The organism is Mucilaginibacter sp. P4_E8 (assembly GCF_056401495.1).
In genome coordinates this window covers 115,344-173,014 of the sequence record NZ_JBFUJG010000002.1, presented here as the reverse complement: position 1 = coordinate 173,014, position 57,671 = coordinate 115,344, and the positions used below count along the sequence as shown (strand labels likewise).

38 protein-coding genes (1 of these 38 only partly in view) are annotated in these 57,671 nt (G+C 42.6%); 28 read left to right on the top strand and 10 right to left on the bottom strand.

The window, feature by feature from the left end; genetic code table 11:
- From AC1DRQ_RS02190 to AC1DRQ_RS02105, 18 genes are all read left to right on the top strand, one after another.
- Positions 1-495, top strand: partial view of an RNA polymerase sigma factor gene (locus AC1DRQ_RS02190; protein WP_477421987.1) — the 3' portion only. The gene continues 84 nt to the left of window position 1, outside the view; the window shows 495 of its 579 coding nt (coding positions 85-579); the start codon falls outside the window, past its left edge; the stop codon is at positions 493-495.
- A gap of 220 nt (positions 496-715) precedes the next feature.
- On the top strand, positions 716-1,681 hold the full coding sequence (locus AC1DRQ_RS02185; RefSeq protein WP_477421986.1) for a FecR family protein: 966 nt from the start codon (positions 716-718) through the stop codon (positions 1,679-1,681).
- Between the two features lie 172 nt (positions 1,682-1,853).
- Positions 1,854-5,255, top strand: coding sequence for a SusC/RagA family TonB-linked outer membrane protein (locus tag AC1DRQ_RS02180; protein WP_477421985.1), 3,402 nt, complete (start codon positions 1,854-1,856; stop codon positions 5,253-5,255).
- Positions 5,256-5,273: 18 nt separating this feature from the next.
- Entirely contained in the window at positions 5,274-6,803 is a 1,530-nt protein-coding gene (locus tag AC1DRQ_RS02175) for a SusD/RagB family nutrient-binding outer membrane lipoprotein (RefSeq protein WP_477421984.1), read from the top strand.
- Positions 6,804-6,934: 131 nt separating this feature from the next.
- Positions 6,935-7,390: a RidA family protein gene (locus AC1DRQ_RS02170; RefSeq protein WP_429399729.1), complete on the top strand. Its 456-nt coding sequence runs from the start codon at positions 6,935-6,937 to the stop codon at positions 7,388-7,390.
- A gap of 29 nt (positions 7,391-7,419) precedes the next feature.
- The gene (locus AC1DRQ_RS02165) at positions 7,420-8,628 is read left to right on the top strand and encodes an aminotransferase class V-fold PLP-dependent enzyme (RefSeq protein ID WP_477421983.1); all 1,209 of its coding nucleotides are present in this window, start codon (positions 7,420-7,422) and stop codon (positions 8,626-8,628) included.
- 105 nt (positions 8,629-8,733) lie between these two features.
- Positions 8,734-10,011, top strand: coding sequence for an amidohydrolase/deacetylase family metallohydrolase (locus AC1DRQ_RS02160; protein ID WP_477421982.1), 1,278 nt, complete (start codon positions 8,734-8,736; stop codon positions 10,009-10,011).
- 21 nt (positions 10,012-10,032) lie between these two features.
- Positions 10,033-10,953: an RraA family protein gene (locus AC1DRQ_RS02155; protein ID WP_477421981.1), complete on the top strand. Its 921-nt coding sequence runs from the start codon at positions 10,033-10,035 to the stop codon at positions 10,951-10,953.
- Between the two features lie 25 nt (positions 10,954-10,978).
- The gene (locus AC1DRQ_RS02150; RefSeq protein ID WP_477421980.1) at positions 10,979-12,064 is read left to right on the top strand and encodes a bile acid:sodium symporter family protein; all 1,086 of its coding nucleotides are present in this window, start codon (positions 10,979-10,981) and stop codon (positions 12,062-12,064) included.
- Positions 12,065-12,482: 418 nt separating this feature from the next.
- Complete coding sequence (gene treF / locus AC1DRQ_RS02145) at positions 12,483-14,048, top strand: alpha,alpha-trehalase TreF (protein ID WP_477421979.1); 1,566 nt, start codon at positions 12,483-12,485, stop codon at positions 14,046-14,048.
- 114 nt (positions 14,049-14,162) lie between these two features.
- Positions 14,163-15,785: a DUF6377 domain-containing protein gene (locus tag AC1DRQ_RS02140; RefSeq protein WP_477421978.1), complete on the top strand. Its 1,623-nt coding sequence runs from the start codon at positions 14,163-14,165 to the stop codon at positions 15,783-15,785.
- Positions 15,786-16,379: 594 nt separating this feature from the next.
- Positions 16,380-19,334, top strand: coding sequence for a SusC/RagA family TonB-linked outer membrane protein (locus AC1DRQ_RS02135; protein ID WP_477421977.1), 2,955 nt, complete (start codon positions 16,380-16,382; stop codon positions 19,332-19,334).
- Positions 19,335-19,360: 26 nt separating this feature from the next.
- Positions 19,361-20,887 carry a RagB/SusD family nutrient uptake outer membrane protein gene (locus AC1DRQ_RS02130; RefSeq protein ID WP_477421976.1) on the top strand — a complete coding sequence of 509 codons (1,527 nt, stop codon included), beginning with the start codon at positions 19,361-19,363 and terminating at the stop codon, positions 20,885-20,887.
- Between the two features lie 126 nt (positions 20,888-21,013).
- Positions 21,014-21,937 (top strand): GyrI-like domain-containing protein, encoded by a 924-nt coding sequence (locus AC1DRQ_RS02125; protein ID WP_477421975.1) that lies wholly within the window; start codon positions 21,014-21,016, stop codon positions 21,935-21,937.
- Between the two features lies 1 nt (position 21,938).
- On the top strand, positions 21,939-25,235 hold the full coding sequence (locus tag AC1DRQ_RS02120) for a VCBS repeat-containing protein (protein ID WP_477421974.1): 3,297 nt from the start codon (positions 21,939-21,941) through the stop codon (positions 25,233-25,235).
- A gap of 1 nt (position 25,236) precedes the next feature.
- Complete coding sequence (locus AC1DRQ_RS02115; protein ID WP_477421973.1) at positions 25,237-27,270, top strand: glycoside hydrolase family 65 protein; 2,034 nt, start codon at positions 25,237-25,239, stop codon at positions 27,268-27,270.
- Positions 27,271-27,526: 256 nt separating this feature from the next.
- A complete protein-coding gene (locus AC1DRQ_RS02110; protein WP_477421972.1) occupies positions 27,527-28,849 on the top strand; it encodes a vanadium-dependent haloperoxidase in 1,323 nt (440 codons plus the stop codon).
- Between the two features lie 237 nt (positions 28,850-29,086).
- Positions 29,087-29,572, top strand: coding sequence for a peptide deformylase (locus AC1DRQ_RS02105; protein WP_477421971.1), 486 nt, complete (start codon positions 29,087-29,089; stop codon positions 29,570-29,572).
- 37 nt (positions 29,573-29,609) lie between these two features.
- Here the strand turns inward: AC1DRQ_RS02105 and AC1DRQ_RS02100 are convergent, their stop codons facing one another.
- Positions 29,610-31,010: a serine hydrolase gene (locus AC1DRQ_RS02100; protein WP_477421970.1), complete on the bottom strand. Its 1,401-nt coding sequence runs from the start codon at positions 31,008-31,010 to the stop codon at positions 29,610-29,612.
- A gap of 299 nt (positions 31,011-31,309) precedes the next feature.
- Between AC1DRQ_RS02100 and AC1DRQ_RS02095 the strand changes: the two genes are divergently transcribed.
- Positions 31,310-31,555 carry a hypothetical protein gene (locus AC1DRQ_RS02095; protein ID WP_477421969.1) on the top strand — a complete coding sequence of 82 codons (246 nt, stop codon included), beginning with the start codon at positions 31,310-31,312 and terminating at the stop codon, positions 31,553-31,555.
- A 3-nt stretch (positions 31,556-31,558) separates the two neighbouring features.
- Here the strand turns inward: AC1DRQ_RS02095 and AC1DRQ_RS02090 are convergent, their stop codons facing one another.
- The 3 genes from AC1DRQ_RS02090 to AC1DRQ_RS02080 all read right to left on the bottom strand — a co-directional run bounded on the left by AC1DRQ_RS02090 (position 31,559) and on the right by AC1DRQ_RS02080 (position 34,048).
- Entirely contained in the window at positions 31,559-31,969 is a 411-nt protein-coding gene (locus AC1DRQ_RS02090) for a nuclear transport factor 2 family protein (RefSeq protein WP_477421968.1), read from the bottom strand.
- 106 nt (positions 31,970-32,075) lie between these two features.
- A complete protein-coding gene (locus AC1DRQ_RS02085) occupies positions 32,076-32,882 on the bottom strand; it encodes a helix-turn-helix domain-containing protein (protein WP_477421967.1) in 807 nt (268 codons plus the stop codon).
- Positions 32,883-33,163: 281 nt separating this feature from the next.
- On the bottom strand, positions 33,164-34,048 hold the full coding sequence (locus AC1DRQ_RS02080) for an oxidoreductase (RefSeq protein WP_477421966.1): 885 nt from the start codon (positions 34,046-34,048) through the stop codon (positions 33,164-33,166).
- A 388-nt stretch (positions 34,049-34,436) separates the two neighbouring features.
- Here AC1DRQ_RS02080 and AC1DRQ_RS02075 point away from each other — a divergent pair, with 388 nt between their 5' ends.
- The 9 genes from AC1DRQ_RS02075 (at position 34,437) to AC1DRQ_RS02035 (ending at position 47,534) form a co-directional block, all read left to right on the top strand.
- Positions 34,437-34,910 carry a hypothetical protein gene (locus tag AC1DRQ_RS02075; protein ID WP_477421965.1) on the top strand — a complete coding sequence of 158 codons (474 nt, stop codon included), beginning with the start codon at positions 34,437-34,439 and terminating at the stop codon, positions 34,908-34,910.
- 230 nt (positions 34,911-35,140) lie between these two features.
- Positions 35,141-37,312: a DUF5703 domain-containing protein gene (locus AC1DRQ_RS02070; protein ID WP_477421964.1), complete on the top strand. Its 2,172-nt coding sequence runs from the start codon at positions 35,141-35,143 to the stop codon at positions 37,310-37,312.
- 7 nt (positions 37,313-37,319) lie between these two features.
- A complete protein-coding gene (locus tag AC1DRQ_RS02065; protein WP_477421963.1) occupies positions 37,320-38,366 on the top strand; it encodes a GDSL-type esterase/lipase family protein in 1,047 nt (348 codons plus the stop codon).
- A gap of 37 nt (positions 38,367-38,403) precedes the next feature.
- The gene (locus AC1DRQ_RS02060) at positions 38,404-38,715 is read left to right on the top strand and encodes a hypothetical protein (RefSeq protein ID WP_477421962.1); all 312 of its coding nucleotides are present in this window, start codon (positions 38,404-38,406) and stop codon (positions 38,713-38,715) included.
- A gap of 267 nt (positions 38,716-38,982) precedes the next feature.
- Positions 38,983-41,547 (top strand): galactose oxidase, encoded by a 2,565-nt coding sequence (locus AC1DRQ_RS02055; RefSeq protein WP_477421961.1) that lies wholly within the window; start codon positions 38,983-38,985, stop codon positions 41,545-41,547.
- A gap of 136 nt (positions 41,548-41,683) precedes the next feature.
- Positions 41,684-42,340 carry an NAD(P)-dependent oxidoreductase gene (locus AC1DRQ_RS02050; RefSeq protein ID WP_477421960.1) on the top strand — a complete coding sequence of 219 codons (657 nt, stop codon included), beginning with the start codon at positions 41,684-41,686 and terminating at the stop codon, positions 42,338-42,340.
- Between the two features lie 199 nt (positions 42,341-42,539).
- Complete coding sequence (locus AC1DRQ_RS02045; RefSeq protein ID WP_477421959.1) at positions 42,540-43,655, top strand: acyltransferase family protein; 1,116 nt, start codon at positions 42,540-42,542, stop codon at positions 43,653-43,655.
- A gap of 119 nt (positions 43,656-43,774) precedes the next feature.
- Positions 43,775-45,088, top strand: a complete 1,314-nt coding sequence (locus AC1DRQ_RS02040; RefSeq protein WP_477421958.1) for a glycoside hydrolase family 99 protein — start codon at positions 43,775-43,777, stop codon at positions 45,086-45,088.
- Positions 45,089-45,272: 184 nt separating this feature from the next.
- Entirely contained in the window at positions 45,273-47,534 is a 2,262-nt protein-coding gene (locus AC1DRQ_RS02035; RefSeq protein WP_477421957.1) for a glycoside hydrolase family 3 N-terminal domain-containing protein, read from the top strand.
- 494 nt (positions 47,535-48,028) lie between these two features.
- Here AC1DRQ_RS02035 and AC1DRQ_RS02030 read toward each other — a convergent pair whose 3' ends face one another.
- From AC1DRQ_RS02030 to AC1DRQ_RS02005, 6 genes are read right to left on the bottom strand one after another with little or no spacing between them, the layout of a single operon-like run.
- On the bottom strand, positions 48,029-49,327 hold the full coding sequence (locus AC1DRQ_RS02030) for a glycoside hydrolase family 99 protein (RefSeq protein ID WP_477421956.1): 1,299 nt from the start codon (positions 49,325-49,327) through the stop codon (positions 48,029-48,031).
- 42 nt (positions 49,328-49,369) lie between these two features.
- The gene (locus tag AC1DRQ_RS02025) at positions 49,370-50,353 is read right to left on the bottom strand and encodes a family 43 glycosylhydrolase (protein WP_429399761.1); all 984 of its coding nucleotides are present in this window, start codon (positions 50,351-50,353) and stop codon (positions 49,370-49,372) included.
- A gap of 60 nt (positions 50,354-50,413) precedes the next feature.
- Positions 50,414-51,559, bottom strand: coding sequence for a hypothetical protein (locus tag AC1DRQ_RS02020; protein WP_477421955.1), 1,146 nt, complete (start codon positions 51,557-51,559; stop codon positions 50,414-50,416).
- Between the two features lie 20 nt (positions 51,560-51,579).
- The gene (locus AC1DRQ_RS02015; protein WP_477421954.1) at positions 51,580-52,284 is read right to left on the bottom strand and encodes a DUF3823 domain-containing protein; all 705 of its coding nucleotides are present in this window, start codon (positions 52,282-52,284) and stop codon (positions 51,580-51,582) included.
- 18 nt (positions 52,285-52,302) lie between these two features.
- The gene (locus AC1DRQ_RS02010) at positions 52,303-54,159 is read right to left on the bottom strand and encodes a RagB/SusD family nutrient uptake outer membrane protein (protein ID WP_477421953.1); all 1,857 of its coding nucleotides are present in this window, start codon (positions 54,157-54,159) and stop codon (positions 52,303-52,305) included.
- 11 nt (positions 54,160-54,170) lie between these two features.
- Positions 54,171-57,311 carry a SusC/RagA family TonB-linked outer membrane protein gene (locus AC1DRQ_RS02005; protein ID WP_477421952.1) on the bottom strand — a complete coding sequence of 1,047 codons (3,141 nt, stop codon included), beginning with the start codon at positions 57,309-57,311 and terminating at the stop codon, positions 54,171-54,173.
- Positions 57,312-57,671 lie beyond the last annotated feature (360 nt).

The window sequence follows — 57,671 nt, the reverse complement described above, 5'->3', positions numbered from 1 at the left end:
GTTTATGCTATTGCAAAATCGCAATATGCAGCAGAGGAAATTACCCAGGAAATATTTATAAAAATTTGGCAAAATCGCGAATTACTGAGCAGTGTAAAAAACCTGGATGGGTACATATATACCATTGTTCGTAATTATTCATTAAATTATTTAAGAAAAGCTGCAAGTGATCTTCGGCTTGTTAATCATTTAATAAGCGTTGCAGTACCCGGTTATAATCATACAGAATCAGTAGTGCAGGTATCTGAATACAAAAAACTTATTCATATGGCAGTCAGCCAGCTATCTCCGCAGCGCCGGCTGGTTTATGAAATGAGTAATGACTACGATTTGAGTTACGATGATATCGCATCTCAATTAAATTTATCAAAACATACGGTAAAAAATCATTTGCTTTCAGCATTAGCTTCTATCAGGGGGTACCTTACCCAAAATGGTGTCGATCCGACAATTATCCTTATCCTGATGTTTGTAAATCTCCATAATTTGCAATAAATCAGTCGCTTTTGTAGATTAAATTAATAATTTTTTTAATTTTATAGAAAAATATAATCATTTGGCGATATTTTAGCTATGTTTTTGGCTTATTTTCAAGAAAAAATAGATGTTTTTGCTAATAATGGTACCGAATTTTAAAAAAAAAGATTAAAATTTTTTATTTTTCATTAGTCCGTTTGTGTCTTTGCTGTGTCTTTAATGTAATTGCACAGTAATAATGGACCATAAACAAAGAATATCATATCTGTTAGACCAATACATCAACAATGCCTGCACCCAGGAGGAATTTGATGAGTTGATGTCTGAGGTTAAAAATTCCCCAAACGATGCTGATTTTGACAAGGTACTGAAAAGCCATTGGATGAAATCGGCTGGGACAACCAGCGAACATGACGTAAACTGGAGTGATATTTATATAAATATCAAAGAGAAAACGCAAAAACGTTATAACATCAGGAGAATTTTTAAGTATGCAGCATGTTTGGCCTTTATATCCCTTGTGTGTACAATAAGTGTACATAAGAAAGCTGTTATTGGTACCCGATATTTAACGGCTCATTCTTTGCCGGCAAAAACAAAGGTAATAACATTAGCTGACGGCACCCGTGTTACCTTAAACGCAAATAGCGATTTGCGGTACCCGGAAGAATTTAGTGGTAATAAAAGAGAAGTTTATTTAAAAGGCGAGGCTTATTTTGAAGTGGTGCACAATGATAAGAAACCATTCATCATCTATTCGGGCACATTAAAAACACAGGTTTTAGGCACATCGTTCACGGTTAGCGCCTATAATGAGCAAAAGCCGATAAAAGTGACCGTTTTAACGGGTAAAGTAGGCGTAGTTGATCAAAGCAACAAAGCACATGCTATACTTACCCCCGGATTATGTGCTACCACTGATCAAATAAACCGGGCCTTCACAATAAGCCGTATAGCAGACCCTGAAGATGCTATTGCCTGGTTGGATGATAAACTGATGTTCGAGAACGCTACACTGGCAGATGTTGCTACAGCTTTAAGCAATAAATATGCTGTAACCATTAAAATATCAAATCAGCAGATGGCTGCTAAGCGTATCACGGCGATATTTCAGAACCAGACACTGCCTGATATTTTAAATGGTATTACCAGGCTTACACATTCTAAATACAACATTAACAAGAACGTATATACACTATTTTAATAAATAAACTGAATGTTAAACTTTAAAACTGATTGCCTATAGATATCATAAAGACACCATAAAAAAAGGTTGAATGTGATTCCAGCACATCCAACCTTATCGAGCTGACGCTCTGACAATTCATAGTTTTTCCCGTAAGGGCATTTAATCACCACAAATTTTCATCAAATATATGACAAAAAAATCATTGTCCTCTAACCGGCTGCGTAAAGCCGTAAGCAGGATAGTCATTGTCACGGGGCTTTTATACGTTTGCTGCTTCAAAACAAGCGCCGTTGGCCACATTACACAGGACTTAAATACTCCCATATCACTAAAAGTGATAAACATGCCTGTTAAAAATGTATTAAAACAAATCAATAAAGAGATCAAGCTGAGTTTTGTTTTCAGTAACGAAATAGTTACCGATCAAATGGTGACTATTGAGGTTAAAAATGAAAAAGTGGGTTTGGTATTATCAAAAATACTTGATCCATTGGGCATGGATTACTTACTGTCGGGCAATATGATCCTGATTGAAAAAAAGCAGATAATACCCGCCGGGCCACTAAAAGCAGTACCAGTGCAGGTAACAGGCAGGGTTACAGATAATACCGGTGCTTTACCAGGTGCCACAGTAAAGGTTAAAGGCAGCAAGATGGCAACCAGCACTAACGCCGATGGTAGATACAGCATTAATGTACCTGATGAAAATGCAGTACTTGTATTCTCATCCATAGGGTATTTAACCCAGGAAATTGTAGTTGGCGGCCGCAAAGTTATCGATGTTAAATTAACAGAAGAAGCCAGTAAACTGAACGAAGTTGTGGTAACAGCCCTTGGTATTTCGCGTCAGCGAAAAGCTTTGGCGTATTCTGTTACAGAAGTAAAAGGCGATGAGTTTACACAAGCCCGTGAAAACAATGTGGCCAACGCGCTTACCGGTAAAGTTGCCGGTGTAAATGCCACTGGTTTATCCACAGGTCCGGGCGGATCAAGCCGGGTCATTATCCGTGGTAACGGCTCTTTATCAGGCGGTAATCAGCCCTTGTATGTAATTAACGGTATGCCGCTTGAAAACTCAGTACCGGGTGGCAGCGCCACAACCAATGGCAGTGCTGGTAACGTTGACCGTGGCGACGGCATAGCTGGTATTAATCCGGATGACATTGAGTCTATCAGTGTACTTAAAGGCGGTACGGCAGCGGCACTTTATGGTGCAAGGGCTGCTAATGGCGTCATATTGATCACCACAAAAAAAGGACGTGCCCAAAAAGGTATTGGTGTTGATTATAACTCGTCTTATACCATGGAAAAGCCTGCCGTTTTTCCTGACTGGCAGTATGAGTATGGCCAGGGAGATAACGGTGTGAAACCAACAACTCAAGGCGAAGCTATCCAGACTGGCCGCCGGTCTTTCGGTGCAAAAATTGATGGTTCTCCTTACGTTGCGGCCGACGGGCTTACCCATCCCTACAGCGCTCAGAGAGATAACATTAAAAACTTCTACCAAACCGGGTCTACTTTTACCAATACATTGGCTTTTACCGGGGGCACAGAAGCAATTACCTACCGTTTTTCTGCTGCGGACCTAAACAGCAAAAGCGTGCTGCCCAATACAACTTACGACCGTAAAACCGCTAATCTCAGCATTAACAGTAAGTTGGGTAAACGTATTAATATTGAAGCTTTAGCCCAGTATAATATTGAAACGGCAAATAACAGAACCACAGCCGGTGATGCTTTAGGTAACCCCAACTGGACACCGTATATGATTGCCAATACCGCTGATATCAGGTGGCTAAAACCGGGCTATGATGCAAATGGTAATGAGATTGCCTGGAACGATGCTTCTATCGCGTCTAACAGTTATTTCGTAGCCAATAAGTTTAAAGAAAATGACAACAAGAACCGGTTCATTGGCCAGGCCGGTATTACTTTCGAGATCATTAAAAACCTGTCATTAAAAGGTGTTGTAAGTCGCGACTTTTATTATTATAACTATCAATATATACTGCCAACCGGCACATTGTATGTACCAAACGGGCAATATAGCGAACTGAAAGTTGATGCTTCTGAAACTAACGGCCTGTTAACGCTTAACTATAATGGTAAAATAACCAATGATTTTGCTTTAACAGCCTTTGTTGGTGCTAACCAGCAGCGCTCTGTTTATAATGAAAGCAATATTACAGGCAGCAACTATATTATACCTTATTTTTATAGTTCAACCAACCTTTCCACCATTTCAACCACGCCAACCAATAACAAAACGGCTATAAACTCATTGATGGGTTCGGCCGATATTGGTTATAAGAACTTTGCTTACTTAACAGTTACCGGCCGTCAGGATTGGTTCTCTACTTTAAGCCCTCAAAACAACAGTCTTTTCTACCCTTCGGTAGGTGGTAGCTTTGTTCTTTCTGAAGCATTTAAACTGCCTGAGGTGATCAGCTATGCCAAGCTCAGGGCCTCGTATGCACAAGTAGGCGGCGGTGCGCCAAGCCCATATCAAATCAATCAGGCATTTACTATGGTGCCAAGTTCGGGCCAGCCATTGCAAAACGTTTCCAGCACAACCATTACCAATTCAAAGCTTCGCCCTTATACATCAACCACCACTGAGGCCGGTATTGAAGCGCGTTTATTTAACAGTCGCTTGGGTTTTGATGTAACCTTGTATGACCGAAAAACCACTAATGATATCGTTTCTACAGCCATATCAGGAACTACCGGTTACAACAACGTGATCTTAAATGTTGGGGAACTAAGCAATAAAGGTATTGAGCTATTGTTAAACGGCACTCCTGTTAAATCTAAAAACTTTGGCTGGACTACCAGCTATAACTTTGCCTATAACAAAAATGAAGTTGTAAGACTGGCCGCCGGGCTCGACCAAATCCAGATGGCATCCTCTGTTAATGGCTGGGCATACATCAACAACATTGTAGGCCAATCCTATGGTTCAATAGTAGGTACACGTATCCTTAAAAATGCTAATGGGCAAACAGTATTCAATGCCACCACGGGTTTACCTGTTGCAACAGGGCTGCAAACTTTAGGCAAGGGAGTTGCTCCAATAACCATGGGTTTCTCTAATGATTTCCGTTATAAAAGGTTTTCTTTAAATGTCCTGCTCGATGGCAAATTCGGTAACAAGATATTTTCATTGATGGAGGTTTATGGTACCCGTTTAGGTTTAATGAAAACAACCTTACCGGGGAGGGAAAGCGGCTTACAGTTAAGCGGTGTTGACCAGGCCGGCAATCCATATTCAAGAACGGTGCCTGTATCAAACCTCCGTAGCTATTACGATAACTACAAATCTTACTCAGAGCTGTTTTTGCACGATGCCGGTTTTGTGAAGCTTCGCCAGGTCATATTTACCTACAGCATTCCTGCTGAATTACTGAAAGCCATAAGCGTACAAAACGCTTCAATCTCGTTTGTTGCACGTAATCTGTTAACCATCTATAAACAGACAGACAATTTTGACCCTGAATCGAGCTTTACAAATGGATCAAGTCAGGGGTTTGAATCTTTCGGGTTACCAAGAACAAGAAGCTATGGATTGAATCTGATGGTTAAATTTTAATTCCGAAAAATCATTAACATGAAAAAATATTTTATTCCCAAATTAACCCTTTTGTTATTAACGGCTTGTATTGGCTTACAAGGGTGCGACAAAAATTTTGAGGCAATTAATACCAATCCCAATTCATCTGCCAACCCTACACCTGCCTTCGTGTTTACCAAAGCCGAGTTAGATGGAGCTGGCGATGTGTTAGATTTGCTTCAGGGCACCATGCAATATACCACCAGCTACAATGATGTGGCCGGGTTTGGCGCAAAGTATGTGCTTAGTCAAAGCTCACAGTCCTGGGGAGTATTTGACATTGCCTATCCAAAGGAGATCAACGAGGTTACGCAGGTAATCACCTCTGTTACCGGCAATGCAGACCAGGTTAATCTGCTGGCAGCAGCCAGAATATGGCGGGCTTATTGTTTTAGCCGGATAACCGATCTGTATGGGGATATCCCGTATTCGCAGGCCGGCAAAGGGTTTACAGACGCTATTTATATGCCAGCGTATGATGAGCAAAAAAACATTTATGCTGATATCCTGAAGGAGCTGAATGAGGCCGCGACATCATTTAATGCGGCAAAACCAACTTTTGGTGCTGCGGATTTGATTTATAACGGCGATGTAGACAAGTGGAAAAAGTTTGCCTATTCATTAATGCTCCGTTGTGCCATGCGTATGACCAAGGTTGATATTGCAGGTGCCGAAACATGGGCAAAAAAAGCGATTGCCGGTGGTGTGATCACCGCGGATGCTGATATAGCAAAAGTAAACGGTTACGTTCCGGCGGGTCAGGATATTAATAAAAACCCGCTGGCATTGGGTATGCTTAACGCTGATTTCATTGGAGCAAACGGCACATCTAACCCCGAAGGTGGTAAATACCAGGATGTGTTTATTGATTATTTAAAAAATAACAAAGACCCCCGTTTGGCTGCTGTTTCGGTAGTTTGGGTAAATAAGCTTGCTGATACTACAGCTGCTATCCAAAAGGGTATGTCATCCAGTTTGAGCGCGAAACCGGCCGATGCTGTATTTGTAACCTATTCGGAGCCTAATCCGCGAACAATTTTACAGCTGAACAGTCCTTACCTGTTACTCACCAATGCCGAAACCAATTTCCTGCTGGCCGAAGCCGCATTGCGTGGCTGGTATACCGCATCGGGCGCAAGTACCTTGTATGAGAACGGCATCAGCGCGTCTATGCGTCAATGGGCACTGTTTGGAGCTACCATCAGCAACAACCAGATCCAGACCTATCTGAGCTATCACCGCCTAAACACCACAGGTACATTCAATGCACAAATGGAACAGATCTATACCCAGTTTTGGGTTGGTGTGTTTCCTAATTCGCAGGAAGTATTTGCAAGCTACAGGCGTACCGGCTATCCGGCATTGATCCCTAACAATTACGTGGGTAACGCTACAGGCGGCAAGATATTCAGAAGGATGTTATATCCTACAACCGAGCAAAATTTAAACAGGGCCAATTATAATGCGGTAATCGCCCGTCAGGGCCCGGATGAGTTCCTGACCCGTATCTGGTGGGATCGTCCCTGATCATATTGGTCAGTAACAGTTGATTAACAATAGCCAGCCCATGCCGGATATGCTTTTTTCAAAACATGATAAGCATGCCGCTGGCTATTATTTATAATAAACATTAAACGCTAAATCAAAATATCATAACAATGGAAAGAAGATCAATTTTAAAAAAAATGCTGGCTTCGGCAGCCGGGATTTCAATATTCGGTTTCGCAAAAGCAGATGTTGTAAAAAGCGAAGAGAAAGAAGTTAACAACATTACCACACACCAGGATGTGCCTTTGTTTTCCGGTTCTACCAAATTGGGTAATATGATTTTTATAGCCGGCAAGGGCGCCCATGTTGAGCCGTTTGAGATCAAGGCCCATACCGAAATTGTATTGAAAGAGCTTGAAAGCGAGCTTAAAAAAGCAGGCTCATCAATGGAAAAAGTATTAAAAGTAACCGTGTTCCTGAATGATATTGCCGATTACCAGGGCATGAATGATGTTTACAAAGGCCGGTTTGGTAAAAACCCGCCGGTACGTACTACTGTGGCTGTAGCTAAGGGTGGTGTTCCGGGAAACTCACTGGTAGAGATGGATTGTATCGCTTATATATAGCAGTATCAAATTAAGTTATACAGATTAATATGAAACGCAGAGATATTATTAAAGGCCTTACTATACTACCGCTAACCAGCGGATTTATAGGCAAAGCGGCCGCTTTACATACCACTCCCATACCGGTTTCTACGCCTAAACGCGATTTTTTCAAAGAGCTTGATGTTACCCCGGTTATCAATGCAGGGGTAACTATGACCTTTTTATCGGGTTCATTGATGCTGCCTGAAGTACTAGAGGCTATTAACTCAACCTCGCATGATTTTGCCAACATGTATGAACTGCAGGATAAAGTAGGTGCCAGGATTGCCGAAATGCTTCATGTTGAAGCAGCCATGGTAACATCCGGCGCCTCATGCGCCATAGTTTTAGGGACCGCGGCAGCCATAACGGGTACTAACCAGGATAAAATAAAACAACTGCCTAACCTGCCCGGCCCAAGGCCTGAAGTTATTATGCAGAAAACACACCGGTATCTGTTTGATCAGGCTGTAAGCACTACAGGCGCGAAGATCATTGAGGTAGAGGGGCCGGAGGGTATGGAAAACGCGATAAACAGCAATACAGTGATGGCCTTGTTTTTTAATGCGGGCGAAAAAAGCAGCATTACACATGAGCAGTTTTTACAAATTGCCAAAAAACACAGCATCATTACGTTTATTGACGCGGCAGCAGACGTACCCCCGGTAGAGAACCTGTTTAAATTTCAAAAAATGGGATTTGATCTGGTTACTTTTTCGGGAGGTAAAATGATCCACGGGCCGCAAAGTGCTGGTTTACTATTCGGTCGTAAAGACCTGATAACCGCTGCCCGGCTCAATCACAGCCCCAATGAAGCACCAATAGGCCGACCGATGAAGGTGAATAAAGAAGAAATGTTTGGCATGTACGCCGCCTTAAAAGCATACCTCGAAAAAGATCATCATAAAGAGTGGGATGACTGGCTGCAACGGGCAAAATATATTGGTACCCGGTTAGAAACCATTCCAACGGTAAAAAGCAAAATAGTGGTCAACCCCGGACCGGCTAATGCTTTCCCAAGTTTATATGTTACCTGGGATCAAACCAAAGTAAAAACAAAACCTAAAGATGTGCTGGCGGCCCTAAAAAGCGGTACGCCAAGTATAGTGGCTAATGGACATAATGACACACTGATTATTGGCGTGGTGCTGTTAAGGCCCGACCAGATAGATGTAGTTGCCAATAAGGTCAAGGCCATTTTACAACAGGTAGTTTAAGCTGATTTACATTGATTCATTGCTTTACAGAACGGGTAATCCTGCTCTGACAGGATAAATATTGCCTAAAGTTTTCTGCACTATTTAAATTATAACAAGCTAAAAATGAGAAAAAAAATATTCTTGATAATAGCAGCTATGGGCTTGACTATTATGGCTTTAAACGCGCAAACCTACAGTATTGTGATTAAAGGCGGGCACGTAATTGACCCCAAAAATAACATCGATGCTGAAATGGATGTAGCGGTAAAAGATGGTAAGATAGCGCTGGTTGCAAAAAGTATTGACGCCAGGCAGGGCTTGCAGGTTGTTGATGCTACGGGTTTGTACGTTACACCGGGGCTGATTGATATCCATTCACACAATTTTTATGGTACCGAGCCTGATCATCAGTACGAAAACGGTAACCTGGCCGTGCCTCCTGATGGTTTTACATTTCGTAATGGCGTTACCACCGTGGTTGATGCAGGTAGCTCGGGATGGCGCACTTTCCCCACATTTAAGGCACAAACCATAGACCAGTCGCAAACGAGGGTGCTGGCTTTCATCAACATTGTGGGCGAAGGCATGCGGGGTGGCTACGAACAAAACTCAAACGATATGGACCCTAAAATGGCCGCGTTAATAGCCCGCCGTTATCGGAATTACGTAGTTGGGTTTAAAGTTGCACATTATGAAGGTCACGAATGGGTTGCGGTTGACCATGCCGTTCAAGCAGGAAATATGGCCGGCGGCCTGCCGGTTATGATCGACTTTGGAGGCAGTAATCCGCCATTGTCAATCGAGGAGTTGTTCATGAAACACTTGCGCCCCGGCGACATTTTTACACATTGTTTTGGGCAGCTTGACAGCAGAGAGTATATTGTTGATCTGAATACCCAAAAAATAAAACCCTTTGTGTGGGAAGCACGTAAGCGGGGTATTTACTTTGATGTTGGTTATGGCGGTATCAGCTTTGCTTTTTCTCAGGCCATACCGGCTGCAAAAGATGGTTTTTTCCCAAATTCTATCAGTACAGATATCCATACAGGCAGCATGAATAATGCTATGAAAGATATGCTGACTACCATGTCCAAATTTCTTAATATAGGAATGGGCCTGTTTGAAGTAATACAAACCAGTACCTCAAATCCTGCAAAAGAAATTAAACATGAAGAATTGGGAAACCTTTCTGTTGGTTCAGATGCCGATGTTGCTATTTTGAATATTCGTAAAGGTATTTTTGGCTTGTTTGATTATACCGGCTACAAAATAGCCGCCGACAAGAAGTTAGAATGCGAAATGACCATTCGTGCCGGAAAAATAGTGTATGATTTGAACGGTATTGCCACGCCGATTATGGCGCCGAGGATACCCGCGAAGTCAATTGCCAGAGTTCAATAACCAAATTTAACCTATAACCAAATGAGAAGTATTTTTAAAATTTGCCTGCTGCTCATGCTGTTTTATACAAATAGCCAGGCGCAAACGCTATCAAAAGACCAACTGATATTTTACACGTCGGAGTGGAAAGGCGAGCGTTTTGATGACGGCAGGCCCAAAATACCGGATGATCTGCTTGCACGTGCCAAAAACATCGGCATTGAAGAAGCCTGGACGGTGTTACGAAACGAAGGTTACAATAACCAGTTTGAGGGTAACTGGAAAATGGTGAATGATGATGTGCCTGTAATTGGCCGTGCTGTAACAGCCTTGTTTATGCCCAGTCGCCCCGATGTAGAAAAAAATATAAAGGAACGGGGCGCAAAGGAAGGCCGAAAAGGTAATACCAATGCATGGCCTATTGATGTATTAAAAAAAGGTGATGTTTACGTGGCCGATGGTTTTGGTAAAATAAAGGGAGGAACATTAATAGGCGACAACCTGGGCAATTCCATATTCAGTAAATCAGGCAACGGGGTGATCTTTGATGGCTCGGCTCGGGATCTGCAGGGATTAAAAAGTATTCCGGGTTTCAATGCATTTGTTCGTGATTTTGACCCGTCCTATTTGGAAGAGATGGTGCTGATGGGCCTTAATACCCCCATAAGAATAGGGCATGCTATTGTAATGCCCGGCGATCTGGTTATTTCCGAAAAAGAAGGTGTGCTGTTTATACCTGCTCATTTAGCAGAAAAAGTTGTAGCGACTGCAGAATTTATCGCCCTCCGTGACGAATTTGGACATGCTATGCTTAAATCGGGTAAGTTTACCACGGGCGAAATCGATAGCCAGTGGACAAACCCCATCAAGGAGGCATTTTTAAAATGGCTGGATCAAAATCCCGGCAAAGTAAAAATGACACGCGCGCAGTTAGATGCTTTCATGGAGAAAAGAACCTGGTAGTTATACAATCTTAAATTATAATAAATTGAATAGTTTTAATATTTATAAGATAGTAGCGGGATTATCAGTGATATGCCTGCTTATTTCGGCTGCCTTTTTTTACCGCGGAAGTATAGAACAGGCCGGACCATTCCTGATCGCTTTTTTTGTAACGCTGGCCATTTCGTTTCGGGGATTTACATTGCTTAAAGGCTTCTCTTACACGCTTATCATTTTTGCCGCGGTTACCACCGCTTTATATTATCCGCAGTATTTTATCCAGGTAAACGGAGTTAAACTGGCAGTGCTCATCACACCGCTTATACAACTTATCATGTTTGGCATGGGGACATCTATGAGCATCAAAGACTTTGCAGGTGTAATTAAAATGCCTAAAGGGGTATTTATTGGTGTATTCAGCCATTTTCTGATCATGCCATTGTTGGGGTTTACATTAGCTAAATTGAGCGGTTTTCCACCAGAAATTGCAGCAGGTATAATTCTTATCGGCTGTTCGCCAAATGGAATGGCTTCAAATGTTATATCATACCTTGCAAAGGCCAACCTGGCCTTATCTATTACAATTACAGCGGTTTCAACCATGCTTGCGCCAATTTTTACACCATTATTGATGAAACTGCTTGGAGGCGCCTTTATTAAAATAGATATGCTGAACATGATGTGGGATATTACCAAAATGGTGATAGTGCCCATTGGAGTGGGTATTCTGTTTAATAAATACCTGCTTAAAAGAGCGAAGTGGCTTGAACGCGTTATGCCAATGGTATCTATGTTTGGTATTGCATTTATTATCGTGATCATTACCGCAGCCGGGCGAAGCAGTTTGCTCAACATTGGTTTCATGCTTATTTTCCTGGTGTTAATTCATAACCTGATGGGCTATACCCTGGGCTATTGGTCGGGCAGATTGTTTAAAATGAATGAGCGTGATTGCCGCACAATGGCTATAGAAGTTGGGATGCAAAACGGAGGCCTGGCATCGGGTTTGGCTAAGGAGATGGGTAAAATTGCTACCGTTGGTTTAGCCCCGGCCGTATTTGGCCCCTTGATGAACATCACCGGCTCTTTACTGGCAAATTACTGGCATCGTAAGCCGATAAAAGAACAATAGCCCACGGGCAACAACAGGTAAAGCTCCCCGCAAACATGCGCGGCGGCAGGCATGAGTTATTTTGATAGCTCATGCCTGCCGCCGCGCTTTGTACAAAATTCTCCCCAACACCCATCCACTCAAAAAGATATTAATCTTTTAATTTAAGATGTTTTAAAGTTGCATTGATCAACGTAATTCATTTTTTAAGGAAATATGACCCACGCAGACAAACTAAATTGCTAAGTTAAGCAGCTGATCCTCAAATTTAATCAACTAAAAGGTTCAAAATTTGCAGTTTTTGCAGTAATACACATCACTTTTTAATCAACCCTATTATTAATTGATTACCTGTATGGTAAAGTGTTAATTATTTACCCGACTTAACATATTATAAGCTTTTTCTTTACCTTCATGCTTCAATTATATTAACTGACCCATGAGAAAATCACTTTTAACATTAGTACTGTTATTTGTTTTTTTAATTGCATATGCCCAAAACCTTACTCCAAGACAATTATTTCCGGGTTTATTTGAGGCGGTACAGCTTACTGACATATTTCCTGATAATAAGATATTTGTTGATGCTACACCCAAGCGCAGCCCTGAACTGATCATGAAGGATTATGAAACACAAAAAAATAAGCCTGAATTTGATTTGAAACAGTTTGTGAACGATAATTTTTTTATTCCCGGTACGCACAATGACGCCTTTAAGAGCGATATATCAATGGGGATACGCAAACATATAGATACCCTTTGGCAGGTGCTTTACCGCAGGCATGATACGGTTTCAAAATATTCATCATTGTTGCCTTTGCCCCATGATTTTATAGTTCCCGGCGGACGCTTCCGCGAAACGTATTACTGGGATTCATACTTTACTATGCTTGGCCTGCAGGAGAGCCATAAAACAAAGGTCATTGAAAATATGATCGATAATTTTGCCTACCTGATTGATAAGTATGGATTTATACCTAACGGCACCCGCACTTATTATTTAACGCGGTCACAGCCTCCGTTTTTTTCATTAATGCTTGATCTGCTGGCTAAAGATAACGGCCCCAAAGTACTGGTTAAATATCAGCCCGAGCTGTTAAAAGAATATGCCTATTGGATGGAAGGCGCCGGCAAACTAAAACCAGGTCAGGCACACCGTATGGTGGTACGGATGCCCGGCGGCGAATTACTGAACCGTTACTGGGACGACTCTGACAAACCACGGGAAGAATCATTTAAAAAGGATGTAGATGCTGCTAAAACAACCCTGCAAAAGCCAGGCGATTTTTACCGGAACATCCGGGCGGCTGCAGCGTCGGGCTGGGATTTTAGCACCCGCTGGTTTGATACAACGGGTAAGCTGGCAACCATTCAAACTACCAATATTATTCCGGTTGATCTCAATTGCCTGCTTTATCATCTGGAGCTATCTATAGCCCGTTCCTTCCAATTACAGGGAAAAGGCAGCGAATACCGTGTTTATTTAACCAAAGCCACACAGCGTAAAAAGGCCATACAAAAATATAGCTGGAGCGCAGGTACCGGCTGGTTTATGGATTATAACTGGAAACTAAATCATATTACCCCTCATCAAACCCTGGCTGGCGTATTTGCACTTGAATTTAAAATAGCAAATGCCAAACAGGCCGAAATAATGGCTAAAGCGCTTAAAATAAAGTTTTTTAAATCTGGCGGGCTCCTTACTACGTTTAACAGATCAGGGCAGCAGTGGGATAGCCCTAATGCATGGGCACCATTGCAATATATGGCTATTGATGKTTTAAATAAATATAATCAAAACATTTTGGCCAGATCAATTGCTGAAACATGGATCCGTACCAATATCAGGGTTTTTGGCGATACCGGTAAGCTAATGGAAAAATACAATGTATTGGATACTGATGCAAAAGCTGGTGGCGGAGAATACCCCCTGCAGGACGGCTTTGGGTGGACAAATGGTGTTTTACTAAACTTGTTGAACCACTATCAGGTTGATCAGTTATAATACTATTTGAATAATTACCGCTTGCTGCTAATAAATTAAAATGCAACTAAAATCTTTTTTAATGATTTTAACCCAGGTTTTTAGCAGGGCCTACTATAAGTTAATCTATTTACTATGAGAATTTGTTTACCTATTTTATTTCTTGTAATTTTTGGATGTGCAGCCTTTGCATCACCCAAAACAGATAGCCTTCTTAATGAACTGAAGCGTGAGCTGACAAGGAAAAAAATTTATGACGATCAAAAAGAAGCGCATGTAAAACAGTTGAAAGCATCATTATCAACTGTTCCGTCGGCAAATTACAATTTGCGATATCTGCTTTGCAGTAATATTTACGAAGAGTACAAAGTATATCAGTTTGATTCGGCTTATGTGTATATCAATAAAATGCAAAACATAAGCAATATACTTCAGGATGCCCCTAAACAAAGTGATTGTAAATTAAAGTTGGGTTTTATACTGCTTTCGGCAGGCATGTTTAAAGAGGCGTTTGATTGTTTTAATGGAATTGATGTTCATCTTTTAAATAACGATTTAAAAATTCAGTATTATGCATTAAGAGCCAGGGCTCATTCAGACCTGGCCGATTATGACAATAATATTTATTATAGTCAACACAACAATGAACTATCTATAAAGTACCTGGATTCAACTATTGCACTTTGTAAGCCAAACTCGTATGATTATTTGATGCAACAGGGGAATAAACAGGTAAGATTGGGTGATTTAAAAAAGCCATCGGAGTATTATACCCGTTTATTAAACAGCTTTCCCCTAACTACTCATCAGCGGGCTATGGTGGCTACCGGCCTCAGTGCTTTTTACAAAGGACCTTCACAGATAGGGGAGCGTACTGATCTTTTGATCATTGGTGTTATTAATGATATCAGATCATCAACAAAAGAAACCCTGGCCAGCTTTGAATTAGGCGATCTGTTGTATAGGAACGGTAATATAAAAGATGCCTACATCTTTATAAACCAGGCTATGGATGATGCCGAATACTATGGCGCCCGGCTCAGAAAAATAAAAATAGGTGCCGTATTGCCTGTAGTGGCAGCTGAAAAGCTGGTTTTAATGGAGAAAGAAAAAAATAAATTCCTTGTTTATCTTTTATCCATAGGCGCTGTTTCCATATTAGTGCTGATGATCTTCTTTATTATATTTAACCAGCTGAAACGCTTAAAAGTTAAAGAAAAGATCATTGAGGAAAAAAACCAGCAGTTAGAAAGCACCAATGATAAGCTTATTGAAGATACACATATTAAAGAAGAGTATATCGGGTACTTTTTTAACGTTATATCGGGCTATATATTAAAGCTTGAAAAATTAAAAAGAAATATTGACAGGAAGCTTGCCGCAAGGAAATATGATGATATTCAACTGGTTGTAAACGAAATAAATATTAAAAAAGAACGCGACCTGCTGTTTTACACGTTCGATCATATCTTCCTGAAAATATTCCCCAATTTTATTACAGTTTTTAATTCACTTTTTAAACCGGAAGATCAGATATGGCCCAAAGATCACGAGGTGTTAAATACCGATCTGCGCATTTTTGCATTGATTAGGATGGGTATAAACGATAACGAAACTATTGCCAATATTTTGGAGTACTCCGTAAATACAATATATGTATATAAAATGCGCATCAAAGCCCGCTCAATACTTCCGGGAGATCAGTTTGACGAAAAAATAATGGCCATAAAAGCGGTTGATGTATTAAATAAGCCCTGATCAAAATGCAGCCGGTTTTATGCAAAAAAGCTAAACATTGGTGATATAAGCATATTAAAACAGTTAAATTTTATTTATACTTTTTCAGATTTGGTTATTTACAATCGCTTGATTGTTAAATATTTAACTTTATAAAAGGTCAAATATATTTATATTTTAAGAAAAAAAATAGGTAATGCACTAATCTACCTATTACTTTGTGACGCTCATTTAAGGCAAGGTGAATACTGAATTATTTCACCTGATAAATGACCTTTCCAAACGCAAAGTATAACCCTATATAATTAAAATTTTCCTGTAAGTGACCTTGTTGGGTTGCTATCCCTGCTAAAGGATATTTAATTTTTGCATTAAGTGGATTAACTGCTATGGCTTTGCTTTTGGCATTTTATCGGTAATGAACTTTTTTGAATTATAAAATAACCAATATGAACAGTAAATATACAAATACCTATAGTCCGCCGTAACAATTAAATACCAATAAACCATGAACTATACAGGTTTATACGAAGAAAATAACATCAATAGTTATTTCATATTATAAATCACCAGGTATACCTAAAATCAAACCATTTAAACATTAAATCTAAATTTATGCAGCTAAAAAATTTACTTAAAGTAAGCTGTCTTGCCGTTTTTTGTTTCTTTGCTGTGCCGGTAATGGCGCAAAACAAAGTAATAACCGGTAAAGTTACAGACTCACATGATGGCTCACCATTACCAGGTGTATCCATTGTGGCAAAAGGCTCAACTATTGGTACTAATTCTGGTCCCAATGGTGAGTTTAAACTTTCATTGCCAGCCTCGGCAAATACTATTGTACTATCATTTGTGGGTTATGCGAAACAAGAGGTTGATGTTACCGGCAAAACAATTGTAAATGTTGCAATGGTTGGTAGCGCTACCGCATTAAGTGAGGTACAGATTGTTAGCGTAGGTTACGGTTTCCAGCGTAAAAAAGATCTTACCGGTGCTGTTTCTAACATTTCGGCTAAGGATTTTAACCAGGGTGCTATCATTAACCCGCTTGACCAGGTTCAGGGCAAGGTAGCAGGTTTGGTTATTACCCAGGGTGGTGGTGACCCTAACCAATCGGCTTCGATACGTTTAAGGGGGCAAACATCAATTTCAGGTAACCAATCGCCATTATTTGTGGTTGACGGTATACCGCTTGATGACCCAACTCAGTTTCAGAATATAGCTCCGGCTGATATTGCGTCGTACGATGTGTTAAAGGATGCGTCGGCAACTGCCATTTACGGTTCACGCGGTGCAAACGGCGTTATCATTGTGAATACCAAAAAAGGCAGTGCAGGTAAAACCCAGGTTGAATATAACGGCTACGTGGGTGTTTCTAAACAAAGTAAATATTGGGATCTGCTAAATACCGCCGAATACTTGGCTACACCTCAGGCAAAAGCCAACCCTCAAAAAGGACAAGGCGAATCTGATGATGTTAATACCGACTGGCAACGTGCCATTACGCGCACCGCTTTAACGCACAGCAACAACGTTGCTATATCAGGTGGTGCAAATGGCTTTAATTATCGGGCATCATTAAACTATCAGAACCAGCAGGGGGTAATTATCAATAGTAACAAGGAGCAGCTGGGTTTACGCTTTAATGCAGAGCAAAAAGCGTTGAACGATAAATTGGATATTCAATTAGGTATATCAAATGTTAACACTAACCGTAGCTTAACAAACTATAACGCTATTGGTTATGTATTTAATGCATTGCCAACTATCCCTATCAAAAATGCCGACGGATCATTTAATGACTATGGTGCAGGTTATAATGCCTACAACCCGGTTCTGTATTTAACAAATACCTATAACAGGCATAATGAGTATTTGACCAATATAAATGCAAGTATCAATTACACACTGCTTCCCGGCCTTAAAATAGGTGTTACGGGTTCTACTACACGCAACAATGTGCAAACCCACTATTTTGTACCCCGGTTTGTAGCTCAAAATAGTAACAGCATGGCTGTGGACAGTAACTTGAACACTAACTCTTACAAAGGAGATATCCACCTTAATTTTGACAAGAGTTTTGGCAAGCATAATATTTCTGCAGTAGCTGTAGCTGAAAAAAGCACTTTCCCTACCAATTACTTTTTTGCAGGATCGCAACAGTTAATATCAGAAGGAAGTTTGGATAATGCCTTAGGTACCGGTTTAATATTCCCTCCTCCCGGTTCTTACAAAGATGATAATGAGTTGAAATCGTTGCTTGCCCGTGTAAACTACAATTACGATGGTCGTTTTTATGCAACCGCTTCGGTACGTCGTGACCAGTCGAGTAAATTTGGTAGCAATTACCAGGTGGGGTATTTCCCATCATTTGACCTGGCTTATCGTTTAAAACGCGATTTAGTAAATAACGTTGATTGGATTAACGATTTAAAATTACGCATTGGCTATGGCCGGGTAGGTAATGCAAATGGCATAGGCCCTTACAGCAGTCTGGCATTGGTTGCACCGGGTAATAAATTTTATGATGGTACAACCGGTTATTATCCATCCAGCTATGCTCCTAACCAAAATGCTAACCCTTACCTGAAATGGGAAACCAGGATAGGACGCAACGTAGGACTTGATTTTTCTTTATTTAATGATCGTTTATCAGGCGATATCAACTATTATAATGATAAAACCCAGGATTTGCTTTTTGCTAATACGGTGCCAACTCCTCCAAACCTTGTAGGTACCACATTTTCAAACGTGGGTGCATTAACTAATAAAGGGATTGAAATTGCGCTTACCGGCCAGATTTTAAAAGGCGAGGGCCTTAACTGGACAGCATCGGGTAATATAAACTTTGTTAAAACCAGGATCGCGAATCTGTCAGGTACACTGGCCGATGGTACAAAGGTAAACACCAGTTTTTTTGAAGTTGGTTTTGCTCAGGGCCAGGGCTTAAGTTCAACGGCCATTACCCGTTTTGTACCGGGATATGCTCCTTACGTATTTTATCTGCCGCATAGCACAGGTGTAAATGCACAGGGTGTAGAGTTGTTTGATGGCAAAACCCTTGCTGACTATCCGGGCCAAAATCCACCTAAACACTATATTGATCCAAGTCCAAAATTTAATTATGGGCTTAATAACAGCTTTAATTATAAAGACTGGAGTTTCAGCTTCTTTATACGCGGCGTTTACGGACAAAAAATATTTAATAACACTCTGTTAGATTATGAAACCGTTACCCGTTTGCCTACTACCAATACAACCAGGGCAGCATTAACCAACGGTATTACAAGCAACCCAACCCAATCAGACAGGTGGCTGGAAAATGCATCATACCTGCGATTGGATAACGCATCAATAGGCTATACATTTAAACAAGTTAAAGGTTTAAACTCATTAAGAGTATATGTAGCAGCTAACAACCTGTTTGTTATAACTAAATACAGAGGCCTTGATCCGGAGGTTACTGTAGCCGGAACAAACCAGGCTTATATAGATGCTGATTACGGTGGTTATGCATATTACCCTAAAACAAGAACTTTTACATTCGGTACAACTGTGTCATTTAAATAACTGTTTGTAAATCAAATTTTAAAGAGATGAAAAATAAAAAAATATTACAACTGATCGCATTCATGGCAGCAGGCAGTTTGATTATGCAGTCATGTCAAAAGCTCGATAAAAAAACATATACCGTTATACCTATTGATAATTTTTATCAAACACCGCAGCAAATAGCTGCTGGTTTGGCCCCGGCTTATACTGCTTTAACACCATTACAAACAGAAAACGTATTTCAGTTAAATGAAGCCTCAACTGACGAAATGATCATACCAACACGCGGTAACGACTGGTATGACGGTGGTGTGCATACACAATTATGGACACATAATTTTGCGGTTGATAATTCAAATGTTAATGGTGGCTGGACTGATCTGAGTGCCGGTATAACCAAATGTAACTTTGTTATCAGCATAATTAATGGTTTAGCCAGTAAACCTGCAAATGCTCCGGTTCTTATTGCCGAGATCAGCGTTCTGCGCGATTATTACTTGTTTTTAATGATGGACCTTTATGGTAATATACCACTGGTAACCACCTATAGCTCCAGCGCAAGCTTAGCACCGGTAAAGAGGTCTGATATTTATGCTTACCTGGAAAGCGATCTTACCAAGAACGTTCCACTGTTATCAGGCGATAATGCTACAAAAAACCCAGGTATATATGGTCATATGAATAAATGGGCAGGTTACATGCTGTTAAGCAAGCTCTATTTAAATGCACAGGTTTATACCGGTACCCCTCAATGGGAAAAAGCCGAAACTACCGCTCAAATGGTTATTGATTCAAATAAGTACAGTTTGCAGCCTAACTTTTTCGACAATTTTACTTACAACAATCGTGGGTCGGTTGAAAATATATTTTGTATACCATTCAATTATCCGCTCATTAAAGGGAACGTAATTCAAATGTACACGCTGAATTACAATAATAACCAAACGTTTAATTTAACCAATCAACCGTATAACGGGTTTTGTGCGCCAACCAAATTTTACCGTTCATTCAGCGATGTTGATGTGCGTAAAAAAATGTGGTTGGTTGGCCAGCAATATACATCAGCAGGTGCGCCAATAGCGGGCACGGTATTAAGCCCCTATGTTAATGAGCTTAGTAACCCTGCCGATAGCTTTAAATATGCAGGTGCCCGAAGTGTGAAATATCAGCCGCAACCGGGTACAGGCAGCGATGGTACAAGCAATGATGGTGTGCGTTTCAGGTTAGCTGATGCTTATATGATGGCGGCCGAAGCCCAATTGCATCAAAATAAACTGAGTGCGGCTTTGATCAATGTAAATAAAATAAGAACAAGGGCAAATATGCCGGGTTTTACCAGTTTGTCATATGACGATCTGCTTGCTGAACGCGGTCGTGAGTTTGCCTGGGAAGGCTGGCGCAGAAACGATCTGATCAGGTTTGAAGTAGCAACCGGCATCAAATATTTTACCGGGCCACGTGTACCCGGGAAGTCTCAGGATGCTGCAGATAACCACACTTTTCTTTATCCAATACCGCAACCTCAAATTAATACTAACCCCTTATTAAAACAAAATCCGGGTTATAATTAATTGATTTAAGATTTACCAGTTACAACAATGGAACAGCTTTATGCTGTTCCATTGTTTTTAATAAAAGCTTCAATCTGTAATAAAACAGGTAATATTATACTGTAAATTTTAGCCGTTACACATAACATGAAAAAAGCAATAATTGCATTAGTCATTCTAATAGTTATAGGCTTTATCCCATTTCAACAACATAGCAGTGTAAGCATACGATCAAATTATTTTGATGTTTGCCAGCAGTTAATACATGCCGGTAATTGGAAAAGATGGGAACCTCAAATAAATAATTATGCGGATCATCAGATAAGCACCCAAAGCTTTAACTCCGGTTTTTTGATAAGAACACCCAGTCAGATTTTTAACATTAAAAACGTTGGTGCCAATACCTTTAATGTCGTAAACACATTAAATCATATTGAACATCATAGTTTTTATACGGTTGTGCCCGAAATTAAAAATAGCTATGCCACCATAGTTATTAATGCCAAAACCAATGTATTTAAATGGCTTATTTCGCAGTTTGAACCATCTGCACAACCTGCTTATCTGATGTTAAGCTTAAAAGCTTTTATGGAAAATCCCAGGCTTTATTATGGCTTTACCATTAATGAAAAAAATGTAACCGAAAGCTACCTCGCCGTTAAAAAGGAAACCATCCTGGCTAAAAATAAATATCCTGAAATAAATAAAGCAGCAAATGATATCAATAGCTTTATTGCCCAAAGCAATATCAAAGCAGTGTCTTCATTATCAGGATCTTATTATTCACATCAGTCTGATTCTTTGCAAATATTAATAGGTATACCAGTAAATAAACAGGTAAATTCAACGAGTGCAATTACCTTTATGCATATGCCGGGTGGTAAAGTAGTAGTAGGCGATTATTATGGCAAATACAGCGAAAGACAAAAGCTTTATACAGCTATGGAAAAATATATACAAGATCATGATTTAAAAAAGCAGGTGCTGCCATTTGAAAGATATTTAAATAATAAGGTTCCTGCGGGCGACAATGATATGGTTAATATGCAGGTTAATTATCCGGTGCTTTAATATGGCTCAAATTATACGTTACAGGATCCTTCCTTTTTTATGGCTGCTTGTTTTGGGCATGATGTCATGCAAACAGAAACCGGCCTTACCGCCTCTTTTTGAGCAGTTGCCATCATCACAAACCAATATTCATTTTGTAAATCGCATCAGCGATAATGACCGTCCCGGTATTTTAGATTACCTGTACTACTACAATGGTGGGGGTGTTGCCGTTGGCGATATTAATAATGATGGCCTGCCCGACTTGTTTTTTACAGCCAATCAAAAAGGAGGTAACAAACTATATTTGAACAAAGGCAACTATAAATTTGAAGATATTACCCAAAAGGCCGGTGTTGCCGGTACTGCCGACTGGAACACAGGGGTAACCATGGCCGATGTTAATAATGATGGCTACCTGGATATTTACGTATGCGCTGTAGCCGGTAAGTTGAATTTAAAGGGACACAATACACTCTATATAAACAATCACGACGGTACATTTACAGAGAGAGCTGCCGAATATGGGCTTGATTTTTCGGGCTACTCCACACAGGCTGTTTTTTTTGATTACAACCACGATGGCAAGCTCGATTGTTTCCTGCTCAATCAGTCTGATCATTCTGTTGCTGTTTATGGCGATACTTCATCACGAAAAACGGAGAATAAACTGGCTGGCAGCAAACTCTACCTCAATATAAATAATCATTTTACTGATGTAACTAAAAAGGCGGGTATTTATAATAGCGCGCTGGGGTATGGGCTTGGGGTAGCCGTTGGCGATTTAAACAATGATGGCTGGGAGGATATATACGTAGGCAATGATTTTCATGAAAATGATTATTACTACGTCAACAACCACAATGGAACTTTTACAGAATCAGGTGCCAAACATTTTAACCATTACAGTCGCTTTAGCATGGGTAACGATATGGCCGATTTTAATAATGATGGCCAGCTTGATATAATAACAGCCGATATGTTGCCCGCCGAAGAATCGGTACTTAAAAGCTATGGTGCCGATGAGTCATATGATCAGTATAAATTAAAGATCACCCTCAATGGTTTTCAGGATCAGTACTCGCGTAACGCGCTTCAGAAAAATATGGGCAACGGCGAAGCCTTTAGCGAAGTGGCATTAATGGATGGTGTAGCCGCTACCGATTGGAGCTGGAGCCCCTTGCTGGCCGATTTTGATAATGACGGCATCAAAGACCTGTTTATTGCCAATGGCATAAAGCGCCGGGCACTGGATATGGATTATGTAGTATATGTTTCTAATGACCAGGTTCAGGGTATGTTGAGTACACGTGGTTATGATAGCCTGGTGTTGGATAAAATGCCGGTGGGAGCAGTGCACAGTTATTTATTTAAAGGGAATTTAAACGAAAAATTTGAAGATAAAAGTCAGGACTGGGGCATGCGCGATCCCGGTTTGGCCAACGGTGCGGCCTATGCCGATCTGAACAATGACGGCCGGCTTGAACTGATAACCAATAACGTAAACCACGAAGCCGGCATTTACAAAAACACATCAACCAAAACAACGTATTTAACGCTCAGGTTTACCGGCCGGCAGGATAATAAGTTTGGCATAGGTGTAAAGGCTTATGTTTTTTGCAAGGGGCAAATGCAATACGAGCAGCTGATGCTTACGCGCGGGTTTCAATCGTCGGTTGAGCCGCGGCTGCATTTTGGTTTGGGTAAAAAGCAAAGCGCGGATAGTATTTTAATTGTTTGGCCAAATCAAACCTGCCAGCTATTGAAAAATATAAAGGCCAATCAGCAGGTAACCATTGATCAGCGAAATGCAGGCGGTAAATTTAATTATAACCAGTTTTTTCCGCCGCAGCAACCTGTTTTTAAAGAAATAACCAATACGATCCATATTAACTGGAAACACAAGGAAGATGATTTTGTAGATTTTAACCAGCAACCCCTTATCCCGCACATGCTTTCGGCCGAAGGGCCGCGGATGGCCGTTGCCGATGTGAACCATGATGGTTTGGAGGATTTTTATGTTTGCGACGCACGAAACCAACCTGGCGCGTTGTTTATTCAAACCGCTAACGGCGATTTTAAACCATCGCCACAACCCGCTTTCGTAACAGATTCGGCAAGTGAGGATGTGGATGCAGTTTTCCTGGATGCCAATCATGATGGCTTTCCCGATCTGTATGTAGCAAGCGGGGGAAATGAATTACCCAATGGAGCCCCTGAACTGGCCGACCGGCTGTATATGAACGATGGCAAAGGTAATTTTATACGTTCGGCTAATATTCCATCAATAAAATTAAATAAATCGGCAGTAGCGGTTGCCGATGTGAACCATGACGGCTATCCAGATATTTTTGTAGGCGGTGCGCCGGATAGCTTTGGGTTTGGCAAAATTCCTGAGTCGTATTTATTAATGAATGATGGCCATGGCGTATATCACCAGGCAGCCATTCCTGATGAATTAAAACATGCCGGTATGCTGCGTTCGGCTGCCTTTGCCGATCTGGATAATGATGGCTGGCCAGATCTGGTAGTGGCTGGTGAATGGATGCCTGTAAAAATTTACCTCAATAAAAAAGGAAAATTAACGGAATTACATCAAACCGGTATAGACAAATTATCGGGCTGGTGGCAAAAGGTGGTATTGGCCGATGCTGATGGCGATGGAAAAATTGATATATTGGCTGGTAATTACGGCAGCAATTCCAAGCTGAAACCAACCATTGATGAACCATTGAAACTGTACCTGGCCGACCTGGATAAGAATGGCACCATTGATCCGATAGTGGCTTATGGTATTGATCAAAAATATTATACATTTTTAGGCAAGGGAGAGATTGAAAGACAGGTACCTTTAATTAAAAAGAAGTTTTTATACTTTCATGATTTTGCCGGTAAAACGGTTGAACAGTTATTTGGCGACTCATTAAATGATAATAAACCATTAAAGGCTGCATCTTTTCAGTCAGGTGTTTTTTATAATAAAGGGAAGGGTAATTTTGAGTTCAAAGCATTTCCGTCATCGGCACAAATTTCACCGCTTTTCGGACTCAGCGCATTTTCTGCAGGCAATGGCAAAGGGATATTAGCCGGTGGCAATTTCAGCGGGGTATTACCTTATGAGGGCAAGTATGATGGGGACTATGGTGATGTACTATTTATTGACGGTAACCGCGACGTTGAAAATATTTCGCCGCTATCATCCGGGTTTTTGCTTCGTGGCCAGGTAAGGGATATTAAAACAATTAAAACCGCGACCGGTATAATTTATGCCGTTGCTTTCAATAACAAACCAATTAGGTTTTTTAAGTTAAATAACTGATATGAATAAAGTACATGTGTTGTTGATTGGCCTGTGTTTATTGGCCGGCAATAAATTGCGCGCCCAAAATTCATGGCTCATAAAAGCAGATAAGATAGACCCCGCCAACTATTACGGCATTACAGTAGCCAATGGCATGATAGGCATTGTATCATCACCAGAGCCGTTTAAGGTCAAAAATGTAGTGCTTGCCGGTGCTTATGATCTGTATGGCCGTGGCCGGGTAAGCAATTTCCTGAACAGCTTTAACCTGCTCAACATGTACATGGAAATAAACGGTAAGCGCATTGATGCCAAAAACATCAGCAACTTTAAACAGGAGCTGGATATGCAGCATGCCGCATTTACTACCACCTTTGATTATGGCGATGCAGCCACGGTTAAATATACTTATTACTCCCTAAGGCAATTACCTTTTACGGTATTGATGGATATTAGTATAACGGCTAAAAAAAGCATCAATATTACCGCCGCGAGTGTGATGGAAGCGCCGGATGCTTTAAAGGAAGTTCAGAATTATTATAATGAGATTGACAGGCCGCATGTAACCATCAGCCTGCTTACCTCTACCGCGAAAAGCCCTACAGGTAAATTGCAGCTTTGCGCCTCCAACACCTTTTTGTTTAACGAGGCGCACGGCCAGGAACCCCGGGTGATTCATGAAATGTGGGACAATAACATGCACCTCATGAAATTCAGCAAAAGCATTGCTGCCGGGCAAACTTATCAGTACGCGCTTGCCGGCTCATCCATCACCTCGGCCCATGACGCCGACCCGCTGAACCAGGCCGAGCGGCTCACCATGTTTGCCAAGCTCGAAGGTCGTGATCGCCTGATACAATTCCATAAAAAAGCCTGGGACGAGCTATGGAAAAGTGATATTAAAATTGAGGGCGACGCGCAGGATCAGCAGGATGTGCATAGTATGCTGTATCATTTATATTCGTTCTCCAGGGCGGGCACGGCTTACTCACCATCGCCCATGGGTTTATCAGGCTTAGGCTATAATGGTCACGTTTTTTGGGATGCCGACTTGTGGATGTACCCGGCTTTGCTGGTACTGCACCCCGAAATTGCGAAATCCCTGGTAGAGTATCGTTTTCAGCGATTGGCCGCGGCTAAGCAAAATGCATTTTCGCACGGCTACAAAGGCGCCATGTTCCCCTGGGAAAGTGCCGATAGTGGGGTAGAAGAAACTCCGGTTTGGGCTTTGAGCGGCCCGTTTGAGCACCATATAACCGCCGATGTGGCTTTAGCCGCCTGGAACTACTATTGCGTTACCCAGGATAAGCAATGGTTGCTGGAAAAGGGGTGGCCTATCCTGTCGGCCACGGCCGACTTTTGGGCAAGCAGGGTAGAGCGTAACGGCGATGGTCACTATGATATTAAAAATGTGGTAGCTGCCGATGAATGGGCCGAGAATGTAGATAATAATGCCTTTACCAATGCCGCCGCGAAAGCAAATTTGCAAAGTGCCATCGCCACCGCGAAAATATTAGGCCTGACTGCCGATCCCGACTGGCAGCAGGTGGAACAAAATATACCTATCCTGAAATTTCCTGATGGCGTTACCAAAGAGTTTGCAAGCTATAAAGGCGAAGGTATTAAACAGGCCGATGTAAATCTGCTGGCTTATCCGCTGAAAACCATTACCGACCCGGCGCAGATCAAAAAAGACCTGGAGTATTATGAAACCCGTGTGCCTAATGAAGGTACCCCTGCTATGACACAGGGCATATTCACCCTGTTGTATGCCCGTTTGGGTAATGGTGATAAGGCTTATCACTTTTTTAAGGATGCCTTTGAACCTAATCTATTGCCGCCATTCCGTGTTATTGCCGAAACCAAGGGTGGTACCAATCCCTATTTTGCAACCGGTGCCGGTGGCATTGTTCAAAGCCTGCTCATGGGCTTTGGCGGTTTGGATATAACCCCAGATGGTGTAACACAGCTTAAAAGCAAGTTACCCAAAAACTGGAAATCATTAACCATAACTGGTGTAGGGCCTGATAAAAAAACATATGTTGTTAAGTGATATCTGCTAATATGTTTAGTGATTGAATAAAAGAATCAAAAAAAGCCATGTCATTTCGACGAGCCTGGCAGGGTCTGGCACAGGGGCGAGGAGAAATCTTATACAAGCGAAATAGCAAACGGGCAAATCATATCATATAAGATTTCTCCTTACGCAACGCTCAATGCCCTTAGGGTTCGTCGAAATGACATGGTTTATAGTATATATCAAGTAAATAAGGGAGATGAATTTCTAATCGCCGAACAAACCATATAATATGAAACCATTGCTGATTTTTATAGCCGCTGCCCTGTTTTTTACTTCCTGCAAAAAATCAGATTATAAAAGCATTTTACATGATCCGGCTTTGTACAGCCGTACGGTACATGAATTAAACAGGGTGGTAATGGGTAATAATTTTTCGCCGGTGGTAGCTTCCCGCAATTATGCGTATGCAACCGTGGCCGCGTACGAGGTTATCGCGGCCGGTTATCCGCAGCAATACCGCTCACTGGCGGGCCAGTTAAACGGCCTGAAAACGGTCGCCAAACCACCGGCAAACCTAACTATTGATTATGAATACGCCGCCTTGCTGGCTTTTTGCAAGGTAGGCGAGGCAGTAACTTTTCCGGAAGGAAGCTTAAAATACTATACCGATAGCCTGCACAATATAGCCGTTAAGCGTGGTATGCCATCAACCGAGATCAGCAACTCCGAGGCTTATGCCAAGGCTGTGGCAGCCTCTATTATGGCCTGGAGCAAAAAAGATAATTACCTTAAAACCCGCAGCGCTACAAAGTTTGCCATTAATGATTCGCCGGGCAGGTGGATACCTACCCCGCCGCTATATGGCGAAGCTGTTGAGCCGCACTGGGGCGAGATCAGGACCATGGTAATGCACAATGCCAAAGAATACAGCGTACCGCAACCGCCCCAGTTTAATGTGACCGACAAAAACAGCAAATATTACCAGGAGGTGATGTATATAAAGGGCGCGGTTGATAGCCTGACGCATGACCAGGCTCACATGGCCGATTTTTGGGATGATAATCCCGGTAAGCTCAATGTAACCGGTCATGTTATGTTTGTTACCAAAAAGTTTTCGCCGCCGGGCCATTGGCTAAGCATAACCGGCATTGGTGCAAAACAGGTAAATGCCGATTTTAATAAAACGGTGTATGCTTATGCAAAAACGGCCATCGCGCTGTTTGACGCGTTTATTGAATCATGGACAGCTAAATACATCTACAACACGGCCCGGCCCGAAACGGTGATCAACAAATATATTGATGCCGGCTGGCGCCCGCATTTGCAAACGCCACCGTTCCCTGAATATACCTGCGGACATTGTACTATATCTGCCGCTGCTGCCGAAGCGCTGACCAGCGCCCTGGGCGATAACGTAGCCTATACCGATACATCAGAGTTGGAGTTTGGTATAAAAAGCCGGTCGTACAAATCATTCCGGGATGCAGCGAATGAAAATGTTTGGGCAAGGTTTTACGGTGGTATACATTTTCATAATTCATGCATCGTATCAAACCGCTACGGTAAAATAGTGGGGGATTCTGTTGCTATAAAGCTGGTGATGAAAAGGTAAGTTATTGGTTATTTAGTTCTCAAATTCATTGCCCCGATCCTTTAGGTCGGGGTTAAGGTCTGTTTTTACTTCGGGCTTTAGCCTAAACAAACTTTGCTGCTACATTTGGCTAAAGCCACTAATAGATTTGATAGCTAACCCCGACCTAAAGGATCGGGGCAATGAAACGGCCACACAGCCCCAGTTGGCCCTGGCGGTTCAAATGGCCCTTAACCATTATATTTGCTTTAACAAAAAATGAAAAAATTAGAAGACCTCTTACTTTTAGGCAATCCCTTGCTGTATGAAAAGTGTGAGCCTGTTTTACCGGATGAGCTTCCGCTGGTGGCTGGCTGGGTTGCTGATCTGGATAACGTGATGAAGGAGATCAGGGCTAAATACAATTTCGGTCGGGCAATAGCCGCACCGCAACTGGGGATCATGAAAAGATTGATCTATATGAATATTGATAAACCAACGGTTTTCATTAATCCTGAATTTACTTATTTAAGCGACGAACTATTTGAGCTTTGGGATGATTGCATGAGTTTCCCAAACCTGCTGGTAAAAGTAAAACGCCATAAAAACTTAACCATAAAATACCTGGACCAAAATTGGCAACCCCATGAATGGCACATGGGGGGCGACCTGTCTGAACTATTGCAGCATGAATATGATCATTTGGATGGCATACTTTGTACCAGCAGGGCAATTGATGACAAGTCATTTAAATGGCGGCCTTAACATTTCGGGATATCCTAAGCAAAGGTTAAATATTGATTTAGTGTGATAGTTCAAGCTTTTTAATATGCTCTGCGGCATTATTATTTTGAGGGTTTAGTTCAAACGAACGTTTGTAGTTTTTAATGGCGAGTTCATTTGCTCCCAAACCTTCATACGCTTCGGCCAGACTGTCATAAGTATTGGCGCTGTTTGGATATAAGCTTACATTGAGTTTAAATATTTCGGCAGCTTCTTTTTTCCTGTCCTCATACATTAGCATATATCCCAGTTCATTCAAATCATTTTCAGGTAACTGGTAAGCCGGGTTTTTTTGTTTTTCTTTTTTTACTATTTCAATAGCCAGGTCGTAGCCATCTTTTGCCAGTTTCGCGCGCAACGCTTTAATTTCTTTGGGCGATTTAAATCCATACCCCAGCCATTGGGCCTGCCACCAGGTTTGTTTGCCAAAAAATTCGGTCAGTATATCGGGGGTAATATTTAACCCGTAACGATTATAGGTAAAGTAAACCAGGATCTCCTGTTTATCCGGAAAAGCGATACAGAACCCTTTAAAATCGCCGTTATCGCCCCAATGCCATATTGATTTTCCCAGTTCATTTTGTTGCAAGCCCACGCCAAGCCCCCAGTCAATATGCTGGTTAGCCTCCGTCACCGGATGACCAAACCAATTTCCGGTGCTTGATTTTTCAAACATCATTTGGCGGGTAGCAGGTTTTAATCCCCGGCCAGCCAATAGCGCCTGCAAAAAAATAGTATAGTCATGCGCGGTGGTTAGCAAGCTGTAGGCAGCATTCGCGTTCTTATGGCGATTAATGGCCTCGGTGCTATTACCAAAGGCGGCCAAAGTATCAAACTTACTTTCCCATGTATAACTGCTGGCGGTCATGTTGAGCGGCACAAACACCTCTTCCCGCATAATATCGTTCAAAGGTTTATTCGTTAGCTTTTCGATCACTCTTTGAAAAAACACATACCCTTCGCCCGAGTAGGAAAAGCAACTATCGGGCATAAACAACAGTTTGGCACCTTTGTCGTCTCCCCAGTTTGGTAAGCCGGTTGTATGTCTTAATACCATTCTCGCGGTTATTTTCGCGTACCTGCTATCTTTCGGATCAAACCGCTCATAGCTGCCACCCATGTAATGCAGCAGCGGGGTATCCAGGCTAAAAACGCCCCTGTCATACAAGCGAAGTGCCGCGTATGCAAAAACAGATTTACTTAATGAGGCGGCCTCGAAAATAGTATTGGAGGTAACCTTTTTATCAGAGCCTTTGCTCACGGTGCCAATATTGTAATCTGTTATCTTACCCTTTTTAGCGTAAACCAGTTGTATCCCCTGGATGCCTTCATCACTGATGAGTTTTTTCAACTTTTGCTCCTGCGAAAACGCGGAGATAGAAGCAAGGAGTAAAATAACAGCGCAGCTTATTTTTTTCATGTGATGATTGATAAAGGGATTAAATAGCAGACGCTTCAGTTTTCATTTCGTTGCAGATGAATTCAATATTACGTCAATTCATGAATTAAATTTCATTCACGGGTAAGGGTAAATCCACCGCGGCGTGTTTTAGTGGAAATGAAATATGGGAAATGACAGATCACCTGGATGTTTCCACAAAAATGGAGGCATGAATGGATAAAACATTAATTACATTGTGGCTTAAGCTGGTTGAATATGTACCAACTATCATCTGTTTGATGAGCCAGAGTTTATAAAGGTATTTGGGGATGGAGGCGATGGATAAATTATTGGTAAAATATATGCAGGGAGAGGCAAAGCTCGCCGAAATGCAGGTTATTGATCAATGGATAATTGCCAGTGAGCACAACCTAAAATACTTTACACATTTTAAACTGATATGGGATATCAGCAAGTTGCTAAAAATTGAAAGCAGAATAGACACCGAAAAAGCCTGGCAAGAATTTAAGCAATGGCAGCAAGTATACCTGCAACTGTTGTCAATATTATATTCCCAATCTTAAGACTTACAACCGGCGGTCTTCCTCGTTTATTGGCAAATCGTTAATGCTGGCAAATCGCCTTTGCATCAAACCGTTTTCATCAAACTCCCAGTTCTCATTGCCGTATGCCCGGTACCATTGTCCGCTGGCGTCATGGTATTCGTATTCAAAACGTACGGCTATCCGGTTATCCGTAAAAGCCCAAAGCTCTTTTTTTAGCTTATAGTCGAGCTCCCGTTGCCACTTGGCGGTCAGGAATTTAACAATCTCGGGCCGGCCATTTAAAAACGTGGAACGGTTGCGCCATTCGCTGTCAACAGTGTAAGCCAAAGATACTCTTTCGGGATCCTGGCTGTTCCAGGCATCTTCTGCCAGTTGAACTTTCTGCGTGGCCGTTTCAAAGGTGAACGGCGGTAAGGGTAGTTTCTGTTCCATGATGGAATAAAGGTAGACAGGTTTGCTGATAGATCAATGGTAACATTCAATGATTATATGGTATAAATCGTTGAATATTCATGCTTGCAATGGTGATTTATAAAGATCAGATCCTGGAAGGTGCTACCCCAAAAGTTTTCTTAAAGGCAAACGAAAAATGCGACAGGTCCTCAAAACCCAGTTCAAGGTAAACGTCTGAGGGGGCTTTGCCTTGTTCCTTAATTTGATAATGTGCTTCCTGCAATCTTTTTTGCTGCAACCATCTGCTGGGGGTTATATGGAAGATCTTTTCAAAATCGCGTTTAAAAGTAGCCAGGCTACGCCCGGTTAAATAGGCAAATCTTTTTAACTGCACGTTGAAGTGAAAGTTCTTATTCATAAAACCTTCCAGGTCAATTTTTCCCGGCTCGCTAAAATCAAATAAAACATCTTTAAGCTCGGGGTTGCCTTGCAGTAAGATCAGGATTGCTTCACGTAGTTTCAGGCTCAGCAGGTTTTTATCGCCGGGTTGCTGCATATGTTCGTAGGGCTGCAGCGAGTCCATATAACTTTTATAAAGCGGGTTTGGCTTCAGGCTAATGATGCTGTCTCCCTCATGTTTTTTTTCGGCTTTGTAACCATACTCCATGCTGAAATTGCGAAGTGTTGCCTGGTCAAAAAAAACGGATACAGATTTAAACTCGCCGCCGGGAGGGGGCTGTTTCAGGAACTTTACCAGTTGGTTACGCCTGCTTAAGCGAAAATCGCCTGGGCCGGAGGTATAAACCTTATCTACACCGGTAAGCGTAAGGTCGCCGGATATCTGATAGCTGAACGCATGCTCCGGAATAAACTGCTCACCCCCGCGACTCCTGGTATAATAGCAGGAATAATGAATTTCTGATTGCGGGCTGATTTGATTTTCTGTAAGCATATTGATCAAATTTAAAAAATTACAACAGCATTGCCATACGGGTTGTACAACAATGCTGTTAGGGATAACAGGACAAGTGTTTGGAAGATTGTAATCCAGTTTATATTCCCTCCCCACGGGAGGGGTGCAGTGGATTGTGCAGTGGCAGGGAGGGGTTTATACGTGCGATTAAACCTGTAATGCTCCATAAACCCCTACCTCCCCCTTCCCCCAGGAAGGAATCGCACTAAGCCCAGGCTTTCTTTTATTCTTCCGAACACCTGTGGGCACGACCCGCTTTATTACTTTTTCCCGTTTACGAAGGATTTACCAATCTCGGTGTCCAGGAAGTTCACGGCTTCGTCATGGTCGGTAGAGAGACTTACGGGTAGCCATTTTTCCATTTCGGCGGTGCGTGCCGCATCGGCATTTTTCAGTAGGCCAATGGCCTCGCTGCCCAATACCAGGTGCATGGGAGGCTCGGGATCATCAACCAGATCTACCATTACTTTAGCCGCCTTTTCAGGATCGCCCATGGGCACAAATTTTCCACTTTTAAAAAACGCTGTACGGGCATCTATGGTAGATTCATAACCTTCTACAGATGGGGCATAGCTCATAGAATTGCCGGCCCAATCGGTGCGGAAGCCACCTGGCTCTACAGCTGTTACGTGGATGCCTAAGTCGGCTACTTCTTTTGACAGAGCCTCCGTAAAGCCACCCAAACCAAACTTGGCCGCCTGGTACATGCTTAACCCGGGGTTGCCAACACGACCGCCTACCGAACTGATCTGCAGGATACGACCCGAACGCTGTTTGCGCATGTAAGGCAAAATCACGCGGGTTATTTCAATAGGTGCATACAGGTTGGTTTCCAGCTGACTGCGTACCTGCTCATCCGTAAAAGCTTCGGCAGCGCCAATAACGCCAAAGCCGGCATTGTTCACCAGTACATCAATACGGCCAAAATGCTTAACGGTATTTTCAACCGCCGCTATGATCTGCTCTTTATTGGTCACATCCAATTGTACAGGGTATAACTGATCAGGATATTTATCGGCAAGGTCTTTTAATTGTTCGGGGTTGCGTGCTGTCGCGGCTACTTTATCGCCTTTGGCAAGCGCTGCTTCTGTCAGGCTGCGTCCCAATCCGCGGGAACTGCCTGTTATAAACCAAATTTTTGTCATTGTCTTATGTTTTAATTTTGTATAACAAAGGTCGGTAGTATTTAAGCCGGCAGCTTTGTTAAAACGCTCAAGTTGCTTTGTTGAAACGTTCATTTGTTTTTGCGTTCGGGTGTTCGGTTTTTTGTGAGATGAAAAACCGGTCGCCAGTTCAAGCGTCCTTCGCTTGAACTTATATAAGTGTAAGCGTCCACGCTTACATAAACAACAATTAAAAGTAAGCGTGGACGCTTACACCAGGACATTATTCAAGCGTAGACGCTTGAACAGGCGGGGTAGTGTTCGGACACTCACGAACATTGACAAATTTTTGTTTTTATAAAGTAATAAGTATTTTGACCCGGTCATCTATTATAAAATGGAGTCTGCTTTAAACCGGAAATCTAAATTAATGCTTCGTATAATTGCCTGGTATCAAATAGCAGGCGGCTTAGTTGGAATTGGGCTCATGCTCGTAGTGGTCCTGCTCCTGATTCGCACGGCGCCACTTAGTCTGGCTACTTTCATTATGCTCGCGGCTGTGGCCTTGCACGGTTTTTCTGTTTATTGTGGTACGCTGCTGCTTAAAAATAAATATCGTGCGGGTTTAAATCTTTCTGTTATTAATCAGGCTTTGCAGCTTGTTAGCGTTGCTATTGGTGGTTATGGGTATAAATATATAGCCGGCCTGGTATTTCTGGCCGGGTTTAACCCGGCAAATTCGCCAAAAATGTATATTAGTTTTAGCTGGCGGCCTTCCTGGCAAATTTCTATTAGCGCAGGGGGTAATCATGTTGATGTCGCCATCAATATCATCGCGTTATTGCTCCTCGTTTTTATGATTTACCTGCGTGGCACTATCAATAAAACAGAAACTACCTCATGAACACCATATCTTTTTGTAACATAAATATGCCTGTTAACATCAGGTATTACGAGTTAATGCTTTTTTAATGTTTTATTAAGCCGGCGTAATTTATTTGTGCAATAATAATTAAAGTGGGAATGGCTAAACTATAAAGCATTGCTTTGATGGGATAGTTCTATAGCCAATAAAACCTATCTTGCTAAACCTATTGTATCAAGCGAAAAACCAATTATTCGCAAAATAAATTAATGATGAAGAACAAAATTTTAACCTGTACATGCACTGTTTTGCTGGCCCTGATCATGGCGTCGGCAGGGTTTGCCAAACCCGTAGCTACATTTGGTATTGATACCCTGTTGGATGCCTATAATGTACAGTGGGACACTCCGGGTCCGACGTCGGCACAATCCATGCCGCTTGGCAATGGCGATATCGGCCTCAATGTATGGGTGGAGCAAAACGGCGACCTGGCATTTTACATCAGTAAAACCGATGCCTGGGGTGGCGAGCTCGATGCGCAAAAAGACCCCTGGATGAAGCAGGGTGGAGTACTCATGAAACTGGGCGCTATACATGTTTCGGTAAGCCCCAACCCACTGGCAAAAAACACCTCCTTTAAACAAATATTAAAACTGCGTAACGGCGAAATCTGGGTACAGGAAGGCGAGGGGAAGGCCGCAGTTAAGCTGCGTGTTTGGGTTGATGCCAATCACCCGGTGATCAGGGTAGAGGCGCAAAGCGGCAGCCCGGTAACCGTGAATGTAAAACTGGATAACTGGCGAGCCGGCCAAACCGATACGGTACTTGATAATCAAAAAAACCGGATAGCCTGGTATCACCATAACTCGGCTACTGCTAACCCGCATTTGGCAAACCTTACTTTTGGCGCCATAGTTAAAGGTAAAGGCTTGGTGAGTAAGGGTGCATCAACACTGCAGTCGGGCAAAATTACCTCGCAACTTATCTCTATTTATCCATTAACAGCAGTTGCCGGCAATGGTAAGGAGTGGCTTTCCAAACTGGAAACCCAATCGGCCGGTATAGAAAAGCTGGCTTTGGAGCAAACCCGTACGGCGCATCAAAAATGGTGGCAGCAGTTTTGGAACCGCAGCCATATATTTTTAAAGGGCGATGAACAGGCTAACCAGGTTACTCAAGGCTATATTTTGCAACGTTTTGTTACCGCCTGCGCGGGGCGTGGCACTGGTCCTATTAAATTCAATGGGTCTATTTTTGTGGTAGATAACCCCAATTGGAAACATGATGGCAAACCCGACCCTCAAAATGCCGATTTCAGGGCCTGGGGCGGGCAATACTGGTTTCAAAATACCCGCGCCATGTACTGGCCCAGGCTCATGGCCGGCGATTTTGATATGATGCTGCCCCTGTTTAATATGTATGCGAAGATATTACCCGCCAACGAGGCGCAGGTGAAAAAGTTCTACAATCATGGCGGCGCATACTTTGCAGAGACAGCGCCCTTTTGGGGCGGCCTTGATTTTATGGGGCCCGATGTGAAGGCCAACTATACCAACCATTATTTTACGCCCATACTGGAGTTGAGCATGATGATGCTTGACTATTATGAATATACCGGCGATACTCAATTTGCCAAACAAACTTTGCTGCCCGTAGCCACCGCCGGATTGCAGTTTTTTGATCAGCATTTTGGCCGCGACAGTACCGGCAAGCTATTGCTCGACCCCGACAATTCTATCGAGATGTTTTGGAAGGTACACAATCCCGCGCCTGATATTGCCGGGCTACATGCGGTGCTCAGTCGCGTGATCAAATTGCCAGCTGCTTTGGTTGATGATAAAACACGGCAGCAATGGCAAAAACTATACAGCCAACTGCCGCCACTGCCGGTAGCCGTTGATAAAAAGGTGCTTTTGCCCTATACTGGCCCGCAAACCGCCAAATCATTCAATAGCGAAAACCCGGAGTTGTATGCTATTTATCCATTCAGGTTGTATGGTATAGGCAAGCCCGATCTTGACCTTGCATTGAATACTTTTAACGCCCGCAAACAACGCGCTAAAGGCTGCTGGGTGCAGGATCCCATACAGGCTGCCATGGTTGGCCTGCCCAATGTGGCTAAGGATTATGTGAGTTTTGCCTTTACCCGCAAATCGCCCGACTTGAAATTCCCGGCTTTCTGGGCCAGCGGGAATGACTATCACCCCGATGAGGACAATGGCGGTAATGGTGAAAACGGTCTGCAGCAAATGTTGATGCAGACAGATGGTAAAAAGATCACCCTGCTGCCCGCCTGGCCCGGCGATTGGGATGCCGATTTTAAGCTAAACGCTCCCTATAATACTACTGTTGAGGGTAAAGTGGTAAAAGGCAAATTGCAAAGCCTTAAAGTAACCCCCGCCAGCCGTATGGCCGATGTGGTTAATATGAGCAAAAAATAAAAAAGCGATGAAAAATATTTTTATCCTGTTGATAAGCTTGTGCATTGCTGTATCGGCAAAAGCCATAACCCGTATTACCTGCATAGGGGCAAGCATTACGCATGGCGCTACCCTGCCCGATCCGGCAAGCCAGTCGTTCCCGGGCCAGCTACAAAAACTGCTGGGCAAAAACTATCAGGTTAGTAATTTTGGTGTGAGCGGAACTACGCTGCTACGTAAAGGCAATTCACCATATTGGAGCACCCCGGCTTATCAGCAGGCGCTGAAAAGCAATCCTGATATAGTGTTTATTGACCTGGGTGGTAACGACAGCAAGCTCATTAACCGGGCGCACTACAGCGAATTTGAGAGTGACTATCACGCGCTCATCAGATCGTTCAGGCAGTTGCCATCGCACCCGCGGATCGTGTTGCTACTGGCCATGCCCTCGTTCGAAAAAGATACCACCGGTATTTATGATCCGGTGATCGTTAACCAGATCAATCCGCGCATCAGGCAGGTGGCTTATGATGAAAAGCTGGAAGTGCTTGATATGCATTCGCCATTGATAAACCATGAAGACTGGACGCCTGATAAAATACACCCCAATGTGCAGGGCTCGGCCATTGCCGCCAAAAAGTTGTATGATGTTGTAGTGCAGCCGCGCGATACCGGGTTTGATATTTTTAAAGCAATTAAAGAACCCTATAAAACCGATTCATTTTACGGTTATCCCTGCGCCACCTTTACCGTTGATGGCAGGGAATGCAAGGTAGTAAAACCCAAATGGGCAGCAAAAGGTCACCCCTGGATATGGCGGGCCCGCTTTTGGGGGCACGAACCACAAACCGATATTGCCCTGCTGGAGCGCGGCTTTCATGTGGTATACAGCGATGTAGCCGAGTTGTTGGGTAATGATGAGGCCATTGCCCGCTGGAACAATTTTTATAAAATACTGCATAATGGCGGTCTTGGTCAAAAAGCGGTACTGGAAGGCATGAGCCGCGGCGGTATTTATATTTATAACTGGGCTGCGGTAAATCCACAAAAAGTAGCCCTGTGTATATGCCGATAACGCCCTGCTCGATCTGCAATTCTGGTCTGATTCAACATTGCTTAAAAAAGATTTCAATTTAACCAGTGTACACCAGTTGGGTGCGTTAAAAGCAAGCCCGCTTGATAAGGTAGCTCAAATTGTAAGCGGCGGTTACCCGATGCTGCACTTTTCGGCCGATGATGACGAAGCCCTTGATCCTTCAAAAAACACGCTTTTATTTGAGCAAAAGGTAAAGGCGCTAAAGGGTTCCATCACGGTTATTCACAAGCCTGGTTTTAAACACCATCCGCATAGTATGCCCAATCCGGCACCTATTGTCGATTTTATTTTAAAGGCCACCGGTTATGAAATTATTGTAAGCCAATAAAGCTATAAAATTAACACATGATGCTTATTGATCAGATAGTGTTAAAAAAGTATCATGTTTGTTTTTTAATTGAACCCAGGCGGTAGTATTACCTCATGATCATCTGGTGTTAATTATACTCAATATAATCACATAGTCTTTGAATGTAAATTGTTTTTATTGTAATTTAGCCATTGCCGTCATCAGAATAAGTTAATATTTTTTTGACCTAAATTATAATTACAGCACGGGTACTTAAGTTCTAATACTTAATGTGTACTGATCATCATGAGATTTTTTGTATCGGGAATAATTGCGGTTATTTTTATAAATATACTATTGATACCACTTGTTCATGCGCAATCGTATGGAGTGGGGTTTTATAGCCATGAGGTAGTACAGGATAAACGCACCACATTAAATCTGAGTGTAAATAATGTTGCCCCTAAAGACAATCTTGATCTTTCCTTTGATCTTTCCTTTATCCCCAACCAACAAATATATTTTGGCTATATACTGAGGCTTGTTGGCGATGATAAACAAAACATCGACCTGGTGTATGATAACCAGGCCAATACAAAGCATTTCAAGATCATTATTGGCGAAAAGCTTTCCAAAATTTCATTTAATATTGACGATAAAGCATTGTTTGATAACTGGAGCAGGCTCCGGATATTGATTGATTTTAAGAATGACAAGCTTACTGTATTTGCAGGCAAAACGGCGTACAGCGAATCGGGTGTACATTTAAAGCAAAGCACAAATTACAAATTGCTTTTTGGAGCAAATGCTTATCGCCAGTACCAAACTACAGATCTGCCGCCATTTAAGCTGCGCGATGTAAAGGTGGTGCAAAATGACAAGCTGTTATCCTGGTGGCCGCTTAATGAATACCAGGGCGACGTGGTTCACGAAACGGTAAATCAAAACAACGGCTCGGTTACCAACCCGTTATGGATAAAATCGCGCCACCGTAACTGGCAAATGGAAAAGGAGCTTAAGGTTGCCGGCACCGCCAGCCTGGCCTTTGATCCGGCTACCGAAACTGTTTATATCATCACTGCCGATTCATTAATATCCTACTCCTTAAGCAGAACAACGCAGCTAAAGAGTAACGTGTACAGTTCAGGTAAGCAACAACTGATTCCYGGCGACCAGGCATTGTTTAATAAGGATAAACTGTATTACCTTTTTATCGACCAAAAAGTTATGGCCACTTATAACATTAAAGATCAAAAGTGGGATAAGACCGTTAAAAACATGCCTGCCGAAACCAATAACGGGCATCTGAATAAATTCTTCTGCAAAATCGATACATCCATATATACCATTGGAGGTTATGGGCAATTAATTTATAAAGACAGTATAAAGCGGTATAATGTAAATACTAATACCTGGCAAAACATAAAAGGTAAAGGTGATACATTTACCCCACGCTATTTGGCCGGGCTGGGTACCAACGTAACCGGCGATACCGCCTATGTAGTTGGTGGTTATGGCAGCGCTTCGGGCCAGCAGATCGTGAACCCCAGGAACCTGTATGATATGATGCGTTTTACCGTTAAAACTAAAACGTTTAAGAAACTGTTTACTATTGATGTTAAAAGCGAGGATTTTGTATTTGCCAACTCACTTATCATCAATGAAAAGACCAAAACTTATTATGGCCTTATTTTTCCGCAGCATAAATTTAACTCCAGCCTGCAACTGATACGCGGCTCACTTGAAAAACCGGCTTACCAATTGGTAGGAGATACTATCCCTTACTTATTTCATGATGTAAATGCTTACGCCGATGTATATTATTGCCCGCACAGCCGCAAGTTTTTAACAGTTACCCTTTTTAAGGAGAACGAGCAAACAAAGGTTAAAATATACTCGCTGTTAGGTCCGCCTGAGCCTTTAGATACACAGTTGTTATCGGATAAAAACATTAATTATATTTTATGGATAAGCGGGTTCTTTGTGGTTGCTTTGGGCATAGGAGGAGGAGTGATTGTTTATCGTCGCAAAAACGCGGTGCATCATCAGCCCTATAAGCATAAACCTGCCGCAGAACCTGTTATGAACGATCATGCGGAGCAGGTTGAGCTACCGGTTGAAGCAGATCATGACAACCGGGTTAATCACAATAAGAACGCTATATTTTTATTTGGCGATCTGCAGCTTTTCACACCCGAAGGACACGAGATCACCAGGTATTTTACACCATTGCTAAAAGAACTGTTCCTGGTTATTTTGCTTTACTCTGTAAAATTGGGCAGGGGGGTAAGCTCCGAAAAACTGAACGAGATACTTTGGTTTGATAAATCAGARAAGAGCGCCCGTAACAACCGCTCGGTAAATATAGCCAAGCTCAAATCATTGCTTGATAAAATGGGGCACTGCCAATTATCAAAGGATACGGGCTATTGGAAAATTGAAATTGACTACAACGAGATCATGGTTGATTATCATACTTACCTCAACATTGTATCAAACAAAAGCAAGCTCAACAAACAAAAAATAATCCAGCTTACGCATATTACACAAAGGGGTAATTTTTTATCAAATATTGAATATGAATGGCTTGATGCTTTTAAGTCGGAAGTATCTAACGAAATAATTGACTCCTATATACAATTTGCGGGTTCCATTGCCGTAGCCGATGATGCCGAGTTTTTAATAAAACTTGCCAATGATATTTTTTACTTTGACCCCGTTAATGAGGATGCCATGATATTGAAATGTAAGGCCCTTTCATACCTGGGTAAGCACTCCCTGGCCAAAAACACTTTTGAAAGCTTTAGCAAGGAGTACAAGGTGATTTACGGCGAAGGTTTTGAGCGCGATTTTCATTCGATTTTGGAGTAGTGGGCGATTCAGGATAATTGGTGTCTATTTTTCAAATACAATAAGCAGGCTAAAAGGAATATTATAGAGCCGTACAATAATATCAGTCACTGAAAACATTTGCTGCTGAATTAATGATTTGTTAAGAATAAGAACCATGAAATTACTTATTTTAGGGGGAACAGGGAGAACAGGCTGCCTTGTGGTTAAGGAGGCATTAGCCCGGGGTTATGATATTAATGTGTTGTTACGGAATAAGCATAAGTATTCTTTCAATTCAAAATCAATTTCGGTTTTTGAAGGATTACCTACCAAACAGGATGATTTAGCGGCAGCAATGCAGGGGTGCGATGCGATTATAAGTGCATTAAACATTTCCAGGACCTCTGATTTTCCCTGGGCAAAATTGAGAACACCAAATAACTTACTGTCTGAAAGTATGGAAAATATTATTGCTGTTGCTCAACTGCAAAGTATTAACCGCATAATTGCCATTTCAGCCTGGGGAGTTTACGAAACAAAAAAGGAGCTTCCATTTTGGTTCAAATGGCTAATTGATCATAGTAATATATCACCGGCATATATAGAGCATGAGGCACAGGAGGAGCTTTTAAAAAGTTCAGATTTAAACTGGACCGCAGTAAGGCCGACAATCTTAACCAATTCTAAAAAGGACAAACCGGTAACCGTTAGTTATGATAAATTTCCTAAACCCGGATTATTTATAAGCAGGCAAGGTGTTGCGCAATTTATTGTTAGCATTATACATAACCAAATGTATTACAACAAAAGGCCAACTATTTCTGAACTTTAATTTCTTAACACAAAACCTTCTGCTTTTGTTCCAACAACCATGCCTGGCTGTTACCGTGGCTTCCCACTAATCGGGCATTTATAAAACCCATACGATTTAAAAAATTTGGTGGATTTATTATTATTCGGTAATCTTGAAGCTGTGCGTAGCCCCAACGTACTATTGTGCTATCAGCTTTAGCCAGATAAAATAGAAATCAATGAACACGAACAAACTAAGCCCCGACATTCTAAAAACTAAACAACATTTTGAAATTCTTGATGGATTAAGGGGGGTAGCTGCTTTAGCAGTGGTAGTTTTTCATTTCATGGAAGTGGCTTACACAGACTATAGCAAAGATTTCATCGGACATGGTTTTTTAGCGGTCGACTTTTTTTTCTGCTTATCCGGATTTGTTATCGGATACGCTTATGACGACCGTATCGGAAAAATGGGGATTGCAGAGTTTTTTAAATCAAGGATGATCAGACTGCATCCATTGGTTATTTTGGGTTCGGTATTAGGCTTATTAACTTTTCTTTTTGATCCCTTTGGCGGTCACCCGGAATTATTAGGGGCCGGCAAGATTATTTTAATATTTCTGAGCTCCATTCTGCTTATTCCCTACCCGGCCATGACAGAGCGTTATTTTAATTTGTTCAGTTTTAACGCCCCTGCGTGGTCGTTATTCTGGGAGTATGTTGCCAATATTGTATATGCTTTTATTCTGTACAAAATTAGCCGCCGCTATTTGCTTTTATTAACCATACTTTCAGCAGCAGCGCTTTGCTTTGTTGGCTATCGTGCCGGGAATTTAATGGGCGGATGGGGCGGAGATAGCTTTTGGGACGGCAGTGTCCGTATTTCCTTTTCATTTTTAGCAGGATTGCTTATTTATCGTTCAAACTGGATCATTAAAACAAGGCTGGGTTTTATCAGCCTGGCGGTATTGCTGGCATTATCATTTATAATGCCCTTTTCAAAATGGAACTGGCTTACCGAGCCGCTGGTTATAATAGTATATTTCCCATTGCTCATTGCATTGGGAGCAGGCGCTACATTAACAGCTGGTTTTAAAAAACTTTGTGTTTTTTCAGGGAAGATATCCTATCCATTATACATGACCCATTATGCAGTAATATGGATGTTTGCCAATTATTACAATAGTCACAAACCCGGAACAATCCAGCTATCTTTTATTATCATATTGTCAGTAATTCTTTTGATTGGCTTTGCTTATTTGATCATGGTTATTTATGATATTCCTGTCCGAACGTATTTAACCAATAAAAGGAAACAAGTGTTACGATCTATCCCTCATGACTCGTTGAAATGACATGGTTTTTGATTGATTTTTTATTCAATCACCAAACACGTTACTGAATTAATGATTTGTTAAGAATTAATTAAGCGCCGGCAGCAAATTTGGATTTTATAACCATTTATTATAAATCCATGTCTGAAAATTTAATGTTACCCACGGGGCTGTATCACTGTAGCCGGCATTGTAGACAAAAACACCTGCTAACCTTCCTGTTGCTCCTGCTATGCGCCGTGAGCTATGGCCAATCACTGCATAGTAAAACGTCGGCATTTAAAAGTTATAAGGGGTTGGTAATGGCCGGTTACCAGGGTTGGTTCAATGCGCCCGATGATGGCGCGGGCCGGGGCTGGAACCACTATAATTCGCATGGAAAGTTTGAGCCGGGCAGCACCAATATTGATGTGTGGCCCGATGTAAGCGAATATAAAAAAACCTATAAAACCGCCTTTAAACATGCCGACAGCAGCTATGCTTACGTGTACAGTTCGCATGATGCTTCATCAACCGATACGCACTTTAAATGGATGCAGCAATATGGTATTGACGGTGTATTTGTACAACGTTTTATAGCCGATGTGCAAAGAGGGCGCGGTCGTGCCCACAACGATGTGGTTTTGGGTAATGTGCTAAGGTCATCGCAAAAGTATCACCGGGCTGTTGCGCTGATGTACGACCTGTCGGGCATGAGGGCCGGTGGTGATTCGGTGGTAATAAAAGACTGGAAGCATTTGGTTGATAGTTTGAAATTAACTAACCAGGGTAACAAGCAAACGTATTTATACCATAACGGTAAACCCCTAATAGCCATATGGGGTGTGGGATTTAATGATAACCGGAAATATGGCTTGAGCGAAGCAGAAAAGATTATTGATTTTTTAAAGAACGATCCGGTTTACGGCGGCTGTTCCATTTTGCTAGGCGTACCCACCTACTGGCGCGATTTTGGGAATGATACCGAAAAAGACCCGCACCTGCATGATGTACTGCGCAAGGCTGATATTATACATCCCTGGTTTGTGGGCCGGTATAATGAAACATCGTACCCTCAGTTTCAACACCGTATAGCCGATGACATTGCCTGGTGCAAAGCCAACAAACTTGATTATGTGCCGGTAGTTTTTCCGGGCTTTAGCTGGCATAACATGAACCCTCGGAGCACGCAAAATCAAATTCCGCGTAACCGGGGACAGTTTTACTGGAAACAACTGTACGGAGCCATAAACCGCGGTGCCGAAATGCTGTACGTAGCCATGTTTGATGAGGTTGATGAAGGAACCGCCATACTTAAGGCCTCCAAAAATCCACCGGTAGGGCTAAGCAATTTTGTGAAGTTTGAGGACGATATCCCCAATGATTATTACTTGTATTTAACAGGCTATGCCGCCAGGATGCTCAAAAAACAAATACCGTTGCAGAGCAGCATTCCTTTACCGGTTCATAAATAATTAGTTTATAACTGACCAGTCAACTAAATAGATTTAGTAATTAATGTTTTATTAATCACTTATTATTTATCTCCGCATAGTTTTAGCCCAAGTTACCTGGTAGCACTATTATGGCTGTATTAAAGCAGTTGGTGAGGCTTTATGGTGTACGGAAATATGTTAACCTTATAATATTATAAATTTTATGAAGAAAAAGTACGCCGGTGCGCTGGCTATTTTAATAACTGCTTTTTGCTCTTTTGAATCGTCTAAGCCCGCTGTCAAATATCCTTATCAGAATGCTTCACTACCCGTTGAAAAGCGCGTTGCCGATCTTTTAAGCCGTATGACCACTACCGAAAAAATAAGGCAGCTGGATATGTACAGTGGTCATGAAGTGGCCAATATGAAGGGGCATGAGGCGGAGTCATATTCAGACAGTGCCCGGATAAGCATCGGTACCGAAGGCATTGGTTCGGTACATGACCTGTACCCTTTAACAGCTGATATCAGTAACCAGATACAACGGTATGCCGTAGAGCATACCCGGCTGGGCATACCCATATTGTTTATTGAGGAGGGTCTGCACGGATACTCCGGGTTTGGCAGCACTACGTTCCCTATACCATTGGCTTTGGCTGGTGCCTGGGATACCGCGATGGTGCACAAAACCGGGCGCATCATAGCCACCGAAATGCGGGCGCATGGGGTTGCCATGGTGTTAGGCCCTGTGCTTTGCCTCCCCCGCGACCCACGCTGGGGCCGTGTGGAAGAAACCTATGGCGAAGACCCTTACCTGGCTGCCGCAAATGGTGTTGCCATGATAAAAGGTTTGCAGGGCAGCAAACTAAGCAACCCTGATGCTGTATTGGCCGAACCTAAACATTTTGCCGTTCATGGTATACCCGAAGCCGGGAGTAATATGGCCCCGGTAAACATGGGCGAGCGGGAAGCGCGTTCCTCATTTTTATACGTGTTTGAAAAAGCAATTAAAGAGGGCGGTGCCCTGGGTATGATGGCGGCCTATAGTGAGCTTGATGGCATACCCTGTGTTGATAATAAATGGTTGCTGAAGGATGTGCTGCGTAAGGAATGGGGTTTTAAAGGTTTTGTACTGTCTGATCTGGGGGCAATAAAAATGTCGTTAACTATGCATAAGGTTGCGGCCAACCCTGCCGATGCACTGGCACAAACGCTTACTGCCGGATTGGATATGCAGTTTTATGACTTTCCGCACGATGTATTTTTGAATGCTATTACCCAGGCGCTCAAAAGCAAGCAATTGCCAATGAGCGAACTTGACCGGGCCGTAGCTAACATACTAAGGGTTAAATTTATGCTGGGACTGTTTGATCATCCTTATATTGATCAATCATTGCTTAAAAAGGTATTTCATACGGAGGAGAGCCGGCAGGTTGCCCTTAAAGCCGCACAGGAGGGGATAAGCCTGTTAAAAAACGAAAACTCGTTGTTGCCGCTTGGTCCGGGTGTGCACTCGGTAGCGGTTGTTGGTCCGCTGGCTGCCAGTACTTATTTGGGAGGATATGCTAATAGTGAAGGTAAAGGTGTAGCCATTGTTGACGCGTTACGGCAAAAAGCAGGAAACGATATGAAAATAGCTTATGAAACCGGCTATTCGGCTGATACATCGGCAGCAAAACAAAATGACGAATTACAAAAAGCGGTAAGCCTGGTTAACCAATCAGATGTGGCTGTGGTAGTGCTGGGCGAAGATATTAAAGAGGTAGGTGAAGGCAAGGACAGGTCAGATCTGGAGCTTAACAAAAAGCAAACCCGGCTAATAGAGGCTGTTCAAAAAACAGGCAAGCCCATTGTAGTTGTGCTTTTTAACGGTCGCCCGTTATGTATAAATTGGGTGGCCAAAAAGACCCCCGCTATTGTAGAGTCATGGTTTTTAGGTGAAACCGGCGGACTGGCCATTGCCGATGTTTTGCTGGGCAAAGTTAACCCTTCGGGCAAATTACCCATCACCTTCCCGCGATCTGTTGGGCAGCTGCCTTATTATTATGATCATAAACCCACCTCCAGGCATGTATATGTTGACCAGGATACATCGGCCTTGTTCCCTTTTGGGCATGGGTTAAGCTATACCAGTTTCCAGTATTCGGATTTAACTGTTACACCCACGCGCATCCCGCTTAATGGCTCGGTTAATATCAGCGTTACCGTAAAAAATACCGGCAAGGTGGAAGGTACCGAGGTGGTGCAACTATATATACGTGATGTAATAGCCAGTGTTACTACACCGGTAAAATCATTAAAAGGCTTTAACCGCATCAGCCTAAAACCCGGCGAAAGCGGCAAAGTGCAGTTTAAACTAAACCATGAAGAACTGATGCTTTGGAACCGCCAAATGAAACACGTTGTTGAACCCGGTGAATTTAAGGTGATGATGGGCAGCTCGTCTGAAGATATCAGGCAAAGAGGAAGTTTTTGGGTGAAATAAGGTGTAGATGTGCAGATGTGCAAATTTCAGATGTGCAGATGAGTGAAGTTTAGAATCCTGTGATCCTTTAATCAGGTAAACAAGGTTCAGACATAAGATATTCTGGAGTAATTAAACGTTATCCGGGATTTAGTTGATGTTACCTGATGGTAACCGATGTGCCCGGGGTGAGAGCCGGGCACATTTTTTTATATTAAATTAATCTTGCGCTTGTCACAGGTGTTGGGATAATTATAATCTCCGCGCTTATTCCCTCCCAACGGGAGGGGTGCGGCGGCTTGTGTAATGGCAGGGAGGGGTTTCTACGAGCGATTGAACCTCTAGCGCGTATAAACCCCTACCTCCCCCTTCCCAAGGGAAGGAATCGCACTACCTCCGCTTTCCTTTTTGCGGGTACCGTAGCCCAATATCATTGCAAGTAACAGTCACATAGCCACAAAGCCCCGGATCAATCATCCGGGGCCTGTGTAATTCAAGGTATAGCAGGGCTGCGATTAAGGTTTGGGTACAGTTGGACGTACCGTTGTGAGTGCGATTGTTCCTTTAAACATCTTGCCCCCGTCGCCGGTTAACCTCAGGTAATAATCGGCAGAGCAGGCTGTGCCATCCTCATCCAGCGATTTAAAGTTAGATCCTGCCGGAACAAAGGCTTGAGTTTCCGCAGTCTTGGCAATCTGGTTGCTTTCATTATATTCATCAAACATCGAAATATAAATGCCTTGTGCACCAACCCTTTTCATATTGTAAAATTGCCTCCACATGAAATCGCCATGAGCTCTTTGGTGTGCACCTAAATCGCCAGGCAAAACACAGGGCTGGTAATCAATACCATTAGCATTACAAAAAGCCTGATCAGGCACGTTGATGGTGTTGTAAAAATTGTCCGATTCGATGACGTTACCTATACGGCCTACCATCCAGGGCGATAGCATATCAAAAGCTTTATAGGTGTTTAGGAAGCCAGCTCTGGAATCGCTTTCTTCTTTGCGCCAATGCGTAGGCACGCCACCTATAACATAACATCCCTTGCTTTTAAACCAATTGATCACATCAAGGCAAACTGCTGCCGAAAAATTATGGTTATCATCATTAAAACCAAAACCCCAAATGGATACTACAGGTTTGCCATTTTGTTTGGCATAAGCAGACGATGCGGTAAGCGCCGACATCTTGTTGGTCCAGTCGGCCTCCATTTCTGTCGCCATGTTTGTCCAGCCGCTTACATCATACATAATGTAAAATTTTACACCATTTTTTTCGGCGGCTATCTTTACCTTGGCTGCCATAGCATCGCGAACCGGGCCTTCAAGGCCGCTGGGATTAAAACGCTGTAAAGCAGCACCATCAATACCATAGTCTTTCATCCACTTAAACTGTACATCAACTGTTTGATCGGTATATGACGAAAATACCCGCGCTTCACTACCATTGTTAAGATTAGGATAGTCGGTTTTAAAGGTGGTGGTATAATCACGTACATCAGGCCATGCATATATAGCCGTATTGGTTGGTGAAGGTGGTTTTTCCCATATGTTTGACCAATGCCAAAACCTGTCTATCGGCGAGCCGTCGCCTATGGCCGCAAACCAGCCCTGGTAACCAACAACTACCTTACCCACCACATCGCCCGGGGGCGAAGGGGTAATATCAATAGGGTTTTTAGGCGGGGGGACGACCACCGGTGGAGGAGGATTATTATCTGCCGACTTTTTTGAGCAGCTGCTTAAAGAGCAACTGCTTACTATAGCCAATAAGGTTATTAAACTTAAGGCTCCGAATTTATTTTTGCTCATCGTTTAGGTTTTAATGTGGGGTATAATAACATGGTGAGGTGCTTACTTTTTAATACGCTCTGTTGGTATCACTTTTTTAATGGTGCCATCGGCATTATAATACAGTTTATCTACACAAACTGACCTGAGCCAATCCTCGTGCGAAAGTGCACTGGTATGATAAAATGAGTACCATTGACCTTTAAACTGCACAATAGAACCGTGGTTGGTAAAACTGTCGGTTGGGTCCATATAAATGCCCTGGTAGGTCCACGGTCCCAGCGGACTTTTGCTGGTAGCATAATTCATTTGGTTATGTTTACCGGCAACGTCATGATTGTCTGAATATGACAAGTAATAGATGCCGTTCCTTTTGTGTACCCAGCTGGCTTCGTGAAAATCTTTAAGCCCTTCCATAGGTTTCATTTCGCCATCAATTTCTACCATATTATCTTTAAGCTTACCGCCTTTGCAGGTACCGCCGCCGCCATAATAAAAATAAGCCTGTCCGTCGTCATCAACAAAAACGCAGGGATCAATCATAGGTTCCAGGCCTTTTATATAGCCCTGTGATGTGAAACCGCTTGCAGGGCTTTTGCTGGTGGCCACGCCAATTTTCCAGCTGCTGTTCCATTTGGTATCGCTGGGGTGTGGGAAGTAAAAGTAATAAGTTCCGTTTTTATAGGCACAATCAGGCGCCCACATAAAGCCGCCTTCGGGCCTGCCCCATGAAACCTGGCTGGCACGCAGTATTTCGCCATGATCTTTCCAGTGCACCATATCGTCGGTCGAAAAAACATGGTACTGGTCCATCAGGTCGCATCCGCGCGCGGGGGCAATATCATGCGATGCATACACGTACAACCGGCCATCGGCCCATACGTGCGCCGATGGATCGGCAGTGTACATAGAGGTAATGAACGGGTTACCGGGAGCGGGGCTTTCAGTAGTTTTTTCCTGGGCTTTAGAGCAACTTATATGCAATGCGAATAAACCAGCCAGCACTGCTTTACCTGCAAATACTTTTAACATTTTTTTAATGGTCATATACTATTTGTTTTTAAATACCGGCGGTGTTTCTCTCCGCCGGTATTATATTAAAGGCTATTATTTTGATATAAACTTCAGGTCATCAATACCGGTAACAAGATCAGCGTGATCTTTGCCGGTTGTGAAGAAGAAGATGCGGAAGTGATTGATCGCTGCATAATCGGCTCCTCCATCGCCTGTTTTGTTGGCTTTGTCAAAATCGAGCGTTATCAGATTCCATCCATTTTTCAAGGATGGTATAAGCGGGGCCACATCCCAGGCCGATTCGTGATCATCTGATTTTCCGGAGCTGGTGATCTCAATAGATCCATCATTTTTAAGCTGTGAAACATCCGATACATACCACCAGAACTGGAACCTGCCGGTAGTTTCGGTAAAGGATGTATTAACCGGTGCAGCCACATCTTTTATAAACTGCATAAAATCGTTGCCGTTTGTAATGGTGTTTTTGAGATAACCTGCGCCTTCTTTTTGGCCGGTTGTAGCAATGTTAGGATCCCCTACGGTTTGCCACCCATCCTTTGCGTCGGCATTGTCAAACTCAACCGGTGGCGGCGCAGGTGCGGCCCTGAATACAAAGTCGTCTACTCCGGTCACCAGATCGGCATGATCTTTAGTTTTGGTAAAGAAAAATAAACGGAAGTGATTTATAGCTGAATAATCTGCCCCGCCATCTCCTGTTTTTATGGCTTTGCTAAAATTAAGCGATATCTCGTTCCAGCCATTTTTTAAGGTTGGTATTAACGGCGCTACATCCCAGGCCGACTCAAAGGCATCCGACTTTCCTGAACTTGTGATCTCGATAGAGCCATCAGCTTTAAGCTGGGATACATCCGATATAAACCACCAAAACTTAAACTGGCCATTAGTTTCATTAAGTTTAGTATCAAGTGGTGTTGGTAAATCCTTAATGAACTGCATAAAATCGGAGCCATTAGCTATCGTGTTTTTGAGATAGCCGGTTCCTTCTTTTTGGCCGGTTGTAGCAATGTTAGGATCGCCTACAGTTTGCCATCCATCCTTTGCGTCGGCATTGTCAAACACCACAAGAGTAGGGTCAACAGCCGGCGGGGCAACAGTGTCAACAGGCGGCGGTTTAAGGCCCGAAGTATCACGTGAGGTATATACTTGTTTTTTACAGGCAGTTATTGCCAGGCCTATCATGAAGATGGAACATACCATCATTGTTTTAATGAATTTCATTTTCCTTTTGGTTAGGTTAATTATTTAGGAATATCTACCTGTATTATTTCCGAAAAATTGGAACTGTTGAAGCTATCGCTTAAACGTACTCCTGCGCGTACAAAAAATGTGCGGCCGGGAATAAGGTTAGGAATAGTTAAGGTTATCGTTTTTTCGGCAGCTGTCATGTCTGTAAACTGTTTATTGATAGCTATTAAATTTAGGTCTGAAAAGTCTCTTATTGACGCTCCGGTACCTACCAGCTTGGTTGTGTTTACATAGGGCTGTACATCCTTAATGGTTGGCAAACCCGCTGCAACAGGCGCAGTAATATCAAACTTTAAGGTTAAGGTAGTTCCGGTTAAACTTGAGGTGAAGTTTTTAATGACGATATAAGGTGTAACGGTAAAATCATGTTTAGTACCCTGATCAATATTTACCACTACCGTATCTGTAACAGGCCAAAAAGCGCCTCCCGTAGGCACAACCTTATAACCCCCTTTAAACAGCTTGGTATCCTCAAATGTACCGTCAAATTTACTTGGGATAGTTTGCGGAGCGGTCCAGCCTATTTGCTGAAGCCTAATCTGGGTGCTATTGCCAGAGGTTGGTAAATTGCCGCCCTCAGAGGAAATTATATTGCCTTGCAGGGAGGCATTCGGTCCGTCATAATTGTCTGTTTTTGTGCATGCAGAACTGGCCAGTATAACTACGCCCACCAAAATTCTGCCGATCAATTTTTTCATAGCTTAAATTTTAAATTCTTAATAATTAGGATTATTAGGGAGCAGGTTAGGGTTCTTTCCAATTTCGCCGCCTGGAATTCCCTCATAATAAAACTGCTTCTGGAAAGTATATTCCCTGTTAAACAGCTCGGTTTCGGCAAGGAAAATGTATTTATTTTCATTAAACACGTAATACGGCATCAGGCCTTTAAAATGCGCACGGTCAAGCACCACATCGGCAATGCGCCATCTTTTTAAATCCCAGTAGTACTGGTTTTCAAAAGCAAGCTCCATGCGCCTTTCTTTACGTACTTTATCCAGATCAATAGAAGCGTAAGGTGTTGCGCCAGCCCTTGTCCTGATCTGGTTAATGGAAGTTAACGCGTCAGACGGGTTGCCTAATTCCATTGCAGCTTCTGCACGGTTCAATAATATTTCACCATAACGCATATCTATCCATGGCTGTTCGCTTCTGTACAGGTCAACACTTGCCTGAGGCTTATTGTAGTCAACATATTTGCGTACATAAAAACCGGTGCGGGTTAACTCGTCGCCGCCGGTCCACGGACCGGTAAAGCCAATCACCTGTTTGCCCTGGTACAAAGTTTTTGTATCGCCTGCAAGTATGTAGGAGCGTGAGTTTGGTTGTTTGGCAACCTCTGCAGCAGCCGTGCCGCTAAAAGAAGGATAAATACCTCTTTGCATATCAAAGGTAAGCCCCCTTAAGGTTGCACCGGGGAAATAAACTGTGGCTAATAACCTTGGTTCAAGCCCCTGCATTATTTCTGCACGGTTATTGAAACGTTTTGGCGTACCGTCATCGTTGGTTATAGGCAAATTTCCCCATAGTTGTACCAGATCCAGCGTTGGGTATGCACGCGAGAGCGCATTGGCTGTCATGTAACGTGGCGACATGGTTGCATCCCAGCTATGGGCGGTATTATTAGCAATGGAATACTGTTTGATGAAAATATTCTCCGGGCTTCCGGCCTTTAAAAACAGGTCGGCATAGTTCTGTACCTTGTCTGAGTTGGCATTGTAAAGCGAATAATGACCTTCCAATAATTTGGCGGCATCATACGCGGCCTTGAAATAGGTAGCCGCCTTGCTGGCTGGGATGCCAGCTAAACCTAATGAACGTGCCTGCCCGTCAACAAAGTTCACGGAGCCATATTTAGCAACACAAGCTGCATACAGCAATGCTCTTGATTTTAACGCGGCTGCAGCGTATTTGTTAGCCCTGCCGGCATCACTTGACTCGGGCATCATTTGGAAACCCAGATCAAGCTCTGCTCCAATAAAATCCCATGTAGCCTCTTCTTTATCGCGGTGTACCTGGAGTGTTGACAGCGGTGCGCCGGGATCTTGCGGAACGGTTACGAGAGGAACGCCGCCATAACGCTTGGCCAAACCAAAATAATAGTATGCCCTTAAAAAATGGGCTTCGCCCAAAAGCGCGTTTACGGTTGGCTGGGTGAGTGCTGCAACATGCTTAGGCAATTCTGCTATCAGCGTATTTACATTCCTGATATCGCCATAAGGCCAGTAACCAAAGCCGTTACCAATATCCATACCACCGAAGGGGCCTACTTCTTCGCCGATAACAGAGGCCGAGGTATAAAAATTCATCCAGGGGTTACCGGGGTTAAAACCAGGGTGATTATAAACAACACCATTTACGTTTACATCCTCACCGCCATCTGGCCTGTACTTAAAATCCTCGATAGGTAAATTTCTGTATATGGTTGCTAAAAATGACCTGACACCAGCCTCGCTGCTGTATATCACTTCGGGGGTAACTATATTGGTTGGAGGAATATTTAACTTCTGGCAGGAAGTTACCGAGGCCCCTACACCTATAGATATCGCTATAATTAATTTATGTATACTTTTCATTTGTCAATAGATTAAAAGGAAACGTTAGCTCCCAGATTAAAAGTCCTGTTCATTGGATAGGTGTATCCGCCTAAAGCTCTGCCGAAATCACCGTTATCTCTTGGGTTAGGGCCCTGGTGCTCTGGATCGTAATTCTTTAATCCCGTGAATGTTAACAGATTGTAGCTGTTTACATATACCCTGAGTTTTTTAACGCCGATGCTTTTCAAAACCGACGGAGATAAGGTGTAACCTAATTCAAGGGTTTTTACACGCAGGTAGCTGGCATTTTGTATGGCTTTTGTACCCTTTGCTATCGGCGACCCCATGGCAGGGTAAAATCCCGGTACCCATTGGGTATTGGGGTCAAAAACGTTGGCATAAGGATCGGCTGTATGCCAGCTGTCAAGGAAGCGGGTTAACGCGCTTCTGTTATACATTAACGGTTCTGCAAATTGTTCGCCGTACTGCACATAAACACCGGCAGCGCCTTGTAAAAGCATGTTCATATCAAACCCTTTATAGCTTAAGCCAATGGTTAAGCCATAGTTGTATAAGGGAATATCGGTAGTCGCGATAGGGTGATCATCCTTGCCATCAATAACACCGTCATTGTTCCAGTCCTTGTAATAATAGTCGCCAGGCACCACATTGTTATTGCCGCCGCCTGTGTTAACACCATAATTGTATATCTGGTTATAGTTGGTGAACTGTCCGGCATATTCGGGGCCCCACCAAACATTCTGATACCTGTTGGTTTGGTTCTCTTTCCAGTTTGAATATTCGTTGCCTGATGTGCCGCGAAGTACATTTAGATTTTTTAAGCGGGTAGTACCTATGTTACCGGTAAGGTTTAAACCAACCTGGCCAAAGGTGTTTCTGTATGATAAGCTAAAATCCAAACCCTGCACCCTGTCGCTGTTATAATTGATCTGCGGTACGGCTGCACCCACAGTTCCGGGTAAGGCTACCGAAGGCTGGGCCGGTAATCCTGTTCTGTCGTTTCTGAAAACTTCTATAGTACCATCTACTTTTCCGCCAAATAAGCTAAAATCCATAGCTATGTTCTTGATGGTATTTACAGACCATGTTAAGCCCGGGTTACCCAATTTGGGGGCCGATCCGTTTACCGCGCCGGCGCCAAAAATATAACTGTTTATAGGGTAGGTGTAACCGTTAACATAATTGAATGCAGGTGCATTTGCCTCATCACCTGTTTGTCCGTAGGAGGCTCTCAGCTTTAAGTTAGACACGATGTTTTCGGAGATCAGGTTGCGGAAAAAGCCTTCTTTAGATATAACCCAGCCTACTGATCCGCCCGGGAAAAAGCCCCATTGATCAGGGCCCGGCTGATACAGGTTATTACCATCGCGACGGAAGCTGAACTCCGCAAGATATTTGCCTTTAAAATCGTAATTGAACCTGCCTATGATGCTTCTGTGCGCGCGATCCTGCAAAGCACCGGCGTCCATACCGCCCGCCATATTTGAGTTTTGCAAACCCCCGAATAAATAATCTACAGGAATTTCAGTATCCCGGTAAGCATTAAAATTATCGGCAGTTTCATGGCTTTGCTCATAGGTAGCCATGGCCGTTATATTATGGTTCTCTAAAAATGTATGCGCATAATTTAATGTTAACTGGCTTAAGGTATTTAAATGGGTATAGTATTGGCGTGTTATGCCCGAGGGTAAATTTACCACACTTGGTATATACGAATCATCATCGGCCTTGTAAGTATATAAGGTATATGATCTTTTTATCTGGTTATTGTCGGTAACGCCATAATCAATGTTAAACAAAGCCTTGGCACTCAATCCCGTTACGCCGGGTATATCATACTGTAAATTTAACTGGCTTGTAATGTTTTTATTCCTGTACCTCTTGAAGCCTACTTTGTCGGCATCGGTTACGATAGAAGGGTTCATGTTATCATCCATTACAGCAGGGTATAATGGATTGTCATTAGCATATATCTGTTTTGTAGGTATCTGGTTCCAGGTATACTTATAAACGGTCCATTCATCGGTAAAAGGCTGGTTTTTCTCATCCATCCAGGCCGATGTTAATACCTGTGCCCTTAATCCTTTTGTTATGTTAGCAGTAACATTTGAGCGAAAATTATATTTGTTGTAGTTTAAATCTCCGGTTTTAAAAACACCGTCCTGCTTTTGATAACCAAAGTTGAAGAAATAGCTTATTTTATCAGTTCCACCGTCAATATTTAAATTGTGCTGTATCTGGGTAGCTGTTTTCTTGAAAACCAGGCTTGACCAGTCGGCCGATTTGTAAGTGCCATCAATCCAGGGTTTCATATCGGCGTATGAAAACTGCGGGGTTATATTGTTCACAAAATTGTTGGCGAAATCGCGTTTAACTTTCTCGTTTGTTAACATCATAAAATCTACAGCGTTTACACCCTGGGGCATCCCTAAAAAAGTTTGGATGGCATCGTTTACCGAATAATTGATGTTGATCTTCCCGTTCTTTGACCCTTTTTTAGTGGTGATCAAAATAGCACCACCGGCGGCCCTCATACCATATATGGATGCGGCAGCGTCTTTCAGCACTGAAATGCTTTCAATTTCATTCGGGTCCATACGGCCTATGGTCGACTGGTCGCCTCCAATTACACCATCAATTACAATTAATGGCGAGCCCTGATACCCCCTGATATTTAAATTATTAGCGTATGATCCCGGTTCGGCGGTTGTTTGAACAATGCGCACACCTGGTATTTTACCGGTTAGCATGTTCACAACACTTTCATTTTTTGTTGTGGTGATTTCCTTACTTTGAAGTGTTGATATAGAACCGGTTATGGTTGCCCTTTTTTGTACACCATAACCTACAACCACTACCTCATCAAGGCTTTTATTGGTGGTTTTTAAAGCTATCGTACCATCTTTAATGTCTTTAACGGCAATTTCCTGGGTTACATAGCCAATGTATGATAGTTGTAAAATGGTATTGGGGCCGGGTACGGTAAGCTGGAACTTTCCGGCCACATCGGTAATGGCGCCGGTGGTGGTTCCTTTAATTTTTACACTTACCCCCGGAAGTGTAGACCCATCAGTTAAGTCTATAACTTTTCCGCCGATGGTGGTTTGCTGGGCGAGCAAACTGAGCGGGAAAAGAAAAATTATTATAAGTAAGTATCTAAGTTTTTTCATACTGTTTCTCTTTAATGATTAAGTTTAATTAGTTGGTTACCTGGTTAGGTAAATAGTAGGTGCGTTGCAGCAGCATACCTACGGAGGGTAAGGGTGATAATGGTACATGGTTTTGCTCGGTTAATTTTGGTACACTAACCAATGCCAATGGGCGGAAAAGAGATAGTGTATCGGTTTATAATTGAATACAAAACAATAGCGGAGAATTAATAAAAGATAAATAATTGATTAATTTGAGGCATTAAGAAGGCCAAAACACAAACTTTTTCGCAATCGATTGCTTTTTATTGCCAATGAGCGAAAATAAATTCATTATCAGGTGATTAAGTTTAGCTGGGGTAGGGGTAATAAAAGAGGTGG

Coding starts and splice junctions, on each gene's coding strand:
- AC1DRQ_RS02070 (WP_477421964.1), top strand. CDS start 35,141: ATGATGAAGAACAAAATTTTAACCTGTACATGCACTGTTTTGCTGGCC.
- AC1DRQ_RS02170 (WP_429399729.1), top strand. CDS start 6,935: ATGGAAAGAAGATCAATTTTAAAAAAAATGCTGGCTTCGGCAGCCGGG.
- AC1DRQ_RS02020 (WP_477421955.1), bottom strand. CDS start 51,559: ATGAAATTCATTAAAACAATGATGGTATGTTCCATCTTCATGATAGGC.
- AC1DRQ_RS02135 (WP_477421977.1), top strand. CDS start 16,380: ATGCAGCTAAAAAATTTACTTAAAGTAAGCTGTCTTGCCGTTTTTTGT.
- AC1DRQ_RS02105 (WP_477421971.1), top strand. CDS start 29,087: ATGAAAAAATTAGAAGACCTCTTACTTTTAGGCAATCCCTTGCTGTAT.
- AC1DRQ_RS02035 (WP_477421957.1), top strand. CDS start 45,273: ATGAAGAAAAAGTACGCCGGTGCGCTGGCTATTTTAATAACTGCTTTT.
- AC1DRQ_RS02185 (WP_477421986.1), top strand. CDS start 716: ATGGACCATAAACAAAGAATATCATATCTGTTAGACCAATACATCAAC.
- AC1DRQ_RS02120 (WP_477421974.1), top strand. CDS start 21,939: ATGGCTCAAATTATACGTTACAGGATCCTTCCTTTTTTATGGCTGCTT.
- AC1DRQ_RS02065 (WP_477421963.1), top strand. CDS start 37,320: ATGAAAAATATTTTTATCCTGTTGATAAGCTTGTGCATTGCTGTATCG.
- AC1DRQ_RS02085 (WP_477421967.1), bottom strand. CDS start 32,882: ATGCTTACAGAAAATCAAATCAGCCCGCAATCAGAAATTCATTATTCC.
- AC1DRQ_RS02025 (WP_429399761.1), bottom strand. CDS start 50,353: ATGACCATTAAAAAAATGTTAAAAGTATTTGCAGGTAAAGCAGTGCTG.
- AC1DRQ_RS02040 (WP_477421958.1), top strand. CDS start 43,775: ATGTCTGAAAATTTAATGTTACCCACGGGGCTGTATCACTGTAGCCGG.
- AC1DRQ_RS02125 (WP_477421975.1), top strand. CDS start 21,014: ATGAAAAAAGCAATAATTGCATTAGTCATTCTAATAGTTATAGGCTTT.
- AC1DRQ_RS02075 (WP_477421965.1), top strand. CDS start 34,437: ATGCTTCGTATAATTGCCTGGTATCAAATAGCAGGCGGCTTAGTTGGA.
- AC1DRQ_RS02175 (WP_477421984.1), top strand. CDS start 5,274: ATGAAAAAATATTTTATTCCCAAATTAACCCTTTTGTTATTAACGGCT.
- AC1DRQ_RS02080 (WP_477421966.1), bottom strand. CDS start 34,048: ATGACAAAAATTTGGTTTATAACAGGCAGTTCCCGCGGATTGGGACGC.
- AC1DRQ_RS02115 (WP_477421973.1), top strand. CDS start 25,237: ATGAATAAAGTACATGTGTTGTTGATTGGCCTGTGTTTATTGGCCGGC.
- AC1DRQ_RS02155 (WP_477421981.1), top strand. CDS start 10,033: ATGAGAAGTATTTTTAAAATTTGCCTGCTGCTCATGCTGTTTTATACA.
- AC1DRQ_RS02030 (WP_477421956.1), bottom strand. CDS start 49,327: ATGAGCAAAAATAAATTCGGAGCCTTAAGTTTAATAACCTTATTGGCT.
- AC1DRQ_RS02180 (WP_477421985.1), top strand. CDS start 1,854: ATGACAAAAAAATCATTGTCCTCTAACCGGCTGCGTAAAGCCGTAAGC.
- AC1DRQ_RS02100 (WP_477421970.1), bottom strand. CDS start 31,010: ATGAAAAAAATAAGCTGCGCTGTTATTTTACTCCTTGCTTCTATCTCC.
- AC1DRQ_RS02160 (WP_477421982.1), top strand. CDS start 8,734: ATGAGAAAAAAAATATTCTTGATAATAGCAGCTATGGGCTTGACTATT.
- AC1DRQ_RS02130 (WP_477421976.1), top strand. CDS start 19,361: ATGAAAAATAAAAAAATATTACAACTGATCGCATTCATGGCAGCAGGC.
- AC1DRQ_RS02140 (WP_477421978.1), top strand. CDS start 14,163: ATGAGAATTTGTTTACCTATTTTATTTCTTGTAATTTTTGGATGTGCA.
- AC1DRQ_RS02005 (WP_477421952.1), bottom strand. CDS start 57,311: ATGAAAAAACTTAGATACTTACTTATAATAATTTTTCTTTTCCCGCTC.
- AC1DRQ_RS02050 (WP_477421960.1), top strand. CDS start 41,684: ATGAAATTACTTATTTTAGGGGGAACAGGGAGAACAGGCTGCCTTGTG.
- AC1DRQ_RS02090 (WP_477421968.1), bottom strand. CDS start 31,969: ATGGAACAGAAACTACCCTTACCGCCGTTCACCTTTGAAACGGCCACG.
- AC1DRQ_RS02045 (WP_477421959.1), top strand. CDS start 42,540: ATGAACACGAACAAACTAAGCCCCGACATTCTAAAAACTAAACAACAT.
- AC1DRQ_RS02015 (WP_477421954.1), bottom strand. CDS start 52,284: ATGAAAAAATTGATCGGCAGAATTTTGGTGGGCGTAGTTATACTGGCC.
- AC1DRQ_RS02095 (WP_477421969.1), top strand. CDS start 31,310: ATGGATAAATTATTGGTAAAATATATGCAGGGAGAGGCAAAGCTCGCC.
- AC1DRQ_RS02010 (WP_477421953.1), bottom strand. CDS start 54,159: ATGAAAAGTATACATAAATTAATTATAGCGATATCTATAGGTGTAGGG.
- AC1DRQ_RS02165 (WP_477421983.1), top strand. CDS start 7,420: ATGAAACGCAGAGATATTATTAAAGGCCTTACTATACTACCGCTAACC.
- AC1DRQ_RS02110 (WP_477421972.1), top strand. CDS start 27,527: ATGAAACCATTGCTGATTTTTATAGCCGCTGCCCTGTTTTTTACTTCC.